Annotated in this window: 57 protein-coding genes, 1 tRNA gene and 1 pseudogene (1 of these 59 only partly in view); 9 read left to right on the forward strand and 50 right to left on the reverse strand. The window is 44.7% G+C overall.

What is annotated here, in order from left to right; translation table 11 throughout:
- The first annotated feature begins 64 nt into the window (after positions 1-64).
- A pseudogene (locus AS29_RS07380) lies at positions 65-1,076 on the forward strand (S66 family peptidase).
- 50 nt (positions 1,077-1,126) lie between these two features.
- Here AS29_RS07380 and eno read toward each other — a convergent pair.
- The 8 genes from eno to rpoN form a co-directional block, all read right to left on the reverse strand.
- On the reverse strand, positions 1,127-2,422 hold the full coding sequence (gene eno / locus AS29_RS07385; protein ID WP_035404537.1) for a phosphopyruvate hydratase: 1,296 nt from the start codon (positions 2,420-2,422) through the stop codon (positions 1,127-1,129).
- Positions 2,423-2,451: 29 nt separating this feature from the next.
- Complete coding sequence (gene gpmI, locus AS29_RS07390; protein WP_035404541.1) at positions 2,452-3,981, reverse strand: 2,3-bisphosphoglycerate-independent phosphoglycerate mutase; 1,530 nt, start codon at positions 3,979-3,981, stop codon at positions 2,452-2,454.
- Positions 3,974-4,735, reverse strand: a complete 762-nt coding sequence (gene tpiA, locus AS29_RS07395; protein WP_035404544.1) for a triose-phosphate isomerase — start codon at positions 4,733-4,735, stop codon at positions 3,974-3,976. Before tpiA ends, gpmI begins: the two co-directional genes overlap by 8 nt.
- A gap of 155 nt (positions 4,736-4,890) precedes the next feature.
- Positions 4,891-6,075 (reverse strand): phosphoglycerate kinase, encoded by a 1,185-nt coding sequence (locus AS29_RS07400; protein ID WP_035404547.1) that lies wholly within the window; start codon positions 6,073-6,075, stop codon positions 4,891-4,893.
- A 175-nt stretch (positions 6,076-6,250) separates the two neighbouring features.
- Entirely contained in the window at positions 6,251-7,258 is a 1,008-nt protein-coding gene (gene gap, locus AS29_RS07405; protein ID WP_035404550.1) for a type I glyceraldehyde-3-phosphate dehydrogenase, read from the reverse strand.
- 51 nt (positions 7,259-7,309) lie between these two features.
- Positions 7,310-8,326, reverse strand: coding sequence for a sugar-binding transcriptional regulator (locus tag AS29_RS07410; RefSeq protein WP_035404552.1), 1,017 nt, complete (start codon positions 8,324-8,326; stop codon positions 7,310-7,312).
- A gap of 120 nt (positions 8,327-8,446) precedes the next feature.
- The gene (locus AS29_RS07415; protein WP_231889913.1) at positions 8,447-8,698 is read right to left on the reverse strand and encodes a glutaredoxin family protein; all 252 of its coding nucleotides are present in this window, start codon (positions 8,696-8,698) and stop codon (positions 8,447-8,449) included.
- Positions 8,691-10,019 (reverse strand): RNA polymerase factor sigma-54, encoded by a 1,329-nt coding sequence (gene rpoN / locus AS29_RS07420; protein ID WP_035404555.1) that lies wholly within the window; start codon positions 10,017-10,019, stop codon positions 8,691-8,693. The genes AS29_RS07415 and rpoN overlap by 8 nt, the downstream gene beginning before the upstream one ends.
- Positions 10,020-10,092: 73 nt before the next feature.
- Between rpoN and yvfG the strand changes: the two genes are divergently transcribed.
- Positions 10,093-10,314 (forward strand): protein YvfG, encoded by a 222-nt coding sequence (gene yvfG / locus AS29_RS07425; protein ID WP_035404557.1) that lies wholly within the window; start codon positions 10,093-10,095, stop codon positions 10,312-10,314.
- Between the two features lie 330 nt (positions 10,315-10,644).
- Here yvfG and AS29_RS07430 read toward each other — a convergent pair.
- A tRNA-Arg gene (locus tag AS29_RS07430) sits at positions 10,645-10,723 on the reverse strand.
- Between the two features lie 156 nt (positions 10,724-10,879).
- A complete protein-coding gene (locus AS29_RS07435; RefSeq protein ID WP_035404561.1) occupies positions 10,880-11,137 on the reverse strand; it encodes a DUF2164 domain-containing protein in 258 nt (85 codons plus the stop codon).
- Positions 11,138-11,471: 334 nt separating this feature from the next.
- On the opposite strand from AS29_RS07435, the gene clpP reads away from it, so the two are divergent.
- Positions 11,472-12,074, forward strand: a complete 603-nt coding sequence (gene clpP / locus AS29_RS07440; protein ID WP_035404563.1) for an ATP-dependent Clp endopeptidase proteolytic subunit ClpP — start codon at positions 11,472-11,474, stop codon at positions 12,072-12,074.
- A gap of 51 nt (positions 12,075-12,125) precedes the next feature.
- On the opposite strand, the gene AS29_RS07445 is transcribed toward clpP, so the two are convergent.
- The 37 genes from AS29_RS07445 to AS29_RS07625 form a co-directional block, all read right to left on the reverse strand.
- Positions 12,126-12,383: an HPr family phosphocarrier protein gene (locus AS29_RS07445; RefSeq protein ID WP_035404565.1), complete on the reverse strand. Its 258-nt coding sequence runs from the start codon at positions 12,381-12,383 to the stop codon at positions 12,126-12,128.
- A gap of 84 nt (positions 12,384-12,467) precedes the next feature.
- On the reverse strand, positions 12,468-13,418 hold the full coding sequence (gene whiA / locus AS29_RS07450) for a DNA-binding protein WhiA (protein ID WP_035404567.1): 951 nt from the start codon (positions 13,416-13,418) through the stop codon (positions 12,468-12,470).
- Between the two features lie 36 nt (positions 13,419-13,454).
- Positions 13,455-14,414 (reverse strand): gluconeogenesis factor YvcK family protein, encoded by a 960-nt coding sequence (locus tag AS29_RS07455; protein WP_035404569.1) that lies wholly within the window; start codon positions 14,412-14,414, stop codon positions 13,455-13,457.
- Complete coding sequence (gene rapZ / locus AS29_RS07460; RefSeq protein ID WP_051860504.1) at positions 14,411-15,331, reverse strand: RNase adapter RapZ; 921 nt, start codon at positions 15,329-15,331, stop codon at positions 14,411-14,413. Before rapZ ends, AS29_RS07455 begins: the two co-directional genes overlap by 4 nt.
- Before the next feature lie 44 nt (positions 15,332-15,375).
- Complete coding sequence (locus tag AS29_RS07465) at positions 15,376-15,834, reverse strand: 8-oxo-dGTP diphosphatase (RefSeq protein WP_035404571.1); 459 nt, start codon at positions 15,832-15,834, stop codon at positions 15,376-15,378.
- 446 nt (positions 15,835-16,280) lie between these two features.
- Positions 16,281-17,231 (reverse strand): thioredoxin-disulfide reductase, encoded by a 951-nt coding sequence (gene trxB, locus AS29_RS07470; protein WP_035404573.1) that lies wholly within the window; start codon positions 17,229-17,231, stop codon positions 16,281-16,283.
- Between the two features lie 263 nt (positions 17,232-17,494).
- Complete coding sequence (locus AS29_RS07475; RefSeq protein ID WP_035404576.1) at positions 17,495-18,931, reverse strand: tetratricopeptide repeat protein; 1,437 nt, start codon at positions 18,929-18,931, stop codon at positions 17,495-17,497.
- Positions 18,932-19,106: 175 nt separating this feature from the next.
- Positions 19,107-19,718, reverse strand: a complete 612-nt coding sequence (gene hisIE, locus AS29_RS07480; RefSeq protein ID WP_035404578.1) for a bifunctional phosphoribosyl-AMP cyclohydrolase/phosphoribosyl-ATP diphosphatase HisIE — start codon at positions 19,716-19,718, stop codon at positions 19,107-19,109.
- Complete coding sequence (gene hisF, locus AS29_RS07485; RefSeq protein WP_035404580.1) at positions 19,715-20,473, reverse strand: imidazole glycerol phosphate synthase subunit HisF; 759 nt, start codon at positions 20,471-20,473, stop codon at positions 19,715-19,717. Before hisF ends, hisIE begins: the two co-directional genes overlap by 4 nt.
- Positions 20,470-21,201 carry a 1-(5-phosphoribosyl)-5-[(5-phosphoribosylamino)methylideneamino]imidazole-4-carboxamide isomerase gene (gene hisA / locus AS29_RS07490; protein ID WP_035404583.1) on the reverse strand — a complete coding sequence of 244 codons (732 nt, stop codon included), beginning with the start codon at positions 21,199-21,201 and terminating at the stop codon, positions 20,470-20,472. The genes hisF and hisA overlap by 4 nt, the downstream gene beginning before the upstream one ends.
- The gene (hisH, locus tag AS29_RS07495; protein ID WP_035404584.1) at positions 21,198-21,830 is read right to left on the reverse strand and encodes an imidazole glycerol phosphate synthase subunit HisH; all 633 of its coding nucleotides are present in this window, start codon (positions 21,828-21,830) and stop codon (positions 21,198-21,200) included. Before hisH ends, hisA begins: the two co-directional genes overlap by 4 nt.
- Positions 21,831-22,418: an imidazoleglycerol-phosphate dehydratase HisB gene (hisB, locus tag AS29_RS07500; RefSeq protein WP_035404587.1), complete on the reverse strand. Its 588-nt coding sequence runs from the start codon at positions 22,416-22,418 to the stop codon at positions 21,831-21,833.
- A 3-nt stretch (positions 22,419-22,421) separates the two neighbouring features.
- On the reverse strand, positions 22,422-23,645 hold the full coding sequence (gene hisD / locus AS29_RS07505) for a histidinol dehydrogenase (RefSeq protein ID WP_051860505.1): 1,224 nt from the start codon (positions 23,643-23,645) through the stop codon (positions 22,422-22,424).
- Positions 23,635-24,267 (reverse strand): ATP phosphoribosyltransferase, encoded by a 633-nt coding sequence (hisG, locus tag AS29_RS07510; RefSeq protein ID WP_035404590.1) that lies wholly within the window; start codon positions 24,265-24,267, stop codon positions 23,635-23,637. The genes hisD and hisG overlap by 11 nt, the downstream gene beginning before the upstream one ends.
- A complete protein-coding gene (locus AS29_RS07515) occupies positions 24,260-25,432 on the reverse strand; it encodes an ATP phosphoribosyltransferase regulatory subunit (RefSeq protein ID WP_035404593.1) in 1,173 nt (390 codons plus the stop codon). The genes hisG and AS29_RS07515 overlap by 8 nt, the downstream gene beginning before the upstream one ends.
- Positions 25,433-25,519: 87 nt before the next feature.
- Positions 25,520-25,855 (reverse strand): hypothetical protein, encoded by a 336-nt coding sequence (locus AS29_RS21320; RefSeq protein WP_156505889.1) that lies wholly within the window; start codon positions 25,853-25,855, stop codon positions 25,520-25,522.
- Between the two features lie 9 nt (positions 25,856-25,864).
- Entirely contained in the window at positions 25,865-26,056 is a 192-nt protein-coding gene (locus AS29_RS07525) for a hypothetical protein (RefSeq protein ID WP_156505890.1), read from the reverse strand.
- Between the two features lie 109 nt (positions 26,057-26,165).
- Complete coding sequence (locus tag AS29_RS07530; RefSeq protein WP_035404603.1) at positions 26,166-26,696, reverse strand: acyltransferase; 531 nt, start codon at positions 26,694-26,696, stop codon at positions 26,166-26,168.
- A complete protein-coding gene (gene ppaX, locus AS29_RS07535; RefSeq protein ID WP_035404604.1) occupies positions 26,693-27,340 on the reverse strand; it encodes a pyrophosphatase PpaX in 648 nt (215 codons plus the stop codon). The genes AS29_RS07530 and ppaX overlap by 4 nt, the downstream gene beginning before the upstream one ends.
- Positions 27,315-28,274: a nucleoside recognition domain-containing protein gene (locus tag AS29_RS07540; RefSeq protein WP_035405024.1), complete on the reverse strand. Its 960-nt coding sequence runs from the start codon at positions 28,272-28,274 to the stop codon at positions 27,315-27,317. Before AS29_RS07540 ends, ppaX begins: the two co-directional genes overlap by 26 nt.
- A 15-nt stretch (positions 28,275-28,289) precedes the next feature.
- Positions 28,290-29,102, reverse strand: a complete 813-nt coding sequence (gene lgt / locus AS29_RS07545; RefSeq protein ID WP_035404606.1) for a prolipoprotein diacylglyceryl transferase — start codon at positions 29,100-29,102, stop codon at positions 28,290-28,292.
- Between the two features lie 28 nt (positions 29,103-29,130).
- Positions 29,131-30,057 carry an HPr(Ser) kinase/phosphatase gene (gene hprK / locus AS29_RS07550; RefSeq protein ID WP_035404608.1) on the reverse strand — a complete coding sequence of 309 codons (927 nt, stop codon included), beginning with the start codon at positions 30,055-30,057 and terminating at the stop codon, positions 29,131-29,133.
- Positions 30,058-30,327: 270 nt separating this feature from the next.
- Complete coding sequence (locus AS29_RS07555) at positions 30,328-31,197, reverse strand: metallophosphoesterase (protein WP_035404610.1); 870 nt, start codon at positions 31,195-31,197, stop codon at positions 30,328-30,330.
- 109 nt (positions 31,198-31,306) lie between these two features.
- A complete protein-coding gene (locus AS29_RS07560; protein ID WP_035404612.1) occupies positions 31,307-31,672 on the reverse strand; it encodes a phage holin family protein in 366 nt (121 codons plus the stop codon).
- Positions 31,665-31,868: a PspC domain-containing protein gene (locus AS29_RS07565; RefSeq protein ID WP_035404614.1), complete on the reverse strand. Its 204-nt coding sequence runs from the start codon at positions 31,866-31,868 to the stop codon at positions 31,665-31,667. Before AS29_RS07565 ends, AS29_RS07560 begins: the two co-directional genes overlap by 8 nt.
- A 6-nt stretch (positions 31,869-31,874) precedes the next feature.
- Positions 31,875-32,993: a DUF4097 family beta strand repeat-containing protein gene (locus AS29_RS07570; RefSeq protein WP_035404618.1), complete on the reverse strand. Its 1,119-nt coding sequence runs from the start codon at positions 32,991-32,993 to the stop codon at positions 31,875-31,877.
- A gap of 64 nt (positions 32,994-33,057) precedes the next feature.
- Complete coding sequence (locus AS29_RS07575) at positions 33,058-33,375, reverse strand: DUF4870 domain-containing protein (RefSeq protein WP_035404621.1); 318 nt, start codon at positions 33,373-33,375, stop codon at positions 33,058-33,060.
- A gap of 95 nt (positions 33,376-33,470) precedes the next feature.
- Complete coding sequence (uvrA, locus tag AS29_RS07580) at positions 33,471-36,344, reverse strand: excinuclease ABC subunit UvrA (protein ID WP_035404623.1); 2,874 nt, start codon at positions 36,342-36,344, stop codon at positions 33,471-33,473.
- Positions 36,345-36,350: 6 nt separating this feature from the next.
- On the reverse strand, positions 36,351-38,330 hold the full coding sequence (uvrB, locus tag AS29_RS07585) for an excinuclease ABC subunit UvrB (protein ID WP_035404626.1): 1,980 nt from the start codon (positions 38,328-38,330) through the stop codon (positions 36,351-36,353).
- Positions 38,331-38,525: 195 nt separating this feature from the next.
- On the reverse strand, positions 38,526-38,762 hold the full coding sequence (locus AS29_RS07590) for a CsbA family protein (protein WP_035404627.1): 237 nt from the start codon (positions 38,760-38,762) through the stop codon (positions 38,526-38,528).
- Between the two features lie 77 nt (positions 38,763-38,839).
- The gene (locus tag AS29_RS07595; protein WP_035404629.1) at positions 38,840-39,565 is read right to left on the reverse strand and encodes a glycerophosphodiester phosphodiesterase; all 726 of its coding nucleotides are present in this window, start codon (positions 39,563-39,565) and stop codon (positions 38,840-38,842) included.
- A gap of 156 nt (positions 39,566-39,721) precedes the next feature.
- Positions 39,722-41,056 (reverse strand): ABC transporter substrate-binding protein, encoded by a 1,335-nt coding sequence (locus AS29_RS07600; protein ID WP_035404631.1) that lies wholly within the window; start codon positions 41,054-41,056, stop codon positions 39,722-39,724.
- 138 nt (positions 41,057-41,194) lie between these two features.
- Positions 41,195-42,007: a carbohydrate ABC transporter permease gene (locus tag AS29_RS07605; RefSeq protein WP_035404635.1), complete on the reverse strand. Its 813-nt coding sequence runs from the start codon at positions 42,005-42,007 to the stop codon at positions 41,195-41,197.
- Positions 42,004-42,888, reverse strand: a complete 885-nt coding sequence (locus AS29_RS07610) for a carbohydrate ABC transporter permease (RefSeq protein WP_231889918.1) — start codon at positions 42,886-42,888, stop codon at positions 42,004-42,006. The genes AS29_RS07605 and AS29_RS07610 overlap by 4 nt, the downstream gene beginning before the upstream one ends.
- A gap of 35 nt (positions 42,889-42,923) precedes the next feature.
- Positions 42,924-44,039 (reverse strand): ABC transporter ATP-binding protein, encoded by a 1,116-nt coding sequence (locus AS29_RS07615; RefSeq protein WP_035404641.1) that lies wholly within the window; start codon positions 44,037-44,039, stop codon positions 42,924-42,926.
- A 27-nt stretch (positions 44,040-44,066) separates the two neighbouring features.
- The gene (locus AS29_RS07620; RefSeq protein ID WP_035404643.1) at positions 44,067-44,648 is read right to left on the reverse strand and encodes a glycerol-3-phosphate responsive antiterminator; all 582 of its coding nucleotides are present in this window, start codon (positions 44,646-44,648) and stop codon (positions 44,067-44,069) included.
- 250 nt (positions 44,649-44,898) lie between these two features.
- Positions 44,899-45,558 (reverse strand): haloacid dehalogenase type II, encoded by a 660-nt coding sequence (locus tag AS29_RS07625; protein WP_035404645.1) that lies wholly within the window; start codon positions 45,556-45,558, stop codon positions 44,899-44,901.
- Positions 45,559-45,824: 266 nt separating this feature from the next.
- Between AS29_RS07625 and AS29_RS07630 the strand changes: the two genes are divergently transcribed.
- From AS29_RS07630 to yidC, 3 genes are all read left to right on the forward strand, one after another.
- A complete protein-coding gene (locus AS29_RS07630; RefSeq protein WP_035404647.1) occupies positions 45,825-46,919 on the forward strand; it encodes an oxidoreductase in 1,095 nt (364 codons plus the stop codon).
- 95 nt (positions 46,920-47,014) lie between these two features.
- Entirely contained in the window at positions 47,015-47,386 is a 372-nt protein-coding gene (locus tag AS29_RS07635) for a hypothetical protein (RefSeq protein WP_035404649.1), read from the forward strand.
- Positions 47,329-48,147, forward strand: coding sequence for a membrane protein insertase YidC (gene yidC / locus AS29_RS07640; RefSeq protein ID WP_035404651.1), 819 nt, complete (start codon positions 47,329-47,331; stop codon positions 48,145-48,147). The genes AS29_RS07635 and yidC overlap by 58 nt, the downstream gene beginning before the upstream one ends.
- 252 nt (positions 48,148-48,399) lie before the next feature.
- Here yidC and AS29_RS07645 read toward each other — a convergent pair whose 3' ends face one another.
- Complete coding sequence (locus AS29_RS07645; protein ID WP_035404652.1) at positions 48,400-49,989, reverse strand: peptide chain release factor 3; 1,590 nt, start codon at positions 49,987-49,989, stop codon at positions 48,400-48,402.
- Between the two features lie 227 nt (positions 49,990-50,216).
- Between AS29_RS07645 and AS29_RS07650 the strand changes: the two genes are divergently transcribed.
- The 3 genes from AS29_RS07650 to AS29_RS07660 all read left to right on the forward strand — a co-directional run bounded on the left by AS29_RS07650 (position 50,217) and on the right by AS29_RS07660 (position 52,780).
- On the forward strand, positions 50,217-51,188 hold the full coding sequence (locus AS29_RS07650) for an aldo/keto reductase (RefSeq protein WP_035404654.1): 972 nt from the start codon (positions 50,217-50,219) through the stop codon (positions 51,186-51,188).
- Positions 51,189-51,284: 96 nt separating this feature from the next.
- On the forward strand, positions 51,285-52,346 hold the full coding sequence (locus AS29_RS07655) for an NAD(P)H-dependent flavin oxidoreductase (protein ID WP_035404656.1): 1,062 nt from the start codon (positions 51,285-51,287) through the stop codon (positions 52,344-52,346).
- A complete protein-coding gene (locus tag AS29_RS07660) occupies positions 52,343-52,780 on the forward strand; it encodes a GNAT family N-acetyltransferase (RefSeq protein ID WP_051860506.1) in 438 nt (145 codons plus the stop codon). Before AS29_RS07655 ends, AS29_RS07660 begins: the two co-directional genes overlap by 4 nt.
- Before the next feature lie 216 nt (positions 52,781-52,996).
- On the opposite strand, the gene AS29_RS07665 is transcribed toward AS29_RS07660, so the two are convergent.
- Positions 52,997-55,162 carry a peptidase domain-containing ABC transporter gene (locus AS29_RS07665; RefSeq protein WP_051860507.1) on the reverse strand — a complete coding sequence of 722 codons (2,166 nt, stop codon included), beginning with the start codon at positions 55,160-55,162 and terminating at the stop codon, positions 52,997-52,999.
- A protein-coding gene (locus tag AS29_RS07670; RefSeq protein ID WP_035404658.1) for a type 2 lanthipeptide synthetase LanM family protein crosses the window boundary here: on the reverse strand, positions 55,146-57,671 show its 3' portion. Its footprint extends 402 nt past the window's final position; 2,526 of the gene's 2,928 nt are visible here — the last part of the coding sequence; the start codon falls outside the window, past its right edge; it ends in the stop codon at positions 55,146-55,148. The genes AS29_RS07665 and AS29_RS07670 overlap by 17 nt, the downstream gene beginning before the upstream one ends.

Genomic DNA, 57,671 nt, shown 5'->3' on the forward strand with positions numbered 1-57,671 from the left:
AAATGAGACAACATCTTCCTGTCCCAATCCAGTAAAATAGCAATAATCAAGGAGGCGAATACAAATGATTCGATACCCGCATTTAAAAAATCGAGCCTGCATAGGGGTAAGCCCCCTCTTCCGGTGTTCCCGGGGAACTGCATGACTTAGTCAGACTTGCTTCAAACCGCATGGAAAAGAAAGGCTTCAGCGTTGTGGCAGGGGAAACTGTTTGGACTCAGGATAAGGCAAAATCAGCACCAGCCAGTGTAAGGGCAGCTGAATTCATGGAAATGATGCAAAGCGATGAGATCGGCTTGATTATCCCTCCGTGGGGCGGAGAGCTTCTTATTGAAGTACTGGAATATATAGATTTCAGTAAAATAGCGCCAAAATGGATTTTAGGTTATTCCGATTTAAGTGTCCTGTTGCTTGCTATTACCCTTAAAACAGGAATTGCCACTGCTCATGGAACGAATCTGATCGACTTGCGGGGGGAATATTGCGATGAAACGACAACAATGTGGGAGTCAGTTCTAGCAGCTCGTTCAGGTGAAGAAATCCTTCAGCATTCTTCCGTCAGTTACCAAAAAGAATGGAATCATTCAAACCCCTCATCTTGTGTCTTTCATTTGACTGAACGGACTGAGTGGAAAACAATTCCTAAATCTCGCGAGAAAATTGAAGGCAGACTGCTTGGCGGCTGCATTGATGTGGTCCGGCACTTAATAGGTACACCGTTTGGAGACTTCGCCAGTTTCCAAAAGTATATCAGGAATGAACCCATCCTCTGGTATTTTGAGAATTGTGAGCTTTCCACGACGGACTTGCGAAGATCACTGGTTCAAATGCGATTAGCTGGCTGGTTTCAAAACTGTTCCGGCATCGTCTTCGGCAGAAGCGCAGCGAATGAGGCGGTGGACGGCTATACAGCAGAGGATGTTTATCAGGAGATGTCTGCAGAACTGCAAATACCGGTCATCTATGATATTGATTGCGGACATATTCCTCCTCAAATTACGCTGGTAAATGGAGCACATGCTGAGGTGGAGGCAACTGATGGAAAAGGAACGATCAAACAGGTGTTCAAACCTTAAAAAAGCCCTCTATCAAAAGATAGAGGGCTTTCTCATTTCATTCACAAACCTTATTTCTTAAGGTTGTAGAAAGAGCTGATACCATCGTATACTGCAAGACCGCCAAGCTCGTCTTCGATGCGAAGAAGCTGGTTGTATTTTGCGATACGGTCTGTACGGCTCATAGAACCTGTTTTGATTTGGCCAGCGTTTGTTGCAACAGCGATGTCAGCGATTGTAGCATCTTCTGTTTCACCTGAACGGTGGGATACAACAGCTGTGTAGCCAGCACGTTTTGCCATTTCGATTGCTTCAAATGTTTCTGTAAGCGTACCGATTTGGTTAACTTTGATCAGGATGGAGTTTCCTACACCTTGCTCGATTCCTTGAGCAAGCTTTTTCGTGTTTGTTACGAATAGGTCGTCTCCAACCAATTGTACTCTTCCGCCGATACGGTCAGTAAGAAGCTTGTGTCCATCCCAGTCGTTCTCGTCAAGTCCATCTTCAATGGAAATGATTGGGAATTCGTTAACTAGCTGCTCGTAGAAATCAACCATTTCAGCTGAAGACAATCCGTTGCGGCCTTCGCCTGCAAGATCGTATTTGCCAGTTTCTTTGTTGTAGAACTCAGAAGAAGCAACGTCCATGCCAAGCATGATGTCTTTGCCAGCTTCGTAGCCAGCTTTCGTGATTGCTTCAACGATTACTTCAAGTGCTTCACGGTTAGAACCAAGGTTCGGAGCGAATCCGCCTTCGTCACCAACAGCTGTGTTAAGGCCTTTTGCTTTAAGAACAGATTTAAGAGCGTGGAATACTTCTGCTCCCATACGGATTGCTTCTTTGAACGTAGGTGCTCCGATAGGAAGGATCATGAACTCCTGGAAGTCTACGTTGTTATCAGCATGAGATCCGCCGTTGATGATGTTCATCATTGGAGTTGGAAGCTGTTTCGCATTGAATCCGCCAAGGTAACGGTAAAGCGGAAGACCAACGAAGTCAGCAGCTGCATGAGCAACAGCCATGGATACTCCAAGGATTGCATTAGCGCCCAATTTACCTTTGTTTTCTGTTCCATCAAGCTCGATCATGATTGTATCGATTCCAACTTGATCTGTTACGTCAAGACCAATGATTTCTTCAGCGATTACGTTGTTTACGTTCTCTACTGCTTGAAGAACGCCTTTTCCAAGGTAACGGTCTTTGTCACCGTCACGAAGTTCTACTGCTTCGTGTTCACCTGTAGAAGCACCGCTTGGTACTAGTGCGCGTCCGAAAGCGCCTGATTCTGTGTATACTTCTACTTCAACAGTTGGGTTTCCGCGGGAGTCAAGGACTTCACGTGCATATACATCAACAATAGCTGGCATTTAATTTCTCTCCTTTGAGTTGAAAAATTTTATTTTATTAAAGATTTACCTGTCATTTCGCTTGGCTGATCCACTTCAAGCAGGTCAAGCATCGTTGGAGCAAGATCTCCAAGAATACCGCCTTCACGCAGCTCCAGACCTTGTTTCGTTACGATAACTGGAACAGGGTTTGTTGTATGAGCTGTATGCGGCTCGCCGTTTTCTGCAATCAGGATGTCAGCATTTCCGTGGTCTGCTGTGATAATAGCGGTACCGCCTTTTTCAAGGATGGCATCGACTACTTTACCAAGGCATTCATCAACGGCTTCAATTGCTTTAATCGTAGGCTCCACTTTCCCTGAATGGCCGACCATATCAGGGTTGGCAAAGTTCAGAATGATCGCATCCTGCTTATCGCCGTGAATCTCTTCAAGTAAAGCATCTGCTACTTCGTACGCACTCATTTCAGGCTTCAGGTCATAGGTTGCAACCTTCGGCGAATCGATGAGAATTCGCTTCTCACCCTCGAACTCCTTTTCACGTCCGCCGCTCATAAAGAACGTCACGTGCGGATATTTCTCGGTTTCTGCGATGCGAAGCTGTCTCAGGTTGTTTTGGGCAAGAACTTCCCCAATTGTATTATCCAAGTTTACTGGCTTGAATGCTACGAATCCTTTAACTGTCTCACTGAAGCGAGTCAGGCTGACAAAGTGAAGATTCTTAGGCGCTTTTTCACCGCGGTCAAATTCTCTGAAGTCAGCATTCGTAAACGTATTGGAAATTTGAATCGCACGGTCAGGACGGAAGTTGTAGAAAATGACACTGTCGTTGTCCTGAATCGTTCCAACCGGTGAACCGTCTTCCTTCGTCATGACAGAAGGAATAACGAACTCATCGTGGATCCCGTTTTCGTACGAGTCTTTTACAAGCTCGAGCGGGTCACGGTAGTCAGGGCCATCGCCGTAAACCATTGCACGGTACGCTTTTTCCACACGGTCCCAGCGTTTATCGCGGTCCATGGAATAATAGCGTCCGGAAATAGTTGCAAGTTCGCCGCCGTACTCTTCAAGTTTTTCCTGAAGGGCTTTAATATACTTTTCAGCTGTTTGAGGGCCGACGTCTCGTCCGTCAAGGAAGCCGTGAACGTATACTTTTTCAACGCCTTCAGATTTTGCAAGCTTAAGAAGAGCAAACAAGTGTTCAATATGGCTGTGCACTCCGCCGTCTGATAGCAGACCGGCAAGGTGAAGAGCCGTGCCATTTTTCTTGGCATTGTCCATCGCATCAAGGAAGGTTTGGTTCTTTTCGAACTCGCCTTCGCGGATTGCCACGTTTACACGAGTTAAACTTTGGTACACAATTCTTCCCGCTCCGATATTCAAGTGTCCTACTTCAGAGTTCCCCATTTGGCCTTCCGGAAGACCTACTGCTTCACCGCTTGCCGTAAGAGTGGAATGCGGGTATTGCTCCCAGTAACGGTCGAAGTTCGGTTTCTTCGCTTGCGCAACAGCATTTCCTTCTGTTTCGCTGCGAAGGCCAAAACCGTCCAGGATAATTAAAGCTACAGGCTTCTTACTCATTCTTTCCACCCTCTAGCAATTGAAGGAAAGATTGTGCTTCAAGGCTTGCTCCGCCGACTAATGCGCCGTCAATATCGGATTGAGCCATGTATTCTTTAATGTTAGCAGGCTTCACGCTTCCGCCGTATTGAATGCGGACTGCATCTGCTGCATCTTGTGAAAATTGTTCTGCTACTACTTTACGGATATAGGCACAAACTTCGTTTGCATCCTCTGCAGATGAAGATTTGCCTGTTCCGATTGCCCAGATTGGCTCATAAGCGATAACCGTTTGTTTAATTTGCTCTTCAGAAAGACCTGCAAGAGCTGCTTTTACTTGGTTTCCAACTAATTCATTTGTTTTTCCGGATTCGCGCTCTTCAAGCGTTTCTCCGCAGCAAACGATTGGAGTCAAACCATGGCTGAATGCAGCAAGCGTCTTTTTGTTAACTGTTTCATCTGTCTCTGCAAACATTTCGCGGCGCTCAGAGTGTCCAAGGATGACATACTCTACACCAAGATCTTTAAGGGCAACAGGGCTTACTTCTCCAGTAAAAGCACCATTGTCTTCGAAGTGCATGTTTTGCGCACCGATTTTTAGTTCCGTTCCTTTTGCGATCTCCACTAGGCGATCTAGGAATAGCGCCGGTGAACATACCACTGCATCTACTTGTTCAGATGAAGGAACAAGGCTCTTTACTTCTTCAGCAAAGCTTTTCGCTTCTGCCATTGTTTTGTTCATTTTCCAGTTACCTGCAATGATCGGTTTTCTCATAGCTAAGCCGTCCTTTCATGTTAAAAGGTCTTAAGGCTGCGCACACAGCCTTTTTGCTTTTTTGCTTCTTAAAACTTGCGTGAGCCCCGCAGGATGCAGTTCAGTTCTGTGTTGCGGCAGCAGAACTTCCTCAACCCAAGGCGCTTCCGCTTTTCTTATTTATCGTTAAGTGCCACTACTCCAGGAAGTTCTTTGCCTTCCATGAATTCAAGGGAAGCACCGCCGCCTGTTGAGATGTGGTCCATTTTGTCTGCAAGACCGAACTTCTCAACTGCCGCTGCGGAGTCTCCTCCTCCAATGACCGAATATGTATCGTTTGCTTCTGCAAGAGCATCGGCCACTGCTTTTGTACCGTGGGAGAATGGTTCAAGTTCGAATACTCCAAGCGGTCCGTTCCAGATCACAAGCTTTGATTTCTTGATAACGTCTGCATAGATCTCACGGGATTTAGGTCCGCAATCAAGGCCTTCCCAATCTTCCGGAATGTTATCAATTGACACAACTTGAGTGTTGGCATCTTTAGAGAAATCATCTCCAACAACGATGTCAACTGGCATGTAGAAGTTTACGCCGTTTGCTTTTGCTTTTTCCATGAAGGATTTAGCCAGATCCACTTTGTCTTCTTCAAGAAGGGATTTTCCTACACCGTGTCCAAGAGCTTTAATGAAAGTGTAAGCCAAACCGCCGCCGATGATCAGGTTGTCCACTTTGTCAAGAAGGTGATCAATGACACCGATTTTGTCTTTTACTTTTGCTCCGCCGATGATCGCTGTGAAAGGGCGTTCCGGATTGGAAAGTGCTTTTCCAAGTACATCCAGTTCTTTTTCCATAAGGAAACCGGAAACAGCCGGCAAGTGCTCAGCGATTCCTGCAGTAGAAGCATGTGCACGGTGTGCAGCTCCGAATGCATCATTTACATAAACATCAGCAAGCTCTGCAAATGCTTTTGCCAATTCTGCATCGTTTTTCTCTTCTCCAGGGTAGAAACGCACGTTTTCAAGAAGAAGCACATCGCCGTTTTCAAGCTTTGCAATTTCTTCTTTCACACTGTCGCCATGAGCTTCATCTGTTTTCACTACGTTTTTGCCAAGAAGCTCTTGAAGACGCTCTGCAACCGCATTTAGACGAAGTTCTTCCACAACCTGGCCTTTAGGACGTCCAAGGTGGCTTGCAAGCAAAACTTTCGCTCCTTGCTCTACCATGTACTGGATGGTCGGAAGAGCCGCACGTATGCGCGTATCATCTGACACTTTGCCTTCATTCATCGGTACGTTGAAGTCAACACGGCAAAATACAACCTTACCTTGAATCTCGATGTCTTTTACAGATTTTTTGTTCATTTCAAAGGCCTCCTTCTTACGGATAAGGTGAAGCTTCCATCACAGCGATCTCCGCTGTTTCGGAATATAACCATAGAAAAAGGGAGGGGGAAATGCTGTAGATCCCCTTCCCCTTTTCCGATTTCATTATATCGTTTCTTCTTCGGTTCGTCCAAACGTAACCGAATCGGGTTTATTAAAGTCCTTTAGAAGCGATGTAGTCAACTAGGTCAACTACGCGGTTAGAGTATCCGCTCTCGTTGTCATACCAAGAGATAACTTTAACCATGCTGCCTTCCATAACCATTGTGGAAAGAGCGTCTACAGTTGAAGAGTTGATGTTTCCGTTGTAATCTCCGGATACTAGAGGCTCTTCGCTGTAGCCAAGGATTCCTTTAAGATCGCCTTCAGCTGCTTCTTTAAGAGCTGCGTTTACTTCGTCAGCTGTTACATCTTTATCAAGCTCAGCAACTAGGTCAACTAGAGAAACGTTAGGAGTTGGAACACGCATTGCTCCGCCGTTTAGTTTTCCTTTAAGTTCAGGAAGAACAAGGGAAACAGCTTTAGCAGCACCAGTTGTAGTCGGGATGATGTTTTCAGCAGCTGCACGAGCACGACGGTAGTCTTTGTGCGGAAGATCAAGGATCTGCTGATCATTTGTGTAAGAGTGAACAGTTGTCATCATACCGCGTTTGATACCGAACTTGTCGTTCAATACTTTTGCGAATGGTGCAAGGCAGTTCGTTGTGCAAGATGCATTTGAAATAACATCGTGAGAAGCAGCATCGTATTTATCATGGTTAACACCCATAACGATAGTGATATCCTCATCTGTTGCAGGTGCAGAGATGATTACTTTTTTAGCGCCAGCTTCGATATGTTTCGCAGCGTCAGCACGTTTTGTGAAGAAACCAGTTGATTCAACAACTACTTCTACTCCCATTTCTCCCCAAGAAAGTTTAGCAGGATCGCGCTCTGCAGTAACCTGGATTGTTTTTCCGTCCACGATCAGGTTGTTGCCGTCTACAGATACTTCTGCGTCAAGCTTGCCGTGTACAGAGTCATATTTTAGTAGGTGAGCAAGCATGTTAGCGTCTGTTAGATCGTTTACTGCTACTACCTCTACGTTTGAATTTTTCAAAGCTGCGCGGAAAACGTTACGTCCAATACGTCCGAAACCGTTAATACCAATTTTAGTTGCCATGAATGTTTCCTCCTTTTAAAGTGAGAAATTATTTTTTATATTTAGGGACTGTTAATCCCTTAATAACTCTTTTGCTGCGCCCTCATCCGTCACAAGGATGGAATCGAGCGATTGTTTCATATAGGCGTGGATTGCTTTTGCTTTCGATGAACCGCCGGCAACGGCAATAACATTTTTCAGGTTCGCCAGGTCATCAAGCTGAATCCCTACTGTGTGAACCTTATGAACAACTTTGCCTGTTTCATCAAAGTAATAGCCGAATGCTTCTGCCACCGCTTTGCCATGTTCAATTTTCTCCATGTCAAAAGCAGCAGTTCTCCGCCGTTCTGCCATTGTCATAGCATCTCCTATTCCATGTACAACCATACTAGAAGACTTGATCATTTTCAAAAGTTCTTTAATAGAAGGTTCTTCTATCAAAGACTGCCAGGCTTCAGCGCTTAACTGGTCTGGCACATGAAGCAGGCGGTAATTTCCCATTGCGCGCTCCGCCATCTTCGCACAAATCGTATTCGCCTGATTTTCAACGTTTTCGCCCAAGCCCCCTCTTGCAGGAACAAAAAGCAAATCACGGTTTGAATCAGGTGTCATCATTTCTGCCACAGCAGCAAGGGTGGTGCCTCCGGTAACCGCGACGGTATTGTCTCCGGAAAGGTGTTCTTTTATGCAGGTCACACAAGCACGGCCCATCTCTTTCTTTACCCAAGACGACTGATCACTGTCACCCGAGACAATAATGACCCGTTTTAGATTCAGCTTCTCTTTTAGTTTATTTTCCATAAGAGTCAAACCTAAAACATCTTTCATCATTTCTTCAAGGGCTCTCAAGAGATTCGTTCCGTCTTCAGTAAGCGTCATTCCGGAAGTTTCGATTGAGATCAGATTTCGGTCTTTTAAGAACTGAACCTCTGCGCGTAAAATTCGTTCACTGATGCCAAGGCTGATGGAAAGGCTTCTGCGTCCAATAGGCTGCATAAGTCGTATGTACTGCAAGATCTGATACCTTTTTTGCATCGTGCTGAGCAGATCAGGAACTAGCTTCTTTTGTACCTCTATCATTTCTCTCATCTACGCAATCCTTTCAAACGAGTCATCGGGACTTTTTGAGTCCCTATGAGACATATTATGTCCCGCTTGCTGCAAAAAAAATCTCCCTGCTACAAATTCATTTTAACAGGGAGAAGAATGTTATTCAATCCTTACGTGATCATGTATCCGCTTACTTAGAAAATCTTTTTTTATCTTGCCGTATGCAAGCTCTTTTCCGGCATATTCGACGACCGGAATCATTAATCCATATTTCTCTACTAATGCATCTTCGCAATGAATATCCACAATTGTAAAAGTAAAATCTATCTCATGGGACAATTCTTGTACAAGCTGAATGGCTTCCTCGCACAAATGACAGCCTTCTCTGGAATACACAGTCAGGTTAATCATTGCTTGCCTCCGTGTAGCGCCTCCTAATAGAAGAAGCAGGAATTTTCAGCTGGTCTCTGTACTTTGCAACCGTCCGTCTCGAAAGCTTTAAATCATGCCGCTCAAGCATGACAGCAGCAATCATCTGGTCTGACAGCGGCGAGGTTTTGTCTTCATTATTTACAAGCCGAAGCAGCACTTCTTTTGCACCGGCTGCAGACTGGTCTGATTCATTTGCAGATCCGATTTTGTTGGTAAGAAAGAATTTCATTTCAAGCGTTCCGTACGGTGTCTGAACATATTTACCCTTCAAGGCCCGGCTGGCAGTCGATTCGTGAATTCCGCACGCTTCCGCTAAATCATTTAACGTTAGCGGCTTGAGCAGCTCCGGTTTACCCGTTTGAAAGAAAGCTTGCTGAACAGACAAAATTTCTTTCATTACTTTTACCATTGTTTCTTTCCTTTGGTCAAGCGTTTTGAGAAGCCACACACCCTGCTGCTGTTTCGCAGAAAGATATTTTTTCAGTTCTCCTTGCCCGGATTGAGTTTTCAAAGACTCGTATTCAGAGCTGATGCTAATTTCAGGAACTGCTGCATCGTTGGATCCTGCTTCAAATCCGTTTCCTGTCCGCTCGATTATGAGATCCGGAACAACATAAGAAGCGTGAGTTCCTTCATATGTACTTCCAGGTTTAGGATGAAGGGTCTGGATATAGTCATAGGTGTTTTGTATTTCTTGTATTTTATAACCGGATATTCTAGAAAGCTCTTTCCAGGACCGTTCTGCAAAAAGCGTAAAATAACGGCTTATAATGTCCATTGCTGATTTAGGCTTGGATTGATGGCGGTTCATCTGGAGCAGAAGGCACTCCTGCAAACTTCTCGCCCCTACACCTGCCGGATCCAGACTCTGCAGAATCAGAAGGCATTCTTTTTCTTCTGCATCCGAAAAACCATGGCCGCGGATTCCAGCATCCTCCTCAAGGTAACCGTTTTCATTAAGCTGTTCTACAAACATCCTCGTTCCTTTTATGATCCGATCTGTCTCATCAATCATTCTCAGTTGCTCAAACAGATAATCTGCGAGACCGCCGGACCGGGAGCCAATCAAGTCAATTTCACTGTAATCCCAGCTAGCTCCTTGAAATTGCCTTCTATGATAAAATGTATTAGGATTCATTTGTTCTTTTATTTCAATTAAAGGGTTATCAAGAGCCAGTTCCTGTACATATTGCTCTAACTCCATTGAATTGTATTGAAGAAGGGTGATCGCTTGCCTCAGCTCTTGCGATAAATGAAGCTTCAGCGACTGCTCTTGCGATAATCCTGTTTTCATGTTCATAAACATTCCCCCTTACTGTATTTTACATGAAGCAAGGGGAGTTTAGGAGAAAATTTAGAAAGGAGAACCTTCCATGAGTGAACTTTTTTCAATCCCTTACTTTGAACAGAACTTCCGTCAGCATATCGAGCTGAATACGGGAAAAATGAACAAGGTCGATGCGATGAACAGCTACTATCGTTCTGTTGTATCGACACTTGTTCAGGATCAGCTAACGAAAAATGCTGAAGTGCTTAAACGGATTCAGCATCTTGATGAAGCTTATAACACGGTAAAGACTGAACAAAAGAAGTAGAAAACTTTCCCTCTTCACATTCCACAAAAAATTTGGTATGATCCTTTAATCAGCAGTAGATTCTGCTGCTGCACACACGTCCATTCCAGGCCAGTGCCCCGTGCACTGGAGTGTACATATGATCCGGTTTTCCTTGGAATAGACATGAAACTTAAAATAGTAACGTACAAACGCCCATCCTGAAAAGGAGAGGGCGTTTTTTATTCGTTTAGGCTGATTACAGGGCAAGACTCCGCGGCCGGGCGTCCTGGCGTAACTGAAATAGTGTTTTCCATAAAAATGATAAAAAGTCCCCCCAGCAATAGCCAGGAGGACTGTGATTACTATGTATGGCGCGCTCGAAGGGATTCGAACCCCCGACAGACGTGGTACCGGAAACCACCGCTCTATCCAACTGAGCTACGAGCGCCTTTAGTGTCAGCAAGGAATATTATATGACACTAAAGCTGATTAATCAAGCTTTTTCTCCTGCATTAACGTACGGTGTTATATCAGTCCTCAAGAATTGCACGAATAAGCATCGTTTGGGAATACACGCCATAACACATGAGCTGGCTCCTGGGAGTTATGAATCGAGCTTTCGTTTGCGCAGCGGTTTTTCAAGAGAATAATATTCTTCCTCTAAATCAAGCAGCTTTTCATTTAATAAAGACCTTGCATCCTCAACACCCTGATTGTAGAAATAGGGCCCCAATTCATTCCCAATGTACTCAAGAAATATCTCGGCTGCCAGATCTCCAATCTCTTCATCCCACTCTTTATACAAATAATCCTGCAGCTTTGATACCATATCCGCCTTTGCTTCTTTTTTTATTTTAATCATCCGTCCCAGCCCTCTCCTGTTCGAATTCGGCAATCCGTTTTGTTGAATCTTATCTTACCATTCTAAGATTCTTTTGGGGGATTTGAGCCCTTCCCAAAACATTTTCAGTATGCTTGCGTGCATAACGGTAAAAAGCTGACGCGGTTCACCCGCTTCTCATTTTTAATGAAGCAATCGCCTGTTTAAATAATGTTTTATCGGGTATCATGAATACAGTCAGCATAGACTGATAAAAGCAGCTGTCATCCGGTTGTTTTTGTTTGACCTTTATTGACCATAATTGTATGATGAGAGTACATAATGAAATTACATATTAAATAAGGGAGGCTATACTGTGAATTTAATTCCTACAGTAATTGAGCAAACGAATCGCGGAGAGCGTGCATACGATATTTATTCCCGCTTGCTGAAAGACCGAATCATCATGCTTGGGAGCGGAATTGACGACAACGTAGCGAATGCGGTTGTTGCTCAGCTCTTGTTCCTTGAAGCAGAAGATCCTGAGAAGGATATTTCCATTTACATCAATAGCCCAGGCGGATCCATTACAGGTGGTATGGCTATTTATGACACGATGCAATTCATCAAGCCGGATGTCAACACGATTTGTATCGGAATGGCTGCATCCATGGGAGCGTTCTTGCTTGCCGCAGGAACAAAAGGAAAGCGTTATGCTCTTCCAAACAGTGAGGTTATGATTCATCAGCCGCTTGGCGGAGCTCAAGGTCAGGCAACTGAAATTGAAATTGCTGCGAAGCGCATTCTGTTCCTTCGTGAAAAACTGAATCAGATTCTAGCTGAACGTACTGGCCAGCCGATTGAAGTCATTGGACGCGATACAGACCGCGACAACTTTATGACAGCAGACAGAGCGCTTGAGTATGGTTTGATTGATAAAGTAATGACACGCAACCTGCTTGCCGATAAAGATAAATAAGAAGAGAAAAAACCGGATTGCTACCCAGGCAATCCGGTTTTTTTTGAATGATTACACTTCCTGATGAACATATTCCGTCAAAGCTTCAAGAGCCTCTTGCTCATCATGCCCCTCTGCGATCAGCGTGATGGTGGAACCTGTACCGATGGCAAGGCTCATTAGCCCCATAATACTTTTAGCGTTGACTTTCTTGCCTTCTTTTTCAAGAAAAATGTCCGAGCCGTAACGGTTGGCTTCTTGGACGAATAAGGCTGCAGGACGTGCCTGCAGGCCATTCTTCAGGCGTACTTCCACTTGTTTCTCTACCATATGAATCCCCTCTCCCTTGCATCATAATTATGTTAAGTGCCCTTGCTATTGCGGCTTGAGCAAAAATGCACTAAATCCCCAAATTTATTTCATGGAAACCGGTTTCCCGGCTCTGAGCTGATCGGCTATTTGATCAAGCTTGCGCAAACGATGATTGATTCCGGACTTGCTGATGGTTCCGCTGGAAACCATTTCGCCCAATTCCTTTAATGTCACATCCTGATAATCTACGCGGAGCCTTGCGATTTCCCTCAGTTTTTCCGGAAGCATATCGAGTCCGATTTTGCTATCGATGTATTCAATATTCTCGACCTGTCTTAATGCCGCCCCGATTGTCTTGTTCAGGTTAGCGGTTTCACAATTCACAAGGCGGTTAACGGAGTTTCTCATGTCTCTGACAATCCGGATATCCTCGAATTTAAGCAGCGCAGTATGGGCCCCTATAATATTCAGGAACTCCGCAATTTTCTCTGCCTCTTTCATATAGGCGATGTAGCCTTTTTTCCGTTCAAGCGACTTGCTGTTTAATTGAAATGTATTCATCAGCTCGCTCAAAGAATCACTGTGTTCCTTGTAAAGCGAGAAAATTTCAAGGTGATAGGAGGAGGTCTCCGGATTGTTTACAGACCCACCTGCTAAGAAGGCGCCTCTCATATAGGAGCGCTTGCAGCATTTTTTTTGGATCAGCTCAGGTGAAATTTCTCTTACAAATGTGAAGGATTCTCCTAGTATTTTAAGATCCTCAAGAATTTCTCTTGCTTGCAGGGTTAATCGTACAATGTAAACATTGTTCTTTTTCAGACGCATTTTTTTTCTTACAAGCAGTTCAACGGTAGCGTCATATTGCCGTTTCACTAAAATATATATTCTGCGGGCGATTGCCGCATTTTCTGTCTGAATATCCAGAACCAATTTTCTGTTTGAGAAGGAGAGGGAGCCATTCATTCGAATGAGAGCGGAAAGCTCTGCTTTAAGGCAGCAGCCCTTTATTTCAACCTGCGTCAGTTCTTTTTTGGTTTCGGATGCAAAAGACATATTCTGCACCTCCATTTTCCATTGCGCACGCCTTTTTTAGATGGATTTCTGTAAAATTCCGTAAAGCAGCTTAGCCACTTTATTCGTATCGTGCCTGATTACGTCCCGGTCATCTGTAATGAGATGATCGTGGACGATCGAAAGCCCGAGATTCTCCAGTTCCTCCAGATCGGCATGCACAGGCTGGGCCAGTTCCGCAGCATAGCGCTGTTTAATCGTGTCAGGAATCGTGTCAGCATTGACAAGAATCGTATCAATAAATGCACAATTCATGTGATCATAAAGAGCTTTAATATGATCGCTCGCCTTGTAGCCAAGCGTTTCGCCAGGCTGGGTCATGACGTTGCAAATATAGACCTTCTTCGCCTTCGCCTTGCACACTTCCTGTCCAATTTTCGGTACAAGCAAGTTTGGCAGGATGCTTGTATATAAGCTTCCCGGGCCAAGTATGATTAAATCTGCTTCCTGAATGACATCAATGGTTTCAGGCAAAGGATCAATATTTTCAGGAGTCAGAAATACCCGCTTTATTTTCTTCGCAGACTCAGGGATTTTAGATTCTCCTGAAACAACGGAACGGTCTTCCATTTCAGCATGCAGCATGACACTGCTGTTCGCCGCAGGAAGAACCTTCCCTCTCACATTGAGCACCTTGCTCATTTCTTTTATTGCATGGGTGAAGTCACCCGTTATGTTCGTCATGGCGGCGAGAATTAAATTGCCAAGAGAATGGCCTGTCAAACTGTCTCCTTTATTGAAGCGATGCTGGAAAAGCTCCTCTACAAGAGGCTCTACATCTGAAAGGGCAGCGAGAACATTTCGAATATCCCCAGGAGGAGGAATTTTCAGTTCATCACGGAGGCGCCCAGAGCTTCCCCCGTCATCAGCTACTGTCACAATCGCCGTTATATCAACGGGGTAGGACTTAAGTCCCCGGAGCAGAACGGATAGCCCGGTTCCTCCGCCAATGATGACGATTTTAGGCAGCACGTCTATTTCTTGCTTCTTCTTTCAATATCGCGGTGGGACACATGGGCCTTGTAATCCTTTTTATAATAACCCGCGATGTGTTCTGCTAATGTTACTGAGCGATGCTGGCCTCCTGTACAGCCGATCGCAATGACAAGCTGGCTTTTCCCTTCCCTTTTGTAATACGGAAGCATAAACGTCAGCAAATCAAGCACTTTCTCCAGAAACTTGGTGGTTTCGTTCCACTTCAGCACGTAGGACGATACTTCTTCTTCCAATCCTGTTTTCAGTCTCATATGCTCGATATAGTGCGGATTCGGAAGAAAGCGGACATCGAATACGAGATCCGCATCAATCGGAATCCCGTATTTAAAACCAAACGACATGATATTTACCGTAAAGGTTTGCTCCTCTGCTGCTGAAAATTGCTTTAAAATCTTTTCCCGGAGCTGGCGCGGCTTTAATTCGGATGTATCATAAATGATTTGCGCCCGTCCTTTAAGCTCCTCCAAAAGTTCCCTCTCAATTTGAATCCCTTCGAGAGGAAGTCCGGTAGATGCCAGAGGATGAGAACGTCTTGTTTCCTTATAGCGTGTAACAAGAGTTGAATCCTTTGCATCCAGGAACAGGATTTGCGGAGTAATCCAAGCTGATTCTCCAATTTCATCAAGTGCCTGAAGCAGGCTGTCAAAAAACTCACGGCCTCTTAAGTCCATAACCAAAGCCACTTTATTCATCTTTGAACCTGATTCTTTCATCAGTTCAAGGAATTTTGGAAGAAGAGTCGGCGGGAGATTGTCTACACAAAAAAAGCCTAGATCCTCAAAGCTTTGAATGGCAACGGTCTTGCCTGCCCCGGACATTCCGGTAATAATGACCATCTGAATGTCTGAGTGGGTTTGGGTGCTTTCTTCCTGTCCAATGTTCTGGCTTGTCAGTTCCATCCGGAATTTCCTCCTCCCCTTCTTTTAAAATTAAAGGGTATTTTTTACTGGGGATCGAGTCTGTAGCTCAATAATTCAAAATCCTTTGTATACGTAAACGTGCCATAAATGACACCTGATCCCTTCATCATAAAATCCAGAATGTGATGGTCACCGGGAGCCATCGGCAAGTCGGCAATTTTGTCTGCATCATGCCAGACGATCAGCCCTTCTTCGGACTCATCTACATGTTCACCGGTATAGTCCTCTGCAAAAAAAGTGAACATCATCCACTCTGAAACAATTTCATTTCCTTCCTTGATTAAGAAAGTGAAGATCCCTTTAATCTCAGGATTTTTTAAATATATGCCTGTTTCTTCCCGATATTCGCGGATGACGGAATCTTTTAAGGACTCACCCTGCTCCATTTTCCCTCCAGGAGCTACCCACCATCCCCTTCTCGGTTTTTGAAGAAGAAGAATTTTACTGTCTTTCTTTAAGACACAATTCGCAACACGCTGCAACGTCTTTCACCTCGTTGTGTAAAAGCCAGATTTCATTCACTTAATTATACTATTTATACAGTTCACTCACAATGAACGAACCTTTTAAATTAAAGCACTGTTAAACTTAGCTGTTGATTTGCTCGCTTATCCTTGTGCGGGCGGTGAGGGATCCTCCCCGCTTTGCGCCTGCGGGGTCTCACCTGTCCCGCTGCTCTAAAGCTCAAGTCTCGCGCCTTCCACTCAATCAACAGGTGTTAAAAATCAACTATCAGCTTTAGCAGAGCCTAAATTAAAAGCTTGCGGAGCGGCTTGGAGCAGACCATATATTTTTACACAAAAAAAGGAGCGCAGGAAAGGGCACCTGCGCTCTAAACTTATTTATAAAAGGGGGTCAATTACTATTCATATCTTACCCCATGTTTATTTCACCTGTGTTACAGGAGAGTTAAAACCTAATTACGGTTTTACTTTACCGCTTTAAGCTTCTCCTGCAGTTCTTCTACATAGTGCTGAGCACTTTGCGCGGCAATGCTTCCATCGCCGGTTGCGGTAACAATTTGGCGGAGTGTTTTTTCACGGATATCCCCCGCAGCAAAGATGCCGGGCACTTTCGTTTCCATGCGTTCATTTGTTTCAATATAGCCATTTTCGTTTGTAATCCGAAGATTTTCAAACGGTTTAGATAGAGGCACCATTCCAATATAAATAAATGCTCCATCTGCCTTAAACGGCTGCTCTTCACCAGTTTGTGTATTTACCAAAGTTACACTGCCGACTTTTCCGCCGTCCTCATGGATTTCTTTAATGGTATGATTCCAGATAAATTCGATTTTATCATTGTCAAACGCACGCTGCTGAAGAATTTTTTGAGCTCTCAGTTCCTCGCGGCGGTGAACAATGGTTACTTTCGATGCAAAGCGGGTTAGATATACGCCTTCTTCAACTGCGGAATCCCCGCCGCCTACTACGACAAGCTCTTTGTTTTTGAAGAATGCGCCATCACAGACTGCACAATAAGAAACACCGCGTCCGCCTAATTCCTTCTCGCCCGGTACGTTCAGCTTTTTGTATTCAGCCCCGGTACCAATAATAACGGAACGTGCTTTATACTCTTTGCTTCCAGCGCGGACAATTTTGTATTCTTCGCCGTCCTCAATACCTTTAATGTCTCCGTAAGCGTACTCGGCACCAAACTTTTTCGCATGATCGAACATTTTTGTAGAAAGCTCAGGCCCAAGAATGTGATCAAACCCGGGATAGTTTTCTACATCTTCTGTATTCGCCATTTGTCCGCCCGGTATTCCGCGCTCAATCATAAGTGTAGAAAGGTTTGCACGGGATGTATAAACAGCTGCAGTCAGCCCCGCGGGACCAGCACCAGCAATAATGACATCGTAAATTTTTTCTTCTGTCATGACTTTTTCCACTCCTTACAAAAAATCCGATTCGGATGATTGGTTCGTATTATTATTCCTTAGTATCATCCTATTAAATATTAAAAAAACACGCTATTTTTTTGCTCACGAATAAACGCACTGAGGCTGGAAGATGGTCCGTTCAGTACATTTTGATGAAAAGGGATCAATGGTGTAAGGCTTCTTTGCCATCTTTTTAAATGAGGTCTGCTCAATTTAAGAAAAAAGCACCGCATACGCTGCCGATACTTTTCCCGAAATGTTTATAGGCCTTTTACAAGCCGTTCATATTTGGTCAAAGTTGAAACCGTCACTCCAAATGCAGTGGCGACCTCTGTCTTTGTCACCCGTTCCTCATCTTTTTCCTTGAGAATGTAATAAAAGGCAGCGGACCAGGCATTTGCATTCTTTAAACTGTGCTTGGCTGAATTAACCTTAAGCATCGTGTCAAAGAAGGAGAGAAATGTCTTTTCTTCAATTGAATGCAGCTGCTTTTCCAGTGCTTCGGCTGCATTATATAAATAAGCCCCGCTTCCTTTTTGGTGAGCATCAGGAGAGAGGATATGCTTTAAAAACTCCTGTTCAATATCAGATTGAGGTCTTAAAGCATGATGATGCCTAATTTCTTCAAGCTGATTGGATTTTGAAGCAATGTAAACCAGTGTCAGACGCTCTTTAAGCGTCATTTCCTTTAACGATGACTGGTTCTCCCATGGCTCAGATCCGGCTTTGGAAGGATTTTCGCGGATGACGCGGTCCCAGGCCGATTTCGCCAGATCCTCATGCCCAAGATGCCAGGCCGAGTAGGACAGCCAGTAAAAGAAGGTATCATCACCCTCAAATCCTTGGCGCTGCAGGGAACGAAGCCATTTAAACGCCAGCTCGTATTTCCCGATCAAGGCGAATGTTGCACCAAGTTTATAGCGGTGTTCAATCATAATTGGATGAACTGCGGCCAGCTGCTCAGTCAGCGCCAGCACTTCCTTATCCTTGCGCTCGTAATAGTAAAAGACAAGCAGATTGCAAAAAGCATGCAAATTGCCTTCATTCAGCTCCAGTACAAGCTCCAGATAGTATTTTGCTTTTTCAACGTTTCCCGAGTAAAAATAAGCCAGGGATAAATTGTTGTAAGCAGACCAGAATTCAGGAAACTCTTCGATGATTTCATGCAAAAGAGAGATCGCTTCATCGAGTTTACCGTTCTCAAGAAGAGATCTTGCCGTTTCCTGCTTTATAATCAGTTCATCTGAATCTTCGAAAGAAGGATCTTCATCTTCCCCTTCAATCATTAGTAATTCAAGCAATTCTTCGTTATCTTCTATAAAATCTCCGTCAGGAGCTTCAGTTGAATAGGCAGTCGCACATTTATACGCCTGATGGAACAATCCAAGATGGGCGTAATTGTTGGCCATGAAATAATGACACTCAATCTGGGACGGGTCCACTTTTTCAATAATGGATGTCAAAATTTCATTGGATTCCTGGTAATTCCCCATTTCCGTATAGATCATTGCAAGCTGGGATAGAAAATTGGAGTTATCAGGTTCGAGCGCTGCCGCCCGCTTAAGAAGCTTGCTTGCTCTCTCCAGATTTCGCTCCACCCGATAAGCCTTTAATGCTCTGCGGTAATAGTAGGCGCCGTTCTGGAAAAAAGGAACAACCTGCGCTTTTTGCTGTCGATCAAATAGTTGTTTTCCCACGGAAATCCTCCATTTCATACATTTAACCGTACGTTAGTATACCATAGTTTAACCCGTACACAACAGGGCAGAAGACAGTTCCCCCACAAAAAAGCAGAATTTCCTTTTTCTGATAGCCGGAATCCTCAATCCAAAATAAAACCCGGCTTCAAAAGCCGGGCTTCCATGAAAATCGTTATTTTCTTTCTTCGAGCGCCTTCAATACTTCGCTGAAAGGAAGCTTTTGCTCCCTAAGCAAAACAAGCAAATGGAAAATCAGGTCGGCTGCTTCCCACTTCAGTTCATCATGACTTCTGTTTTTAGCGGCAATAATGACTTCCGAAGCCTCTTCTCCAACTTTCTTCAGGATCTTGTCCACACCTTCTGTGAGAAGGTATGTCGTATAAGAGCCCTCAGGCCGCTCGGTATCCCGCTCGGCAATAACCCGTTCCAGATCACTTAATATAGCAAATGGATTGTGCTGTGTCTGGGACCCTCCGGCTTTTTCAAAGCAGGAAAAGGATCCGGTATGGCACGCGGGTCCTTTTGGTTCCACCAGTACAAGCAAGGCATCCTTATCACAGTCGTAACGGAGCTCGACAACGGATTGAGTGTTGCCAGAGGTTGCACCTTTATGCCACAGTTCATTGCGGGACCGGCTAAAGAACCAGGTCTCTTTGCTTTCTATCGTTTTTTTCAGCGATTCTTCATTCATATAGGCAAGCGTCAAAACCTCTTTGCTGACTGCATCCTGGACAATGGCAGGAACAAGTCCTTTTTCGTCAAATCGGATATCATCTGTATTCATCGTATATTCACTCCTCTGGCTTTCAGCTGGCTTTTGACTTCCCTAACTGATGTCTCTTTATAATGGAAGATGGATGCAGCTAATGCCGCATCAGCTTTGCCTTCTGTAAATGCATCATAAAAATGATCGGCATTCCCGGCACCGCCCGAAGCAATGACAGGTACTGATACCGCTTCGCTGATTCTTCGCGTAAGTTCAAGATTGAAACCAGTCTTCGCACCATCTTGATCCATGCTTGTGAGCAGAATTTCACCAGTGCCTCGCTTAACAGCTTCTTTTGCCCACGCGACAGCTTCCCATTCTGTTGGCTTGCGTCCGCCGTGTGTATATACTCGAAAAATCTCTAGCTCTTCATCGTATTTTGCATCGATCGCTGTCACGATACACTGCGAACCAAAGTATAGGGCTCCTTCAGAAATAAGATGGGGAGTTACGAGCGCAGCTGTATTAACCGACACTTTATCTGCACCCGCCCGAAGAATGGCTTTCATATCCTCCAGACTGTTGATGCCGCCGCCTACCGTAAACGGAATCGCAAGCTGTGCAGCGGTTTGCTCTACTACTTCAATCATTGTTTTCCTGCCTTCATGGGAAGCAGAAATATCAAGGAAAACAAGTTCGTCTGCCCCTTCTTCGTCATAAAACTTTGCTAGTTCCACCGGGTCTCCAGCATCTTTAAGCTCTACAAACTGCACTCCCTTTACGACTCTTCCATCCTTTACATCAAGACAGGGTATAATCCGTTTTGTTATCATTGTCCTGTCACCTCTTGAAGAGCTTCACTTAGTGAAAAGCGTTTCGTATAAAGTGCTTTCCCGATAATTGCTCCTGAAATTCCCTCTTCACGGGATAATGCCTGAAGGTCATCAATTGAACTGACTCCGCCTGAAGCAATAACCGTTTTGCCGGTCGCTTTTGCCATTTCAGCCGTCGATTGAACATTTGGTCCTGACAGCATTCCGTCTGTAGCGATGTCAGTGAAAATAAATGTTTCCGCACCATGCTCAGCAAGCTCTTTCCCGAGGTCAGCCGCTTTTACCTGGGATGTATTCAGCCAGCCCTCCGTTGAAACAAATCCGTCCTTCGCATCGAGCCCTATAGCAATCTTCCCGCTGTACTTAGAGAGCATCTCCTTTACAAAAGCAGGATCAGAAATAGCCGAACTTCCCAAAATTACCCGATCAATACCTTGATCAAGATACCGTTCAACATCACTCTCTGTTCGGATACCGCCTCCGATTTGCACCTTTACCTTCAATTCCCGGGCAACCTGGAGAACGTACTGGCTGTTTACCGGTTTGCCGCTTTTCGCTCCATCGAGGTCCACCATATGAATCCACTCAGCACCCTCTTCAGCAAACAGTTTGGCCATATCAAATGGGGAATCCCCATAGACAGTCTCCTGATTGTAATCCCCTTGCACAAGACGCACACATTTGCCGTCCCTCATGTCGATCGCCGGATACAATATGAACGGTTTCATGCATTTGCCCCCTCTTTCACTTTTTCTGCAAACCTCTTTAAAATTGCGAGACCTGCTGTACTGCTTTTCTCCGGATGGAACTGCGTGCCGTACACATTTCCGCTTCCCACAACCGCAGGAACCTCAACTCCATAATTTGTGCTTGCCAATACCGTTTTCGGACGGTCTGCTCTTACATAGAAGGAATGAACAAAGTAGGCATGCTGCCCATCAAGCCCGTTAATGAGGAATGACTCATTTTGTATAGTCAAATCGTTCCAGCCCATGTGCGGGACTTTTTGTCTTCCGTCTGGAATTTTAGTTGGAAGCTTGCCGACTTTTCCTTTCAGCAGTCCGAGTCCTTTTGTACGGCCATTTTCTTCGCTTTCATCAAACAGCAGCTGCATCCCGAGACAAATCCCAAGGATTGGTTTCCCTTTTGCCGCCTCTGCTTTAATGAAATCGGCCAGACTGTCTGCGTGAAGGTTCTGCATGGCATCTTTAAACGCTCCGACTCCAGGCAATATGTATCCGTCTGCTTCGATTAGATCTTCGCGGATACCGGAGACAAAATACGGAATCTCCATACGTTCGAGCGCTTTCCTGACACTAAAGATATTTCCCATTCCATAATCAATGATTCCGATCATTTACAGCATTCCTTTCGTCGATGGCACCCCTTTGATGCGGGGGTCAATCGTTGACGCTTCATCAAGTGCACGGGCAAGTGCTTTAAAGACAGCTTCAATAATGTGATGTGTATTGTGGCCATAATGAATAATCACATGGAGGTTCATTCGTGCCTCAAGGGCGAGCTTCCACAAAAATTCATGAACGAGCTCGGTATCAAACGTGCCGACCTTTGAGCTTGGGAGACTGCCCTTCATTTCAAAATGCGGACGGTTGCTGAGGTCGACGACCACTTGGGCAAGAGCTTCGTCCATCGGAATAATCGCTGAACCGTAGCGCTTAATTCCTTTCTTGTCTCCAAGCGCCTCGCGGAATACTTGTCCAAGACAAATCCCAATGTCCTCTGTTGTATGGTGGTCATCCACCTCAACGTCACCCGTCGCATGAACCGACAGGTCAAACTGGCCGTGCTTTGCAAATAAATCAAGCATATGGGTCATAAATGGAACGCCTGTCTCAAGATTAGACTGGCCTTCGCCATCAATATTCAGTTCAAGGCTAATTTGTGTTTCATTTGTATTCCGTTCAATGGAAGATTTTCTGGACATGTGTTATTCCCCCTGTTTCAATCGTTCTTCAATCGCGCGGGCGTGGGCCTCGAGGCCTTCATAGCGTGCGAACTCTGCGATTTTCCCTGCATTTTTCTCAAATGCTTCCTTGCTGTAATAAATGACGCTGGACTTTTTCGTAAAATCATCCACATTCAAAGGGCTCGAAAATCTGGCGGTACCGCTTGTGGGAAGGACGTGGTTCGGTCCGGCAAAATAATCGCCGACCGGCTCTGAGCTGTATCTTCCCATAAAAATCGCTCCTGCATGGCGAATGGAGCCAAGCCATTCAAATGGGTCCTTTACTAAAAGCTCCAGATGCTCAGGCGCAAGCTCGTTGACCAAACGGATTGCTTCTTCTTTCGTTTCAGCAACAAGAAATTCTCCATTTTGATCGATAGATGCTTTCGCTATGTCTTTCCGCGGCAAATCCTCCAGCTGCTTTTCCACTTCCAGCTTTACTTCTTCTGCAAATGCTTGAGAAGTCGTAATCAACATGCATTTGGAGAGCGGATCATGCTCAGCCTGTGAAAGAAGATCCGCTGCAGCCTCATTTGCTCTCGCCGTCTCATCTGCAACAACGGCAATTTCACTCGGGCCTGCAATCATGTCAATATCGACGTCACCGAAAACCTCACGTTTCGCTGTCGCTACATAAATATTTCCCGGCCCCACGATTTTATCAACCGGCTTAATGGTTTCCGTTCCATATGCAAGCGCAGCTACTGCTTGGGCGCCGCCTGCTTTATAAATTTCCGTTACGCCCAGCTCATTTGCCGCCACAAGGACGCCTGCAGGAATAACCCCATCTCTAGATGGAGGGGAAACCATGGCGATTCTCTCTACACCAGCGACCTGGGCTGGAATGACGTTCATCAGGACCGAGGAAGGATAGGCAGCTGTCCCGCCCGGTACATAGACACCTGCAGAGTCGAGCGGTGTTACTTTTTGCCCTAATACCGTTCCATCAGGATTTGTCATAAACCAGGAATCACGCTTTTGCTTGCTGTGAAAAAGCCTGATGTTCTCAATGGCTTCCCTTATAATCTCAAGCAATGAATCATCTATATTGCGATACGCCTCTTGAATCTCAGTTTCTGTCACTTTGAATGAATCGAGACGCACTCCGTCAAATTTCTCTGTATAATACCTCAGGGCTTCATCACCCTGCTTCTTTACCGCTTCAATGATTTCTTTTACCATACGCCGCCCCTCCTTACCGGTTATTCACAGCTTTAGAAAGCCGTTCAGCCAGTTCATCAATCTGAAGATCCTTCATCCGGTAGCTGACAGGATTCACAATCAAGCGGGATGTCACTTCCGTAATGTGCTCATATTCAACGAGTCCATTTTCCTTAAGAGTCCGGCCTGTCGATACAATATCCACGATTCTGTCAGCAAGACCAATCATAGGAGCCAGCTCAATCGATCCGTTCAATTTAATGATCTCGACTTGCTCTCCCTGTTCTCTGAAATAACCGGATGCAATGTTCGGATACTTCGTTGCAATCCTTGGTGCTACATCACTCATCGGGTGATCCGGCAAGCCGGCTACTGCTAAATAGCAGCTGCTGATCTGTAGATCCAGAACTTCGTATACATCCCGTTCTTCTTCTAGCAGAACATCTTTTCCTGCAATCCCTACATCTGCAACACCATGCTCTACATATGTCGAAACATCCATCGGTTTTGCCAGGAAAAAGCGCAGATTTTCTTCAGGTATATCCAAGATCAGTTTTCGGCTGTCATCAAATTCAGGCGGAAGTTTATAGCCCGCCTCCCTTAACAGCTCAGCTGCCTCTTCAAAAATCCTGCCTTTAGGCATCGCAATCGTCAGCACATCATTCATCAGAAGCACCTCTTTTCGAACCAATAAAATAAGCAACCTCTTCAAATTGCTTCGTAAAGAAATCCACATCCTGCACACCGGAGAGGTTTTGGAGAACTGTCATTTTACCGTCTTTTCTTAATTCCCCCGCATATTCAATAGCCTCTTTCATACGCTCTTGAGAAAACAGGACACAGTGCTTTGACTCCTCTTTTTCATGCACATCAAGTGCTTCTAAAAGCTGTCCAAGCTGTAAACCGAATCCTGTGGCAGCTGCAGGGCGGTCAAACTTTTCCATTAGGCGGTTGTATCTTCCGCCATTCCCAAGCGGAAATCCGACCTTATCTGTGTAAACCTCAAATAGAATCCCTGTGTAGTAGCTCATATGGCTCACAATATTCAAATCAAGCTTTATATACTCAGAAACCCCGAATTCCTCCAGCATGCTCCAAAGCTTCTGCAGCTCATCTATAGCCTGTCTGCAGTCATTGGATTCACAAATGGAAAGAGCCTGCAGCATTTTCCCTGTATCCCCTCTCAGCGCCAGAAAATCAAGCAGCCTTTGCTTATCAATGGAAGACAAAGCCAGGGATTTCACATGCTCGCGGTACCCCACGTAATTTTTCTCATAAAGAAATCGTCTTAATTTATCCGCTCTCTCCTGGTTCCCGAGGATTTCTTTGAAAAGAGCATCCGCAAAACCGATATGCCCAATTGCAACCCTGAAGTTTGAGAGACCTGAAGCTTTAAGAGCGGAAATCATCAAGGATATTGCTTCCGCGTCTGCACTTATGGACTCATCCCCAATCAATTCCACACCAATCTGCTCAAACTCCGCCGGACGGCCGCCTTCTCTTTGCTGTGCTCTATAAACATTCGCTTGATAAGAAAGCCTGAGCGGCGAATTGCCAGCCAGTCTTGAAGCCGCAACCCTCGCAATCGGGGCCGTCATATCCGGACGAAGCACAAGCGTCTTCCCCTGCTGATCCAATAATTTAAAAAGCTGCTGATCCAAAATCGCTGACTGTACACCAACTGTCTCATAATATTCAAGCGCAGGAGTTTCAATAAAATCATACCCCCAGCCGCTGATTTCCTTCATAATCTTATTCCTGACCGCTCTCTTCGTTTTATAAAGAGCTGGCAGTGTATCCCTCATACCAAGAGGCTTCTCAAACATAAACATCGAATCGGCACCCCCAATTAATACGAAATGTTCAAAATCCTTTAGTTCGCTAATATGTTACCATACTAACAAAATAAAGTTATACGTTCAAGGAAAAATTCGTTTCTGTTTGTATGCTTCCCTCTTTTGAGTGAGAATCAACCTTGAAATGCGGGAGATGGATGTTATGCCTGGCATTGTTGGGTTCCGGGCGCTTGCCTGGCATTCTTCCCTGGCATTCCTTGATTTCGGGCGCTTGCCTGGCATTCTTGCCTGGCATTCCTGGATTTCGGGCGTTTGCCTGGCATTCTTCCCTGGCATTGTTGGGTTCCGGGCGTTTGCCTGGCATTCTTGCCTGGCATTGATTCTTTTCACGATGTTGCCTGGCATTTTTCCCTGGCATTGATTCTTTTCACGATGTTGCCTGGCATTTTTCCCTGGCATTGATTCTTTTCACGATGTTGCCTGGCATTTTTCCCTGGCATTGATTCTTTTCACGATGTTGCCTGGCATTTTCCCCTGGCATTCCTGGGTTCCGGGCGTTTGCCTGGCATTCTTGCCTGGCATTTCTTGATTTCGGGCGTTTGCCTGGCATTCTTGCCTGGCATCGCTGCTTTTCACGATAATCCCTGGCATTCCTGCCACGCATTACTGCTTTTCTAGGATAATGCCATGCATTCCTGCCACGCATCTCTGCTTGCCCCACTAATGCCAGGCACCGCACCACCACCACAAAAAAACCCGCCAAACAGAATCAGTCTTTCTGTTCAGCGGGTTCGATCGTCGCTCTCTTTTCCATTTCTTCTTTTGTATAAATGATCTGCATGGGGTTGCCGCCTGCGAAGGCTCCGGCTGGTACATCTTTATGTACAAGAGTACCGGCAGAAACGATTGCTCCGTTTCCAATCGTCACACCTGGCAAAATGGTGCTGTTTGCCCCAATCATAACCTCATCCCCGATGATCACATCACCAAGCCGGTATTCTTTAATGAGGTATTCATGAGCCAGAATGGTCGTATTATAGCCAATCACGGAATTCCGGCCGACTTGAATTTTTTCCGGAAACATGACATCCAGCATGACCATGAGCGCAAAAGAGGTTTGCTCACCTGCTTTAACTCCCAGGAATGTCCGGTACATCCAGTTTTTCATGCCGAGAAACGGGGTGTATCGGGCAAGCTGGATGACAATAAAATTTCTGGCAACCTTCCAAAACGGCACCGTTTTATAGATATGCCAAAGGGAATTAGCACCGGACACAGGGTAGCGTGTGGTTTGTCTCAAGCTTTTTCCACTCCAGCGATTGGAAGCAAATCACTCATTTGCTCCAGCATAAAGTCGGGTTTGTATGCTGATAGATATTCTCTGCCTTTAATCGTCCAGGCTACACCCGCAGTTAATGTACCTGCGTTTTGGCCCGCTTCGATATCATGATGATTATCTCCTACCATGATTGCTTCATCAGGTTTTGAATCAAGGAGTTCCAGCGCCTTCAGGACCGGCTCGGGATGCGGCTTTGCGTGTTCAACGTCATCCAGGGTAACAACGACATCAAAGAACTGGCCAAGGTTCGTTAACTTAAGCCCCATGTTTACGGTGTCTCTGATCTTCGTCGTTACAATGCCCAGCTTGAATCCTTCTTGATGAAGCTTTTGAACGGTTTCAAAAACTGTGGCAAATTCCGTAACCAAAGCATCATGCTGCTTATGGTTAAAGGCCCGGTACACTCCAATCATTTCCTCGGCTTTCTCAGGATTGATTGAGTGGAAGGTGTCGTGAAGAGTCGGACCGATAAACGGCAGGACAAGCTCGCGGCTGTACTCGCCGGGCTTGTAGTGATTCAGTGTATGAAGAAACGATTCGATGATCAATTCGTTTGTATTAATCAATGTTCCGTCCAAATCAAACAGAATGGTATTCCTTTTCATGAACAGGTTCCTTTCTCGCTGAAGAATCAGGCTGTTTCCAAAGTTTTGCAATAATCACGGTTAACAGAACCGCAGTAATGACTCTTATTAAAAATAATGGCAGAACCGAAATTCCCAGTGGAACAAAAATAAGCGTATCTTCCACTACGGCATGGCATGAAACAAGGAAGATAAAAGCAAGTGTCAGATCACGGTAGCTGACTCCATCCTCTTTCACTGCCTGAATCATGACTCCCGCTCCGTACGCGAGTCCAATTGTTAAGCCGGCAACGAGTGTCATTGAGGTATTCTCTCTCATGCCGAGGAATCTTGTAACCGGGGCCATCCATTTAGAAAATACCTTCAGCCAGCCAAAATCCTTCATAAACTGCATGATAATCATAAGCGGAATCACGATGGCTGCTAGCTGCACAATGCCAAGCACACCCTTGCCGATTGCATCAAGCAGGATTTCTCCCCATCCATCCGGGTGAGACTGGCTTTTTGAAATAAAACCGTACTGCGCCATTTCGCCGCCGCCTCTCCAGACCAGATTGATGACAGCCGCCGAAATAATGGCGAGCCCCACTCTCACAATGAGAATCAGCCAAAGCTTAATTCCCACTTTGGCGGCGACCGTGGATTCGATAATCAGATTATGAGAGAATGACAGCATCACGGCTAGTATGAAAACTTCCTTAACCGATAAATCGAGTGTCAGGATGCCTGCAATTCCTGCGTACAGGTTTAAAAAATTCCCGAGCACAAGCGGAATGGCCGCCTCTCCTCTTAATCCAATCAGCCCCATCAGAGGTGCTATAAGCTGAATAATCCAATCCAATACAGGTTTATGACGAAGGATCCCTACGAGAAGCGTCACGGGAAAAATGACTTTTCCAAGCGTCCATGTTGTAGCAAGCCCCGCCTTCCAGCCATTTGCTAAACTCGCCTTCAGTCGAATCACTCCTTATTATGAATCCAGGTATCTCTTTTTTGAAAGGCCGCTCATGCGACGGTATATGATGATTCCGACGGCCGTTACAATCAGTACAATCGAGATGACCTGAGCTATACGCAGGTCTGCTGTCAGCATTAAACTGTCTGTTCTCATTCCCTCAATGAAGAAACGGCCGATTGAATACCAGATGACATAGGATAAAAACAGTTCCCCTCTTCTTAGATTCACTTTTCGCAAGAATAGCAGCAAAGCAAAGCCGGCTAAATTCCAGAGGGATTCGTATAAGAAAGTAGGGTGATAATATTGCCCATCTATGTACATCTGGTTAATGATAAAATTCGGAAGATGGAGATTTTCTAAAAATCCCCTTGTAACCGGACCGCCAAACGCTTCCTGATTCATAAAATTTCCCCAGCGGCCAATTGCCTGCCCCAATATAATACTTGGCGCGGCAATATCTGCAATTTTCCAGAATGAGAGCTTTTTGATTCTGGCAAAAACGACACCTGTTGCCACTGCGCCAATCAGACCTCCATGGATTGCGAGACCTCCCTGCCAGATTTGAGGAATCATTGCGGGATTCTGCGAATAATAATCCCACTGAAATGCTACGTAATAAAGCCTTGCGCAGATGATGGCAATTGGAATAGCAAAAAGGACCAAATCAACAAACGTATCTTTATGAAGGCCTCTCCTTACACTTTCCCTTACAGCAATCCACAGGCCGAGCAGCGCCCCAAGACCGATTATGATCCCATACCAGTGGACCTGCAGCCCTAAAAATTCAACCGCAATTGGATTAAGCGGCTGGATTGTTCCTAACATTCCCTTCAGCTCCTCTTCTGACCGTTAATCAGCGTTCTCCTTCTTCAATTACATCAGCAAGCTTTGTCGTGAATTGTTCGGCAGCATTCAGTCCCATCCGTTTCAGACGGAAGTTCATAGCAGCTACTTCAATAATTACCGCCAGATTTCGTCCTGGGCGAACCGGTACCGTAAGCTTTTGAATATTCGTATCAATAATTTTCATCGTCTCTTCTTCTAAGCCGAGACGGTCATATTGTTTTTTCGCATCCCATGTTTCGAGATCAATCACAAGCGTAATCCGCTTATTACTCCGGACTGCACCGGCCCCAAACAATGTCATTACGTCAATAATGCCGAGTCCCCGGATTTCCAGAAGATGCTCAATCAGTTCAGGAGCATTTCCAATCAGTGTGTTTTGATCCTCCTGCCTGATTTCAACACAATCATCGGCTACAAGACGATGTCCGCGCTTAACCAGCTCAAGTGCGGTTTCGCTTTTTCCCACACCGCTTTTCCCGATAATCAGCACGCCTACACCATAAATATCAACAAGCACCCCGTGTACAGCTGTAGTTGGAGCAAGCTTGCTTTCTAAAAAGTTCGTTAAATGACTCGATAGACGGGTAGTTTTCATGGAAGAACGAAGAACAGGTACACCGCTTCGTTCAGATGCCTCTTTCAGTTCTTCAGGAATATCAAGTTCACGAGAAATAATGATTGCCGGAGTAATCGGAGTGCATAGCGCCGTCATCCGCTCTTCTTTTTCATGACGTGATAATTTTTCAAAAAATGACAGCTCGGTTTTGCCTAAAATCTGAACCCGATCCTTCGGGTAGTATGCAAAATAACCTGCAATTTCAAGGCCCGGTCTTGACAAATCACTTGTCATAATCGGACGGTTAATCCCTTCCTCACCGCTAATCAGTTCCATCTTGAATTTTTCCATTAAATCCTTTGTACGTACTTTAGGCATAGATGAGCCCTCCTTTAGCCAACACCATAAGTGAAATCTTCTTTCATTTTAGCACTTTTATCTCTGCTGATATAGTCTTTCAGGACGGTCCTCGAATCGAAGCAAGTTTTAGTAGAGTTTTTTTAAAAATAAGCTCTGTTAAACTCCATCCGCTGCGCGTGATCGTTTATCCTTAGACAGGGAGTGAGCCTCCTTCACATCCTGCAGGTTCAATTTTAGTTTATCCATAGTTCCGCTACAGGTAAGCGAATATAAAAGAACCTCCCAGATTTAGAAGGTTCCATTCATTTTCAAAAAATAAGGTTTTTCCCATTCTTTATTTAAATATGGAGAGTACGATCTAACTTGAATCCCGTCTTGCTTCCAGGTTAAGATTTGCATGTATCCCCCTCCGCCTTTAGGAAGTCCCTGATAGTTGGCAAGGAGCTGATAGACCTTTCTGCCCTTTTGAGGGACATCCACTCTTTTGGCGATTCCATAATAATGGCCGCTCAGGACCAGTTTTACATTTTTATTTGGAACGACTACATTCCTATAGATTCTTTCTCCATTTTTACTTCGGGTTCCCTGATACGTAAGGTAATCATGTAAGGCCAGAACCGCTTCTTTGTTCCGGTAATGCTTAAGCACGCGGTTCATCCACTTTACTTCCCCTTTGCCTGCTTTGCACCAGCCCATATAAAGAAAAATCTTGCCTCCGGCTAAGTCATAGTGACCGCAATTATCTAAAAAGGAGCCCTTATAATAAGGCTTGGAATCAAAACGATGCTCCCCGAAAAAACGATGGTAAGGCTGAACGCCCGCATTGCCTGTGAAATCATGATTTCCGGGCAGAACACCGTATGAAAACCTTTGTGCATCAAGCTTGCGAAAAGCCCGATGATTTCTCTCCCATTGGCTGTATTGACTGGAATTATGCACCAAGTCTCCTGTATGAATCAAATATGAAAGCCTTTCTGGCGTTCTGTTTTTTAAAATCCATTTTATTTGATTTGTCAGTATCTCTGGATGGTCTCTAACGTAATATTGAGTATCCGACATCCATACAAAAGAGAAATCCTCACCGGCATGGCCTTTATATGGGAGAGCAATTAAAACAACGATAACCAGCAGGATGAGCAGTATGCGTATAAATTTCATTTCATCACCTGGTCGTTATCATTCCCATTTTCCCCGAAAGTACAAATGAGATTTTACTGGCGGCGCTTCAATCTGAACAAAAAATATAGACCAGCGGCATATCGCTGGTCTACTTGTTTTCCCGCATTGGCTCAATGACCCCTTTTTGCACGACAAGGTGCAGCAGGGAAATGACGATAGCGGCTAAAATGGCGGTTCCAAATCCATCGATGTTAAATGCGTCGCCCATGATTGCTTGCGTAATCATAAGGGTAATGGCATTGATGACAAAGAGGAACAGACCAAGTGTTAACACTGTAACGGGCAGTGTCAAAATAATCAAAAATGGTTTTATTAAAAAATTGATTATGGATAGGACCAGGCTTGCCAATACGGCAGCCCAGATGCTGGCAATTTGAAAATTGTCTTTAAAAATCAGCGCGCAGACCATTAAAATGACTGCATTGTTTAAAACGCTGATGATCCACCTAACCATGTATTTGATTTCCTTCTTTTTTCAATAAAAGCACTAAAACGAAATAAGCAATGATTAACGGAGCACCGCCGGTCGGAAACAATGCAATGATATAAATCACGCGCAGCAGGTTCGCATTTATCCCAAACCTGTCAGCAATGCCTCCCAGTACTCCGGCTACTTTTTTATTCGTAACTGAACGAGTTAGTTTTCCCATTTCTTCTCACCTCTCCATATGCTTTAAAACAACTGAGCCTGTTTTCGAATCAGCAAACACAGACAAATCACCTTTAGCGGTTTCGTTCGATCGGAATTTCAATTCCTTTGTGATCGACTCGTGTTTTTCACTTGTTACTTCAAGTGCATCCAAGTAACAATGCAGGGACCCGAGGTTTGATTTCAACTCCCCATTCGCCTTAATGGTTTGCGGAATCGAAATTTCTACGCTGCCGGTGGCGGCACTGCAATGGATGGTTTTGCATTCCGGATCTGACACGTGAAGCAGGATTTTCCCGTTGAAGCTCTGCAGATCAAGCTTCCTCCCTGCCCCGCTTACATCAATCATTCCATGAATGGTTTCGGCTTCAACGGTTTGAAATTGATGCTGCGCTAATTTAATTTGCCCGTTTGCTGTTTCAAGCTCTGCTTTTTCACCACTGAGTGACGTTAGTGAAATCACCCCGTTGGCGGTTTTTGCTTTAAAATCCTTCACAGTTAGCTGTTCCCCTCTAATAGGACCGCTAAACAGTTTTACTTTCGCGGACTCATAAACCTTTGCCGGCAGGAAAATGAGAACATTTGCCTTCATAGATTTTTTCTCGCATTGAATTCTTAGCTTGCTGCCTTCCATTTCGCAATAAAAGTTTTTAAGAAAAGCCTCTTTTGCCTGTGCAGCATCCTCCGTCTGATAAACCTTTGTTTCGCATTCTATCCGAACTTCATCTTCCGGCCAGGGTTTAAATGTGACGTTCCCATTCACTATTTGAACATCCCATTCCATTAACCCTCTTCCGCTGAACTGAAAAATATGCTGAACATCAAAGGAAGAACCGATGGCTAAATCCAAATCCAGTTCTTTTACCTTCTTCACGGCGAAATCAATCCAGTTCATTAATTTCGAGGCAGTTTTTCCTGAAGGCGATCCTTCCTGGTTCTCCTGATAAGCGCTTTGCTGACTGCCTTTTTCGTCTTTTTTCAGTAAAATTGAGGGTGTAAAGGATGCCCACTTTTTCTCATGGCTTTCCTTTTCATGGTCAAGCTTTTCTATGAGAGAGAGCGCTTCTTCAACGTTCAGCTTTCCTTCCTCTACAAGCTTCAATATTCTTCGGCGTTCTTCCTGCACGGTAACTCCTCCTCAAAAATACAACCTAGTATCACCCTATTCGGCAAGATGAAAATCAATCCCTTTAAACTGTTTTTAATATCTTAATTCCTTTAACAATGTTCCAGACGAAAACAATAAAATTAACAAGTAACACGACAGGAAATCCAGAAAGAAATACGATACCTATCAGCTCATTCTGTCCGGCAAAGGCTGCACCCAGAAAGATAAACATATAAGCAATAATGGTGATCGCAGGGATGACATGAGACAAAAATGACTTTTTAGCATGTGATTTCGTTACAGCATCATCAGTGACAAAATAAACGATTAGCGGCAGTAAGAACGGTGCAAAAAGCACACTGAAATAGCATAGTGCGGAAAGTAATTTATCGGTTTTCATGAAGTTCCATCTCCTTTACATCCTTTTACGATTCAAATAGGTGATTGGTTTCACTATATGAAAATAGCCAGCTCAATAGATGAGCTGGCCCAAACTTATTTAGCGACGGCTTCTTTTTCTTTTACTAGTTTTTTCATCCGCTCGCGTTCCCTTCCAATAATCGGTTTTAAATAATGACCGGTATAGGAGGCTTTTTCTTCCATGACTTGTTCAGGTGTACCGGAGGCAATGATCTGGCCTCCGCCATTTCCGCCTTCCGGACCCAGGTCGACTAAATAATCCGCTGCTTTAATAACATCGAGATTATGCTCAATAACCAGCACCGTGTCTCCATTCTCAACAAGACGCTGAAGAACTTTCAGCAGCCTCGCAATGTCATCAACGTGCAGACCGGTTGTCGGTTCATCGAGAATATAAAGTGAGCGCCCAGTTGAACGGCGGTGCAGTTCTGAAGCAAGCTTCACCCGCTGCGCTTCTCCCCCTGACAGAGTCGTTGCCGGCTGGCCAAGCGTGATATATCCTAGTCCGACATCGTAAATGGTTTGCAGCTTCCGGTGTATTTTAGGAATGTTTTCGAAGAAATCGAGCGCATCTTCAACGGTCATTTCAAGAATGTCCGAAATGTTTTTGCCTTTGTATTTTACTTCAAGTGTTTCCCGGTTGTACCGTTTGCCGTGGCATACTTCGCACGGAACATATACATCCGGAAGAAAATGCATCTCAATTTTGATGATTCCGTCACCGCGGCAGGCCTCGCAACGGCCTCCTTTTACATTGAAGCTGAAACGGCCCTTTTTATATCCCCTGACCTTGGCCTCATTCGTCGAAGCAAACACATCGCGGATATCGTCAAATACGCCTGTATAAGTAGCCGGATTGGAACGAGGCGTTCTTCCGATCGGCGACTGATCAATGTCGATGACTTTATCTAAATGTTCAATACCTAAAATCTCTTTATGCTCTCCAGGTTTTGTTTTTGCTTTATGAAGCCTTTGAGCCAGCGCCTTATGCAGTATTTCATTTACGAGTGTACTTTTACCTGAACCTGAAACACCTGTAACGGAAATAAACGTTCCTAATGGAAATTTAACTGAAACATTTTTCAGGTTATTCTCATTTGCCCCTTTGACCTGAATGTAACGGCCATCCGGTTTTCTCCGTTCTTGAGGAAGAGGGATAAATTTTTTGCCGGACAGATACATACCAGTCAGAGAATTCTTATCCTTCATAACTTCCTTAGGTGATCCAGCGGAAATGACGTTTCCTCCGTGCACGCCCGCTCCAGGGCCGATATCAATCAGATAATCGGCAGCAAGCATCGTATCTTCATCATGCTCTACGACAATGAGGGTATTCCCAATGTCCCGCATATTCTGCAGCGTTTCAATAAGGCGGTCATTATCACGCTGATGAAGACCGATGGACGGTTCATCCAATATATACAGAACGCCAGTCAGCTTCGAACCGATCTGAGTAGCAAGTCTGATCCTTTGTGCTTCTCCTCCGGAAAGGGAGCCCGCTGAACGGTTTAAGGTCAGGTAATCCAGACCCACATTAACAAGAAAGCTAAGGCGTTCGCAAATTTCCCTTAAAATCAATTTGGCAATTTTCATTTCCTTTTCAGTCAGGTCAAGCTTACCGAAAAAATCGTGTGCCTCCTGAACAGAAAGGGTGGTCGTTTCCCCAACATGGCGGCCGTCAATTTTAACAGCCAGTGTTTCTTTCTTCAGCCTGTATCCTTTGCACGAAGGACATGGCTGCTGAGCCATATATTTCTCCATTTGCTCGCGAATGTAATCCGAGCTCGTTTCACGGTAACGGCGCTCAATATTTTTCATCACGCCTTCAAATTTAATATAGCTCTCTCTTACCTGCCCAAAGTCATTTTCATAGCGGAAGTAGATCTCATCTTTTCCGCTTCCGAGTAAAATTTTATCCAATTGATGGTTTGGCAGATCCTTAACAGGAACGTTCATATCAATTCCATAATGGCTGCACACAGCTTCAAGGAGCTGAGGATAATACTGTGAGCTCGTAGGCTCCCATGGAGCAATAGCGTGCTGTTTAAGCGTTAGGTACTCATTCGGAATAACGAGTTCACGGTCTACTTCCAGTTTAGACCCAAGACCGTCACATGAAGGACAGGCGCCAAAAGGACTGTTAAAAGAGAACATTCTCGGTTCAAGCTCTCCGATAGAAAATCCGCAGTAAGGGCAGGCATGGTGCTCGCTGAACAAAAGTTCCTCCTGGTCAATGACATCAATCATGACCTTTCCTTCACCCAGGGCAAGCGCTGCTTCAAGAGAGTCGCTTAGTCTTGCCTCAATTCCCTCTTTGATTACAATCCGGTCAATTACCACTTCGATCGAGTGCTTTTTGTTTTTTTCCAGGATGATTTCTTCAGAAATCTCCTGCATTTCACCATTTACCCGAACCCTTACATACCCTTGTTTTTTAATGTCCTCAAGGGTTTTGGCATGAGTTCCCTTCCGTCCAGATACGACTGGAGAAAGAACCTGCATCTTCGTTCGCTCCGGGAACTCCATAATTCTGTCCACCATCTGCTGGATGGTTTGCGAAGTGATTTCGATGCCATGATTTGGACAGACAGGCCGTCCTACACGTGCATAAAGAAGCCTCAAATAATCATAAATTTCTGTGACCGTTCCGACTGTTGATCTTGGATTCCGGCTTGTTGTTTTCTGGTCAATGGATATAGCCGGAGACAATCCATCGATGGAATCAACATCTGGTTTGTCCATTTGACCGAGAAATTGCCTGGCATAGGCAGAAAGCGACTCGACATACCTGCGCTGTCCTTCCGCATAAATCGTATCAAATGCAAGCGATGATTTTCCCGATCCTGAAAGGCCCGTCAATACGACGAGCTGATTCCGAGGAATTGTGACATCTATATTTTTAAGGTTATGCGCTCTGGCTCCCTTTACAACTATGTGTTCACTAGCCATACTTTGTCATCCTTCCGCTTTCAGCTCTATTAGCAAATCACGAAGCTCTGCGGCCCGTTCGAAATCCAGTCCCTTGGCAGCATCCTTCATCTCTTTTTCCATCTGAGCAATCACTTTTTCGCGCTCTTTCTTGGAGAGCTTCGCAATTGCCGGTGCTGCTTGGTCTGTATCTTCTTCCACCGCTTCCATAGTAGCTCGAATTACATCCCGGATTTCCTTTTGAATCGTTTTCGGTTCAATTCCGTGAACGCGGTTATATTCTTCCTGTGTTTCACGGCGGCGCTTCGTTTCATTTATTGCAACTTCCATTGAATTCGTGATTTTATCGGCATACATAATAACATGGCCATTTGAGTTTCTGGCTGCGCGTCCGGTAATCTGAATCAAAGATCGTTCAGAGCGAAGGAATCCTTCTTTATCCGCGTCCAGAATGGCTACCAGTGACACCTCAGGTATATCCAGACCTTCCCGGAGAAGGTTAATTCCAACGAGGACGTCATGTTTACCGAGACGCAGATCGCGTATTACTTCAATCCGCTCCAGAGTTTTTATTTCGGAGTGGAGGTAATTGACTTTGATTCCAATTTCCCTAAGGTAATTCGTCAGATCCTCGGACATCTTTTTCGTCAGGGTCGTAATGAGAACCCGTTCATTCTTTTCGACTCTTGCATTGATTTCCCCGATTAAATCATCAATTTGTCCCTGAATAGGCCGGACTTCAATAGTAGGATCGAGCAATCCGGTCGGACGGATAATCTGCTCGACCATTTCGTCAGTATGCTCTATTTCATAAGGGCCCGGTGTCGCCGAAACATAAACCATGTTCGTCATATGTTTTTCAAACTCTTCAAAACGAAGCGGTCTGTTATCTTTTGCAGAAGGCAGACGGAACCCATGATCGACTAGAACCTGCTTTCGTGCCTGGTCCCCGTTGAACATTCCGCGTACCTGCGGAAGGGTAACGTGAGACTCGTCGACAACAATCATAAAATCGTCCGGAAAATAATCAATCAATGTATAGGGGGTGGAGCCGGGAGGTCTTAATGTAAGATGGCGGGAATAATTCTCAATTCCCGAACAGAATCCCATCTCTCTCATCATTTCAAGATCATATCTTGTCCTCTGCTCAAGCCTTTGAGCCTCAAGAAGCTTGCCGGCTTCCCTCATCTTGACTAATTCTTCCTCCAGCTCTTTTTCAATGTTTCCTATGGCAACGCTCATTTTTTCTTCACGGGTTACGAAGTGGGAAGCCGGGAAGATCGCGACGTGTTCACGTTCGCCGAGTATTTCCCCGGTTAAGGCGTCCACTTCGCGAATGCGGTCGATTTCGTCTCCGAAAAATTCAATTCTCATGCAGTGTTCATCCCTGGATGCAGGAAAGATTTCCACGACATCCCCGCGAACCCTGAATGTTCCGCGCTTAAAGTCAATGTCATTCCGCTCATATTGGATGTCTACAAGACGCCTTAACAGCTGATTCCGTTCAAGCTCCATTCCAGTCCGAAGAGATACTACGAGTTCTTTGTATTCTTCCGGAGAACCGAGGCCATAGATACAGGAAACACTGGCAATAATGATGACATCTCTGCGTTCGAACAATGAGGTCGTTGCAGAGTGGCGCAGTTTGTCAATTTCATCATTAATGCTTGCGTCCTTTTCTATAAAAGTATCGGTCTGGGGAACATAGGCTTCAGGCTGATAGTAATCATAGTAACTCACAAAATATTCTACAGCGTTATTCGGAAAGAACTCCTTAAATTCACTGTAGAGCTGGCCTGCCAGCGTTTTATTATGAGCAATCACGAGGGTCGGCTTATTGACTTCCTTGATGACATTCGAAACGGTAAATGTTTTGCCTGTTCCGGTTGCCCCAAGAAGCGTCTGGTGCTTCTTCCCTTCATTAATTCCTTCAACAAGTTTCTTGATTGCCGCAGGCTGATCCCCTTCCGGCTTGTATTTCGAGACTAACTCAAACCGATGTTCCACACAAAGGCCCCCAATTCACGCATTATCGTATTTATATTTTACCATACACTATATGGGAAATTCCAAAGATACGAACTGACGTTTGCAGTATTTTTCTTGCTGTCTATCAGTTTTCCCGCTTTTAGACATTCGCAACCTTTTTCTTTAAACGCACTCTTTATGCACAGAAAAAACCGCGCATCGCACGGTTTCTCTCTATTTATTCAAATGGTTGGGTTTACGGTTCATTTTACGTGCATACATAGCCCCTGCAACAAGCGATACAGCATCAAGCCCCACAATATAGTCAAACTCTGTATATCCTTTAAAATAAGAAGCGATGATGAGTGCAGCGGTTAAAGCAGTCCCAACTATATAACTGTACGTGACTCTCGTAAAAAGCACGACAAGAACAAACGGAAAAATCAATGCCAGGATCGCTTTCGTCAGCATTGTGAAACGCCCTCTTCCTTCTTGATATTACCGTTATTCTATCATGCTCCGCGAATGCTGAATAGCTTTAGAGGAACCTATTCTTCAATTGTTCTTAACAGCAAATCCGGAAAGTCTGTCATCACTGCCGACACTTTTGTATGAATAAGACTTTGATATAAAGCAAGGTCATTAATCGTATACACTCTTAACGTTCCCCCGTTATTCATATATTCCAATCCGGCTTCGGAGAGACTGAATTCGGCAGGACAGTGGATACTGCTGCAGCCAAGCTGTTCAGCAATCAAGGCAGCATCTGGCATATTCCCTTCAAAAAGCCAGGCGATTTCAAAGACTTTATTTAGTTGTTTCATTCTTTTCACGCTTGCTTTGTTAAAGGATGAAAAAACAATTCTGCCGGCCAGATTTTTTTCTTCAGCCATCCGCATTGCTTTCTCCTCCAGACCAGGGTAATCAAATACATCATTTTTTAATTCAATATTTAAGACCGTGCCTGACTGGTCTTCCAAAAGCAAATCCAGAACTTCCTCCAGATGAGGAATCCTTTCATTATGAAAGGAAGGATGAAACCAGCTTCCTGCATCTGCATTCCGCAATTCCTTATATGTCATGTCCTTTACATATCCCACTCGATCTGTCGTTCGGTCAATTCTTTCGTCATGAATGACGACAAGTTCACCGTCTTTTGACATTTGAACATCCAATTCAATTCCGCTTGCTCCTGCTTCTATCGCCTTTCTAAAAGCAAGCATCGTATTTTCCGGATACTGTCCGCTGCATCCTCTGTGAGCAAATATCTTCATGTTTGCAACTCCATTCTTAATACTAAGCTCTGTTAAACTTGGCTGTTGATTGAAGGTAGCAGGCGTTCGCTTTCCACTCCAATCAACAGGTGTTTAAAATCAACCAAAAAGTAAAGGGCCGGCCATGAAGAATTCTTCTGGCCAGCCCTTTGAAGCTTACTTCTGCTTGCGATTAGCCATCTCAAGCGATCGTTCTGTTTCCTTTGCTGCCCGATTCAATGCTTCTTGAGGATCTGTCCCTTGATATAAGCTTTCCATTCCAGTTACAACTTTTTGTCTGGATTCAGGGAAAACGGAAATCAAGGCTCCTTGTGTAGCCGGAGAAGGCTTTGTATTTTTCAGCTGGTCCACCGTTACCTTAAGCTGCGGATACTTTTCCCACTCTTTTTTCACGATATCCTGCTCATATGCTTTTGGATTGATAGAGAAATACCCGCTGTCTACATGCCATTTAGCCTGCACTTCAGGTGTAGATAAATATTTCATGAAATCCCATGCACCCTGCTGTTCTTCTTCAGCCGTACCTTTGGACATCCAAAGCGAAGCTCCTCCGATTACAACCCCTTGCCTTTCGATGCCATCAGGAACAGGAAGATAAGCAACCCCAACATCAAATGGAGCATTATCAATCAATTCTTTAATTCCTGCAGAAGAGTCAAGGAACATAGCAATTTTTTGCGATTGGAATGCCGCTCTCATAGAATCCCAGTTCTGTCCGCTATTGTAGAAAGAACCATCCTTGTGCATCTGGCTGATTAGATCAAAAACACGTTTTCCTTCCGGTCCATTGAACGTCGCTTTTTCCGCGTCTCCTTTGCGTCCGTTTTCATTATCCACATAGGTTCCGCCTTGTACAGCTACCATTTCTTCAAAGAACCATCCGTAATTCAGGATCGAAAATCCTTTTTGGCTGCCAGTCGTAAGTGCTTGTGCTGTACTTTTCAGCTCACTGTAAGTTTGAGGTGCCTTTTCAGGATCCAGGCCAGCTTTTTTAAATGCATCTTTGTTGTATACCAAGACGGGTGTTGAGGAGTTAAACGGCATAGAATACTGCTTGCCATCCACTGTGTAGTAATTTGAAATATTTTTTTCCCATTGAGATGTGTCAAATTTATCTTGATCAATAAACTTTTGGACAGGCTCGATTTTGTTGCTGTCGATCATATACTTTGTGCCGACTTCAAACGTCTGCATAATGGTTGGAGCGTCAGGAGATCCCGCAACGGTATTGAATTTTGTCAGTGCTTCTTCGTATGTTCCCTGGAATACAGGCTTAACCTCAATCTTATCTTGAGATTTATTGTATTCATCCACAATCTCTTTTAAAGAAGTCTCTAAATCTCCAGCCATTGCATGCCAGAATGTTACTTCAATTTTACCTTCAGCGTTTTTCTTCACAGGCTTTGCTGTTTCTTTTTCCGGCTGTGTTCCGCCGCAGGCTGAGAGCACGATCAGCATTAGCGCAGTAATCAATATCAATACCTTTTTCATCTGTTTTCACTCCTGATTTTTTATTTGATTATGCATGGACCGGCTGGCAATTCCCCTTCATATGCAGAAAGGTGAGCTGGCCAATCTATGCCTCATTCAGTTAATTGACGGGAGAAATACCCGCTGCTTTTACAAACGTTATTTTATTGCACCTTGAGTCAATCCTTTTTGAAGGTGCTTCTGTCCTGCGAAAAGCAGGATCAGAGTCGGCAAAACAACAATGACAGCAGCCGCCATAACGATTCCCCATTCGGAAGAAACCTCTTGTGATTGCATTTGCTTCAGACCGATTTGGACTGTTCTTACCTTCTCGTTGTTTGTGACGAGAAGCGGCCATAAATACATATTCCATGTCGTTAAGAAGCTGTAAATAGCAAGAGTTATCATACTCGTCTTGGATACAGGCAGGACCACTTTCCAGAAAAAGCGGAAACGGCTTATACCCGCTACCTGCGATGCTTCAAAAAGCTCATATGGAATCGTCTTAAATTGCTGCCTGAGCAAGAACGTTCCAAAGGCTAGTGCGAAAAATGGAATGGTAAGCGAGCTGTACTGATTAATCCACCCAAGCTTTTGAACAATTAAGTAATTCGGAACCATCGTCGCTTCCCAAGGAATCATCATGGTAGATATAAACAGAAAGAAGAGTGTATTTCTTCCTCTGAATTTAATAAATACAAACGCGAAAGCCGCTAGTGATGACACAATGAGCTGACCTGCTGTGACAGTGACTGAAACGATTAGACTGTTCATTAAAAAATGAAGCAGCGGTACTTGCTGAAAGGCCGACTGATAGTTTTCAAAGGAAAAAGATGAGGGCAGCAGCTTCCCTTGAAGGACTTCTCCTCCTTGCATGAAACTGATCATGACTGCATATACAATCGGAAACATCATGAACAGAGCGGATAAAACGAGCAGCACGTACAATAAACTTTTCTTCATAAGGCTCATTGATAATGCACCTTCTTTTCTCCAAGCCGAAATTGCAGAATCGTCACTGCCAGTATGCAAAAGAAAAGCAAGACTGCCTGCGCACTGGCCGAGCCGGCATTGTAATTAACAAAGGCATCCTGATAAATTGAGTAAACAATCACGTTGGTGGATTGTACCGGACCGCCTTTGGTTAAAATATCGATTTGGCCAAATGTCTGAAAGGAATTAATCAGAGAAACGGTAGTAATGAAAAATAACGTTGGTGACAGCATGGGGAGAGTAATTCTCCTTAGCTGATAAAAAGACCCCGCCCCTGAAATTTTTGCACTTTCATAGAGCTGTTCATCAATGTTCTGCAGGCCTCCAAGCAGAATCAGGAAAGCGAAGCCTGTGTTCATCCAAATCGTTGATAAAGCAACCGCAAGCAGTGCTGTGTTTGGATCCAGCAGCCACGAGTGCCCTTCAAACCCGATCAAATTCAATAGCTTATTAAACACTCCAATGGAGGGGTTGTACATAAACATCCATATGATTGAGGATGCTGCAACACTCATCCCCATTGTTGATGAGAATAGCGTCCGGAATATACCAATGCCCTTAAGCTTCAAATTAGCGATTAAAGCAAGAAATAATGAAAGCAGAATACCCGCTGGAACTGTATACAGGACAAACAGTCCCGTTGCCTTTGCACTATTTAAAAATTCCTCAGACTGGAGCAGATACGTGAAATTTTCAAGACCGATAAATGCGATGGGATTCCCTTGAGGATCCGTATAAAATAGGCTCAGATAAATCGTTCTGATCATCGGATAAAACAGGAATACTCCGAACAGCAGCAGAGATGGAAGAAGATAAAGGAGACCTGAGCCTAAATCAGAGAGTCCATTTCCTGTTTTCATCTTCAGCTTTGATTGATTTTTCTTAACCAGGGCATTCATATCGGCTGCTCCTCTGAAGCAAATGGTAATCTATTGCCGGTGCTCAGCCTGGTTCCGTTTTGAGGATCAAAAAAGAGTAAATCCTCTTGATTAAAGGTTAATTCGATTGAATCACCCGGTTCCAAATCCCATTGTCCAGGCCATCTTGCAATCCATTGCTTCCCCTCAGATATGTCAAAGCTCAGCAGCGTCTCTGTTCCAAGTATCTCAGCATTAGCAACCAATCCCGTCAGCTTTCCTTCTCCGGCTGGCGCCTGTATTAAATGCTCAGGGCGAATTCCGGCTTCAACAGACTCTGCCCCTATAGACAGCAATACCTCCTGAGGAACATTAGATAAATGCTTATCTCCAATGTGAAGAAGGTTTCCTTCAGCCTTCGCTTCAGCCAGATTCATGGGCGGAGCTCCAATAAATGAAGCGACGAAAGAATTCGCAGGCTGATTGTATATATCAAGCGGTTTCCCCAGCTGCTGAATTTTCCCTCCATTCAAAATCATCATACGGTCCGCCATTGTCATAGCCTCCGTCTGATCATGCGTCACGTAAATCATCGTAATGCCAAGCTTCCGCTGAATCTGACGAATTTCAGAGCGCATTTTTGCTCTCAGTTTTGCATCCAGATTAGACAGCGGCTCGTCCATCAGACAAATGGGGGCATGCGTAACGATGGCTCTAGCCAGTGCTACACGCTGCCTTTGACCGCCGGAAAGCTCACGCGGCTTCCTATCCATCAAATTAGAGAGTCCGAGCATTTCGCACGCTTCCGAACATCTCTCTTTTTGCTCCTGTTTGGAAATCTTTTTCGTATATAATCCGAACATAATGTTTTCAGCAACCGATAAATGAGGATATAGGGCATAGTTTTGGAAAACCATTGACAGATCCCGCTTGCTCGGATGAAGATTGTTTGCTGCACGATCTCCGATTCGCAGTTCTCCTCCGCTTACTTCCTCAAGTCCTGCAATCATACGAAGAATGGTGCTTTTCCCGCATCCTGAAGGACCAACCAGTACAAAAAACTCCCCAGGCTGAATGGATGCATTGATAGAGTCAATGACCATATTTTTGCCGTCATAGGATTTGCTGAGGCTGGAAAGCTCCACACTTTTCATCCATTATTCCACCTTTCTCCTTATCCTTTAAAATTCAGGCTTTTTCCAAAGCCATGGCTTCCCAGTCGAAACTGCCATTGCGCCGCTCTCTAGTGCAGCTTGAATATGTGCTTTATTTGAAATCAATCCGCCTGTAATAATCGGCAAATCGGTTTTCGCTTTTACTTTTGTTATCATTTCAGGAATAAGACCCGGCATAAGCTCCAAAGCATCCGGCTTAATTTCGCAGGAGGTTTGAAGACCATGCTTGAGTGCATCTGTATCAACTAAAAACAAACGCTGAATCGTCAATAACCCCTCTTTTTTCGCAATTTGGATCAGAGAACTTTTTGTCGTTACAATCCCGGTAGGTTTGACATATTTGGCTATAAATTTAAGCCCTTCCTTGTCAAAACTAATGCCCGGGATTTTCTCCAAGTGCAGGAAAACGAATCTCCCATTTTGCTTGAGAAGATCGACATACCGCTTGATCACACTGATATTACCCGTTAAAAGAAAAGCCGATTGAATATCCGACTCAAGAAAAAGCTCAAGACTTTTAGGATCTTTTATCGAAGAAATGAGCCGATCGTTTTCAAGGTGTTTAATAAACTCACGCTGAATCTCCATCCTGCTTCCTTCCTTCCTCCGTAAACAAAAAAATCCATAAAAACGTACAGGGATTGTTTAAAGCATCCCCTTGTTTTTATGGTTTCTCATATTTAACCGTTTTACTATTCACTTGTCTTTCCCTAAATACATATTACTGCATCATTATTAAGGTACTGTTTGCCGGATGTTTAGCAATGTAAACATTACATTTCATCTTCGTTAACTTATTGGAAAAAAGCTCCTCCTTATGGAAGAGCTGGCAGTTTGGTTAGTATTTTTCTTCCAGAAGCCCTTTTAAATCAGAACATATAGCCGCTGGTTCGAATCCTAATGCGGATACAGGCTCCCCTGTGCGGTTAATCCAGGCAGTCCTAAATCCAAAGCTTGAAGCACCTGCAATATCCCACTGATTAGAGGACACAAATAATATTTCGGCTTTATCGAGTCCAAGTTTCTCCATCGCATAACTATAGGAAGCAGGTGACGGCTTGTACTGCCTGATTTCATCTGCGCTCAACGCTCCTATTAAATCTTGAAATCCGTTATTTTTAATGAGAGGATCGAGCATTCCTCTCGTTCCGTTAGAATAAATAAACGTTTGTTTACCTTTAAGCTGTTTTAATACTTCTTCTGTTTCTTCGAAGGGCCTCAGCTGTTCGTATTCTTTCATTAAGTCTGCACATTCTTTTTCGCTTCCTTCTGCGCCATGAATCGCCAAAGAAGCTTTCAGCGCTTTTTCAGTGAGCTGATCAAAAGGCTCATATTTTTGCAAAATCTGTGTCAAAAAGCAGTATTCCAGCTGTTTTTCTCTCCATGTCCGGCTGATTTCCTCCCCTTTTCCCTGGAAATGCTGCTCGCATTTTTCTTTTACAGAGTAAACGTCAAACAAAGTACCGTAGGCGTCAAATAAAATTGCTTTAATGGTCATGAGATGGCCTCCTTTGTATCTGTTATGTATATTTCACAAAAACAGCCCCTGCAAAACACTGCAGGATGCTGATAAGTGATTTACATCGTGAAAACGGGTAAAGTTTCATTACACGCAATCATATTGGAGGAATGAGCCATGGGAAATCTGTTATGTATATTTCACAAAAACAGCCCCTGCAAAACACTGCAGGATGCTGATAAGTGATTTACATCGTGAAAACGGGTAAAGTTTCATTACACGCAATCATATTGGAGGAATGAGCCATGGGAAATTACCCTGAACTTTTTGAAGAACAACTACTAGGACCCTATAAATTAAAAAACCGCTTCATTGTCTCACCGATGACGCGAATCAGTGCAGATGAAGACGGAATGGCTAATTCCCGAATGGCACGCTATTACAAACGCTACGCAAAGGGTGGATTTGCCGCCGTTATTTCTGAGGGTATTTATACAGACAACCTATACAGCCAGGGTTATCTAAACCAGCCGGGCTTAGTATCCGCCGGTCATATTGCCTCTTGGAGACCGATTACTGAAGCTGTTCAGGACCACGGTGCCCTGATTATCGCCCAGCTTATGCACGCTGGCGGCCAGTCTCAGGGAAACATTCATTCAAAACAGACAGCAGCACCTTCTGCTATTTCCCCTAAAGGAGAACAGCTCGAGTTTTATGGCGGCTCCGGCCCATATCCCGTTCCTAAAGAAATGAGTGAACAGGATATTGCGGATGTGAAAAGGGGGTTCGCGGCCGCAGCTATGAATGCCCGTCAGGCCGGATTCAATGGAGTAGAAATACACGGGGCAAACGGATATCTTCTGGACCAGTTCCTGACAGCGAGCTTAAATGAGCGAGAAGATTCTTATGGAGGGTCCCTCCAGAACCGTATGAGGCTGTTAATGGAAATCATATATGACGTTCAGCAGGCGGCAGGAAACGATATGATCATCGGAATCCGAATTTCACAGGCAAAGGTGTCGGATCCAAATTACAAATGGCCTCATGGCGATAAGGATGCAGAAGCGATCTTCTCCCTTCTTGGGAAAACCCCGCTGGATTATATTCATGTAACGGATGCAAACGGTACAGCATCGTCATTTGGTGATGGAAGTAAATCACTTGCAGCCGCCGCAAAAGAGTACAGCGGATTGCCGGTTATCGCCAACGGACAGCTTCAGGATCCAAGAAAGGCTTCTTCTTTAATTTCCTCTGGGGATGCTGATTTTGTAAGCCTGGGTACAGGAGCTTTAGCCAATCCCGATGCACCGAAGAGAATCAGCAAAGGGAAGGATCTTGAAGCCTTCAGTCCGGAGGAAATCCTTATGCCGCTAGCACATATAAAAGATTCAGAGCTGTAAATCATCAGCCGCCGGGACAATCCGGCGGTTTTTTGAATGCCTGGGCGTAAAAAATGATATAATAGAAGCATTACAAATGAAGGGAGGTGAACTGGGTGTTCTTGGATTTGGATTTTTTAAATGATATGAGCCATTTAATTCTGCTCATATCCCTTGTCGTATCGGCTGGCGGGACCCTCGCTTTAACCTATGTATCGGGGAAAAGCGTTAAAACCGACATGTCGATAAAAAGAAATTGGCTGCCGGCCTTATCTGATACCGAACCGCACCGCTTTTTTATCGGCGGCATGGATCAGCTGCACACTTGGATAATCAGGATTATGAAAATGGCTTCTTCTCCGGATGATGACGGTGACCGCCACCCCTTCTCGTACGATTCACAGGCGATAAAAATACGAGGAGGGCACTTATGCCAAACCAATCATCTAAGTTCACGTTCCTTAAACGGTCAAGTTTATTACTTCTGATTTTTTCAGTACTCCTGCTAAGCGGCTGCTCGGCAGATCATACACCAATCAATAGCGAGACAACCGGGTTTTTTAACCATTTTGTTGTATTCCCTTTTTCTGCCTTGATCAAATATACAGCTTCTCTATTCGGAGGCAGCTATGGAGTAGCGATTATCCTGGTGACATTTTTAGTCCGTCTGCTCCTTATGCCGTTTATGATGAAGCAATACAAAAATCAGCAGCAGATGAAGAAAAAAATGGCGATTCTGCAGCCCGAAATGAAAAAGCTTCAGGAAAAATACAAAGACAAGAAAAAAGATCCGGAGTCCCAGCGTCTTATGCAGCAGGAAACCCTTCAGCTTTATCAGAAGCATGGGTACAATCCGCTTGCTATGGGCTGTCTGCCGATCCTGATCCAGACTCCCATTCTTTTCGGATTTTACTTCGCGATACAACGAACTCCGGAGATCGCTGCACATTCGTTTCTCTGGTTTGACCTGGGGCATCCGGACACCATCATGCCGATTATTGCCGCAGCTGTCTATTTCCTGCAGGCAAAAGTCTCCCAAATGGATATGCCGGCGGAACAGCAAAAGCAAATGGCCATGGTCGCCTATGTGATGCCAATTATGATGGGGGCTGCGTCATTCGGAACAGCCGCATTTCTTCCTCTGTATTGGACCATTGGAGGAGTGTTCGTCATTCTGCAGACACTGCTTGCTAAGCACCTGTACAAAGAAAAAAATCTTCCTGCTGTTCCAAAAACACTGGAAAATTAGGGTTTCAGAGCGCCTCCTTTTCGGGGGCGCTTTTTTTGGCGGCTTCGGTTGGTGCTGATTTTGCCGGAAAATGCCGAATGGTCGCTTTTCGACATAACCCCGTTGATAATCGACATTTCTTGGCGGCTATTCGACAACCGTCTGTTGCTATTCGACATATTCCCGTTGCTATTCGACATTCCGCTGCTATTGACAACCGCCAAAGCTTCCATCTAAAAAGACGCCCGGCATCCCGCCGGGCGTCTTTCCATCTTATTGAGCCGTATAGCTCTGATAATCATTGCTCTCAAGCAGATCAATCAGTTTGATGTCTTTGTTGTTATCTTTGAAATAGCGGTACGTAAAGGAATTTTCAAATAGGACAGCGTACTGGCCGTAGCGGTCCTTTACGAGCATGCTGCGGTTATCGAACTTTTTGCGGTCCACTTTTTCATCCTCGATCCAGCGGGCAATCCTGTCACCAAGAGACGTCCATTCAATTTCAACGGTGTATTCGGAACGCATGCGCTCTTCAAACACTTCGAATTGCAGCTGGCCGACAGCGCCAAGAATGATATCATCTGTAAGCTCCTGGCGGAAAAGCTGAATAGCGCCTTCCTGTACAAGCTGATCAATTCCTTTTTTGAATTGCTTCGATTTCATAACATTCTTCGCCCGGACCTTTTTAAACATTTCGGGCGGGAACTGCGGAAGCTCTTCATATTCAAACCGGTCTTTACCCGCTACGAGCGTATCCCCGATTTGATAGGCATTCGGGTCATAGATTCCGATGATATCACCTGGATAAGCAATGTCCACTGTTTCCCGGTCTCCTGCCATGAAGGATTGCGACTGCGCAAGCTTAATGACTTTATTCGTTCTGCTTAATGTTACGTTCATTCCGCGTTCGAACGTACCGGAGCAGATACGCAGGAAAGCGATCCGGTCTCTATGCTTTGTATTCATGTTTGCCTGTATTTTAAATACGTATCCGGAGAAATCCTCTTTTTCAGGCTCGACAAAGCCTTCGTTCGTACGGCGCGGCTGAGGTGAAGCGGCAAATTGAAGAAACGTATCAAAGAAGGTCTGAACTCCAAAGTTGGACAAGGCGCTTCCGAAAAATACAGGGGTCAATTCGCCTTTTCTCACTCGTTCAGGATCAAAGTCGTTACCGGCTTCATTTAGGAGTTCAAGCTCTCCCAGTGTATCCTGATAGGTTGGGTTTTCATAAATATCCGCTGCTTTTTCTTCAATTTCATTTACTTTAAAAACGGTCTCTTCTTCATTCCCGTTGAAACGGACAAATGATTCGGAATAGCGGTCATAAATACCGAGGAAGCGTTTCCCCATTCCTACCGGCCAGTTCATTGGATAGGACTCAATGCCGAGTACCTCTTCGATTTCCGCCAGGAGTTCAAGCGGGTCGCGGCCTTCACGGTCCAGCTTGTTCATGAATGTGAAAATAGGAATTCCGCGCATCCGGCATACTTTAAACAGCTTAATCGTTTGCGGCTCTACCCCTTTTGTTGAGTCGATAATCATAACCACACTGTCCACAGCCGTCAGAGTACGGTACGTATCTTCACTGAAGTCTTCATGTCCGGGAGTGTCGAGAATATTTACGTGAAATTCATGATATGGGAAGCTCATTACACTTGATGTTACAGAGATTCCACGCTTTTTCTCAATTTCCATCCAGTCGGAAGCTGCGAATTTACCTGATTTCTTTCCTTTTACGGTACCCGCTGAGCGGATCACGTTTCCGAAGAGAAGCAGTTTTTCTGTTAATGTTGTTTTCCCGGCATCCGGGTGGGAAATAATCGCAAACGTTTTGCGTTTATTAATTTCCTGTTTTAAGTTCATGTATATACCTCGTTCTATATCAGTTTATTCAGCTCTTAAAAAAGAGTCGGGTTCAAAGATCAAGATGCACTTCAAAAAATATACCATAAATGAAGGTTAAAAAGCTATCGGGTCCGGCGCCCAATTATCATATTCCACATCCGCTAAATTGTCTCAATTTTTTGATTTTAAGAGCTTGCGGGGTTATACTTCAACTGAAAATACTATAACCAGAGGAGCGGATGACGATGGAAAAAAGGAAGCTGGGTTCTTTAGAGGTTTCTGCCCTGGGTCTGGGCTGTATGGGAATGTCAGAGTTTTACGGGGAAACAAACCGCACGGAATCAATTGAAACCATTCAGCTGGCGTTTGAACTCGGACAGAACTTCTTTGATACGGCTAACGTGTATGGAAACGGCAAAAATGAAGAACTCGTTGGCGAAGCACTTAAGCCCATTCGCAAAAATGCAGTGCTGGCTACCAAATTCGGCATCGTCAGGGACGAAAACGGCCGTCCTGGAGGAGTTAACGGGCGCCCTGAATATGTGAAAAAATCTGCAGAAGAGAGCTTGAAGCGTCTGCAAACCGATTACATTGATTTATATTATCTCCATCGTCCCGATCCTGAAACACCGATCGAGGAATCAGTTGGGGCAATGGCTGAACTTGTGAAAGAAGGGAAAGTGCTGCATCTTGGGTTATCAGAGGTTTCAGCCGAAACACTCCGCCGCGCTTCCGCCGTTCACCCTATCTCGGCCCTGCAAACGGAGTATTCTCTCTGGAGCCGTGATGTAGAAGAGATTATACCGGCAGCGCGTGAGCTCGGTACAGGAATCGTAGCTTACAGTCCGCTTGGAAGAGGATTTTTGACCGGACAATTCAATCAGTTCGAAGATTTTGCAGAGAATGATTTCAGGCGCTTCCTCCCCCGTTTTCAAGGAGACAACTTCAAACGCAACCTTGATTTAGCAGAGGAAGTGCATCAGCTTGCTGAAAAGAAAAAGGCGAGGTCCTCTCAAATTGCACTGGCGTGGCTTTTGCATAAGGGAAAGGATATTGTTCCGATTCCCGGTACAAAGAGAAGAACCTATGCTAAAGAAAACATTGATTCTGTCAAAATCGAGCTTACTCAAGAAGAGATGGACATGCTCGATACATTGGCTGGAAGAACAGCAGGCGAAAGATACGATGAGCAAGGTATGAGAGGGATTAATAGATAATGTAAAAATAGGGGCGGCCGGCAACCGCCTCTATTTTTAATGGAATGGAAGGATTTCCGGCGGGCTTTGTCAAAGTTTCTATAATGAAATGGAGGAATGAACGTGTCAGCATCCTTAACAGAACTGCTTCGCATCAATTATCCCATCATCCAGGCGCCCATGGCAGGAGGCATTACCGGCCCGGAACTGGTTTGTGCTGTGTCCCGCTCAGGCTGCCTCGGCTCAATCGGTGCAGGCTATATGGCCCCCGGAGACCTTTCAGCATTAATCCGGGACATCAAAAAAAACATCCAGCAGCCCTATGCCGTCAACCTTTTTGTGCCTGAACATCCTGAAGCACCCCAGAGTGATATTCAAAATGCGTTTGAAGCATTGCGTGTTTTTCGTGATGAACTGCATATAAAAGAAGATCCCCCAACATTTAATGAAGGAACCAGCAAGTATGAGGAGCAGATTGAAATGGTTTTAAAAGAAAAGGTTCCTGTTTGCTCCTTTACCTTTGGCATGCCGGCAAAACACATGATCAAGGAGTTAAAGAATAACGGATCCATCGTTATTGGCACGGCTACTTCCGTGATGGAAGCCATTCTTCTTGAAGAACAAGGTGTTGATGCCATCGTTGCTCAAGGAAGTGAAGCGGGCGGACACCGCGGTACTTTTTCAGGTCCTCCCACTCACCATATGCTGGGGTTAATGTCTCTCATTCCGCAGATTTGCGATTTTGTTAAAATACCTGTCATTGCAGCTGGCGGAATTATGGATGCACGGGGATATAGAGCGGCACTTTGCTTAGGAGCGCAGGGCGTTCAAATGGGAACGGCTTTTCTAACGGCATTTGAGAGCGCCGCTCATCCTGCATACAAAGAAGCCGTATTAAATGCACGTGAAGACCAGGTAGTCGTTACGGATGCTTTCTCAGGAAAAGAGGCACGCGGAATTAAAAATCAGTTCATATATGAGATGGAAAACGAAACAAGAATTCTTCCCTACCCGCTTCAAAATGATTTAACAAAGACAATCCGAAAAGCGGCAGCAGAGCAAAATAACGCAGAGTATATGTCATTATGGTGCGGACAAAGCCCGAGGCTGAGCCGCAGCCAGTCTGTAGAAAGCCTGGTTCAATCGATCTTATCTGTCTCAAAGGATGTGACACTATGATTGTTGCCTTTATACAGCCTGAAGAAGTGATCCCGCTCAGGCAAAAGCTCCTTCGCCCCGGCCAGCCCAAAGACGCTTGCCGCTACGAAAATGATGATAAGGAAAGCTCCTTTCACCTGGGGTGCTATGAAGATGAACTCTTAATCAGCATCGCGAGCTTTTCTGAAGAAGTTACTCCGCTTCTGCCAGGGGATCATCAATACCGCTTGCGTGGCATGGCTACCCTCCCGCAATACCGGAACCGAAAGGCAGGCAGCTCTTTGCTTACTAAAGCGGAACAGGTGCTCGCCGAAAGAAAAGCAGATTTGTGGTGGTGCAATGCAAGAACAAGTGTTGAAGCGTATTACTTAAAGCAGGGATTGCATCCGGTTGGTGGAGTTTTCGAAATAGAAGGAATCGGACCTCATCAGGTCATGTATAAACAACTGAAATAAGCGATCCTGCACCAGATCGCTTATTTCATTGGCTATGTTAAAGCATGGTATTGGTTTAAAACGCCTGTTGATTGGAGTGGAAGCCGTGAGACTTGTGCTTTAGAGCAGCGTGACAGGTGAGACCCCGCAGGCGCAAAGCGGCGGGAAGGCTCAAGCAGCCCGCCCAAGGATAAGCGAACGCCTGAATCAACAGCCAAGTTTAACAGAGCTATTTCATTAAATGGCTAGCTCCTCTTTACTATCCAACTGTGTTTTATAAAGCTCAAAATACAACCCTTTATTCCCGATTAATTCTGCATGGGTTCCTTCATCTATAATGCTCCCATTCTCCATTACAAAAATTCGGTCTGAGTCATAGATTGTTGAGAGCCTGTGGGCAATGACAATTCTTGTACAGCCCATTTCCTTCAGGTAATCCCCGACAAGCGCTTCATTGATTGAATCCAGCGAGCTCGTTGCCTCATCTAAAATAATCACCTTAGGCTGGCTGATCAGAGCCCGTGCTAAAGCAATCCTCTGTCTTTGTCCGCCCGACAGGTTCATTCCCATTTCAGAAACCAGCGTATGGTACCCCATTGGCATGCTTTCAATTTCCTCAGCAATTTGCGCAACAGAAGCCGCTTTTTGGATATCCTCCATTGTGACGTCCTCTTTGTTCATTTTGATATTCTCCATAATGGAGTTGTTAAAAAGATTGATATCCTGCGGAACGATTCCCATTTGCTGACGAAGCTCCTGCTTATTATAGCGGCCAAGCTCGATGTCATCATAATAAATTTCACCTTCTGTAGGCATATACAGCCCCAGCAGAATCTTGCTCAGCGTGCTTTTTCCGGAGCCGGATGGACCCACAATCGCCACCTTTTCCCCACGTTTAATATGCATGCTGATTTTCTTCACTACTTTTTCTGAGTGCTTTGTGTAAGAAAAAGAAACATCCGAGAGTTTAATATCCCCGGTAATTTGAGCTCCGGCAGGCTTCTCGGGATTTTCCTCTGTTTCTGAATCCGTAATATCCCTTACTCTTTCTAAATAGGCATTGGCGAGCAGAAAATTATTGTACGTTTGAAAGATTGATACACCAACGGCAAAGAATGTGATCGACAGTGTATGAAAAGCGATCATTTCTCCAAGCGAAATGCTTTTCTGAGCAAATAGATAGATTCCTATAAGCAAAATCAGCAGCGGAGACAGTGTTTGAATGGTTGTTTGCACAGAGGTGTAGGAATTTTGAATCTCCGAACGTTTTTTAAACTTTTGCAGTGCCCGGTTGAATTGATGGTTCCAATTCTTATAAACGGTATCCTCCAGCCCGGTCGTTTTGACTCCGAGGATGGAATAAAGAGCTTCGACCTGAATGGTTTGCAGCTTGCTGTTTTCGGCAATTTCATGCTGATTTGCCTCCAGAATGTGAGGTCTTGTATACATGGTTAAGGCACCGTTTATAAAAAATAAAATAAGGGCTGCCCCCGCAAGGACTGGTGAGCTGTACAGCATATACATGAGAATAAAAAAGATGGATCCAAAATCAATAAGGCCTTTGATTAGCTGTTCTGACAGTAAATCACGGATAATGTGCAAGCTGTTCATCCGGAACAAAATATCTCCAAATGAACGGACCTCAAAAAATTTATACGGAACCCGAAGCAGATGCATAAACGTTTTCCCCATCAGCGATTTTTCCAAAACCATCTGAAAGCTGATTAAATTCTTTCCTCTTATATAAATGAGGAGACCGAAAAAAGCAATCAGTCCCGCTGCCGTCCCAATCAAAGAATTGAGCTGGCTGAATTTATTCTTCATGACCACTTCATCGATCAAATATTGGACCGCGATCGGAATGGAAAGAGTAAACAGGTAAGTTATGAAGGAAAGTAAAACGATTTTCAAAAAAAGATACTTATGATGAAACACATCAGAGAAAAAGGAGTACCAGATGTTTTCTTTTTTCCTTACTGGAACGAACTCATCAGAAGGCTTGACGGTTACTGCATAGTTCGAAAAAGACTGGTGCAGTTCTTCCCTCGTCAGTTTCTTCCGGCCAAAAGCGGGATCTACAATCACGGCCTTCGATGGTCCGATTTCTTCTAAAATGACATAGTGATTGTCATTCCAATATAATATGGCGGGAAGCTCCAGCTGCCAAAGACCTTCGAACTCGGTTTTGTACACATGGGTTTCGAATTTTAAGGAAAGAAGCAGGGAATTAAGCTGGTAAAGAGTCAGTCCGTCTCTTCCTGCTTCAATAAAGTCCCTCAGTTCACTCAGCGAGCTCTGGCTTTTGTAGTATCTCGTGATCATAGCTGCGCAGCATAAGCCGCATTCCGTCTGCTGCATCTGGGGAATATACGGAATTTTTCTCTTCCTATGATGAATGCCCAATTTCGTTTCCCACCCCTCTGTATGGCATAACATCCAAAGAAAGCACAGATGGATAGACTGGATTCTGAAGCCTGAGCAGCGAATATCCGATACCTGAAAAACCAAGCATAAAACCCATCAATCCACCCGAAGGATTCAATCCATAACGAAAGCCTTCTTCACTAAGCGTGAAAAGATGACGGTCTCCAAGCCTTCGCGCACTTTCAAGAAGTTCCTGGTCTCCGAGGATTCCGGCTGCTACGAGGAGAATATCCAGATTTCCGAAGATCCCGTGACAAAGACTGTGATTGGAATCCGCCTCAAATCCATCCTTCACTACTTTTTCGAGCGCGCGTTCAGCATCCCGTATTAGCTCCTCGTCTGTCCTGGCTGCTAAAACCACCATTTTCGCTCTCGCTAAACCGATTCCTGCTGCCCCATGGCACCAGAAAACGAGATCCTGATCTTCTTCAGGTGTTCTTAAATCTCTCCAATTTCCTGTTTCATCTCGAAAATACGAATTTTCCTTAGCAACCAGTTCTTTAGCCGCTTCTGAATATTTTTCCTCCCCTGCCGCTTTGCCAAGGAAAGAAAGGGCGTAAGCATATCCGGCTAATCCATGGGAAAAGCCTGTTAGAAAATCAGTTTTTTTCCTGCTTTCAAGAAAAAGATGTTCTCCCATGCGGCATGCAAGAACCAGAAGCTCCTCTTCCTTTTCCTGTTCATACATATTTAAAAGACAGACGATTAATCCGGAAAGACCGCCGATCCAGTCGAGCTCTGTTTCAGAATTCAGTTTTATGTCCGATAGCATTTTCACATATGTCCGGTATTGTTCATATAGCTTCTGGTCATTCCATAAAACAGACAGGTTGTAGGACAAATAAAGCAATGAACCCAATCCGGAGTATACAGAGTGCGTCCGCTCTTCTTCCTTTAACGGCCACAGCTCCTCAAGTCCCCCGAGCGCTCCCCTTGCTAAAATCCTGTATCTTTCGTCACCCGTTTCTTCAGCCAAGGCAGCGAGAAATAAAACGGCACCGGCGCCTTCATATAAGGAATCATTTATTGGCCCGAGGTGGAGCTTGTCTTCCCTTCCTAAATTAGGGGAAAGCCATGTGCAGCTCGTTCGCTTGCTGTTCCAGATTGCGCGTTCCAAAAGAAGATCCCCAAGCTGAATGGCAGCATCGAGCGGACTTGCCGGTAAATGAAGGAGCTTTTCTTCATTCACCATCTCCGCTTGATTTTCCTGATGACGGCCGCCCCAATTTTTATCAAGCTTTGATAAAACGGACATTCGAATGTAGGAAATCTGCTTCTTACAGTCCATCATGCTAACTTCCGCTATTCTTTTAACGAGCAAATCTTTCAATGAATATTCATAGTAATTCCTTGCACAGATCTCACGGCCGGCATGCAGGTGCAGTCCTGAAAATTCCGCAGTAAAATACGGAACGTCGTTTCTCATTAACGACTCGATCTCAGCCAGGTTTTTTGCCGCCGTTTCCTCTGTTTCGTGTTCCCTGAGGTAGGAAAATAAAGCATTTCGATCTTCTATGCTGCGCATATAGCCGGGATGTCCGGCTGCCTCCAGAAAGCGTCCATATATGTGAGTCGCTCTCAGTACCTGCCTGTATGTCCCGTTAAACATCTCAATCCGTCTAATGAGTTCATCCTTGTGCTTTTCGACTGTTTGGTATCCATCCGTAAAGCCCTGTTCCATACTGTTCAAATAATCAGCGGCCCGAACGGTTTCTCCATTCAATCTAGTAATATTCTGATTGCTTTCAGAAACAAAGAAATCCGGAGTGAATCGTATTTCATCGGTACCTGGATTGATAAGCTGATAGGTGATCACGCGGTCTGACGTTTCCCCGCCATGGCCAAGCAAACCGCTCACATCAAAATCAATAGGCGACTGCTCCAGGTTTTGAGGGAGCAAAAGCGTTCCAAGAACAGAGCGATCCAGCTCCTCGAAAAAAGCGGTCATCAGTTCTCCGCTTTTCTCTCCTTGGGGTTCATGGGTAAGCAGGGTTTCCAAATCGATTACGACAGGGTACTCTCCGTTTGAAATGATGTTTTCATAATGAATGTCACTGCATTTAAGAATTTTGAATAGAGCAAGCAAGACCCCGATTCGGTAATAATAATCCGTAACCTCTTCCGTGCTCCGGCATTCCTGATAAGGGATAAACTCCTGCCATCCGTATTCTCCGCAGCTGATGATGTTCGCTCCTTTTAATGGGACGCGCAGTTCCCCTTTTGACTGAACCCAGTTAAGGAGAGTATAAAAGCTTTTCTCCGGTGAAAGAGTATGAGGCTTGTACACAATTTTTCTGCCGCTGATTGTTAAGATCAGAACCGTCTGTCCGTTATTATGGGAGTCTCCCATGCTGAATTGAATATCCTCGAGCAGCATCTGTGAAACGCCGAGCATCGATTGGACAGGAAGGAGGTCAGCCAATAGCCGGTTCAGCACGTCAGAGATCAGCTGCAGCTTCGTTTTCATTTTTCCTTCTATTAAATAGAT

This window comes from Bacillus sp. SJS, from assembly GCF_000732485.2.
Classification (GTDB): domain Bacteria; phylum Bacillota; class Bacilli; order Bacillales; family Bacillaceae; genus Metabacillus_B; species Metabacillus_B sediminis.

Bases quoted from the DNA above. Each gene is read 5' to 3' on its own strand.
- yidC (WP_035404651.1), top strand. From the start codon at position 47,329: ATGCCAAACCAATCATCTAAGTTCACGTTCCTTAAACGGTCAAGTTTA.
- uvrA (WP_035404623.1), bottom strand. From the start codon at position 36,344: ATGGCTAGTGAACACATAGTTGTAAAGGGAGCCAGAGCGCATAACCTT.
- hisF (WP_035404580.1), bottom strand. From the start codon at position 20,473: ATGATAACAAAACGGATTATACCCTGTCTTGATGTAAAGGATGGAAGA.
- AS29_RS07625 (WP_035404645.1), bottom strand. From the start codon at position 45,558: ATGACCATTAAAGCAATTTTATTTGACGCCTACGGTACTTTGTTTGAC.
- gpmI (WP_035404541.1), bottom strand. From the start codon at position 3,981: ATGAGTAAGAAGCCTGTAGCTTTAATTATCCTGGACGGTTTTGGCCTT.
- AS29_RS21320 (WP_156505889.1), bottom strand. From the start codon at position 25,855: ATGCCAGGGAAAAATGCCAGGCAACATCGTGAAAAGAATCAATGCCAG.
- AS29_RS07630 (WP_035404647.1), top strand. From the start codon at position 45,825: ATGGGAAATTACCCTGAACTTTTTGAAGAACAACTACTAGGACCCTAT.
- AS29_RS07415 (WP_231889913.1), bottom strand. From the start codon at position 8,698: ATGATTAACCTGACTGTGTATTCCAGAGAAGGCTGTCATTTGTGCGAG.
- hisB (WP_035404587.1), bottom strand. From the start codon at position 22,418: ATGTCCAGAAAATCTTCCATTGAACGGAATACAAATGAAACACAAATT.
- whiA (WP_035404567.1), bottom strand. From the start codon at position 13,418: ATGTCTTTTGCATCCGAAACCAAAAAAGAACTGACGCAGGTTGAAATA.
- AS29_RS07410 (WP_035404552.1), bottom strand. From the start codon at position 8,326: ATGAGAGAAATGATAGAGGTACAAAAGAAGCTAGTTCCTGATCTGCTC.
- gap (WP_035404550.1), bottom strand. From the start codon at position 7,258: ATGGCAACTAAAATTGGTATTAACGGTTTCGGACGTATTGGACGTAAC.
- AS29_RS07620 (WP_035404643.1), bottom strand. From the start codon at position 44,648: ATGGAGATTCAGCGTGAGTTTATTAAACACCTTGAAAACGATCGGCTC.
- AS29_RS07645 (WP_035404652.1), bottom strand. From the start codon at position 49,989: ATGAACTTAAAACAGGAAATTAATAAACGCAAAACGTTTGCGATTATT.
- AS29_RS07615 (WP_035404641.1), bottom strand. From the start codon at position 44,039: ATGAAAAGTGTGGAGCTTTCCAGCCTCAGCAAATCCTATGACGGCAAA.
- AS29_RS07565 (WP_035404614.1), bottom strand. From the start codon at position 31,868: ATGGGAAAACTAACTCGTTCAGTTACGAATAAAAAAGTAGCCGGAGTA.
- AS29_RS07515 (WP_035404593.1), bottom strand. From the start codon at position 25,432: ATGTTTATGTTTGAGAAGCCTCTTGGTATGAGGGATACACTGCCAGCT.
- lgt (WP_035404606.1), bottom strand. From the start codon at position 29,102: ATGTTAGGAACAATCCAGCCGCTTAATCCAATTGCGGTTGAATTTTTA.
- rpoN (WP_035404555.1), bottom strand. From the start codon at position 10,019: ATGAACATGAAAACAGGATTATCGCAAGAGCAGTCGCTGAAGCTTCAT.
- trxB (WP_035404573.1), bottom strand. From the start codon at position 17,231: ATGACAGAAGAAAAAATTTACGATGTCATTATTGCTGGTGCTGGTCCC.
- AS29_RS07605 (WP_035404635.1), bottom strand. From the start codon at position 42,007: ATGAGCCTTATGAAGAAAAGTTTATTGTACGTGCTGCTCGTTTTATCC.
- yvfG (WP_035404557.1), top strand. From the start codon at position 10,093: ATGAGTGAACTTTTTTCAATCCCTTACTTTGAACAGAACTTCCGTCAG.
- hisIE (WP_035404578.1), bottom strand. From the start codon at position 19,718: ATGAATACAGATGATATCCGATTTGACGAAAAAGGACTTGTTCCTGCC.
- rapZ (WP_051860504.1), bottom strand. From the start codon at position 15,331: ATGGAACTGACAAGCCAGAACATTGGACAGGAAGAAAGCACCCAAACC.
- AS29_RS07590 (WP_035404627.1), bottom strand. From the start codon at position 38,762: ATGCTGACGAAAGCGATCCTGGCATTGATTTTTCCGTTTGTTCTTGTC.
- AS29_RS07595 (WP_035404629.1), bottom strand. From the start codon at position 39,565: ATGAAGATATTTGCTCACAGAGGATGCAGCGGACAGTATCCGGAAAAT.
- AS29_RS07650 (WP_035404654.1), top strand. From the start codon at position 50,217: ATGGAAAAAAGGAAGCTGGGTTCTTTAGAGGTTTCTGCCCTGGGTCTG.
- tpiA (WP_035404544.1), bottom strand. From the start codon at position 4,735: ATGAGAAAACCGATCATTGCAGGTAACTGGAAAATGAACAAAACAATG.
- AS29_RS07435 (WP_035404561.1), bottom strand. From the start codon at position 11,137: ATGATTAAAATAAAAAAAGAAGCAAAGGCGGATATGGTATCAAAGCTG.
- eno (WP_035404537.1), bottom strand. From the start codon at position 2,422: ATGCCAGCTATTGTTGATGTATATGCACGTGAAGTCCTTGACTCCCGC.
- hprK (WP_035404608.1), bottom strand. From the start codon at position 30,057: ATGCCTAAAGTACGTACAAAGGATTTAATGGAAAAATTCAAGATGGAA.
- AS29_RS07610 (WP_231889918.1), bottom strand. From the start codon at position 42,888: ATGAAAACAGGAAATGGACTCTCTGATTTAGGCTCAGGTCTCCTTTAT.
- ppaX (WP_035404604.1), bottom strand. From the start codon at position 27,340: ATGAAAAGGAATACCATTCTGTTTGATTTGGACGGAACATTGATTAAT.
- AS29_RS07600 (WP_035404631.1), bottom strand. From the start codon at position 41,056: ATGAAAAAGGTATTGATATTGATTACTGCGCTAATGCTGATCGTGCTC.
- AS29_RS07555 (WP_035404610.1), bottom strand. From the start codon at position 31,197: ATGAAATTTATACGCATACTGCTCATCCTGCTGGTTATCGTTGTTTTA.
- AS29_RS07400 (WP_035404547.1), bottom strand. From the start codon at position 6,075: ATGAACAAAAAATCTGTAAAAGACATCGAGATTCAAGGTAAGGTTGTA.
- hisG (WP_035404590.1), bottom strand. From the start codon at position 24,267: ATGAATGATGTGCTGACGATTGCGATGCCTAAAGGCAGGATTTTTGAA.
- hisA (WP_035404583.1), bottom strand. From the start codon at position 21,201: ATGAAACCGTTCATATTGTATCCGGCGATCGACATGAGGGACGGCAAA.
- AS29_RS07660 (WP_051860506.1), top strand. From the start codon at position 52,343: ATGATTGTTGCCTTTATACAGCCTGAAGAAGTGATCCCGCTCAGGCAA.
- AS29_RS07655 (WP_035404656.1), top strand. From the start codon at position 51,285: ATGAACGTGTCAGCATCCTTAACAGAACTGCTTCGCATCAATTATCCC.
- AS29_RS07575 (WP_035404621.1), bottom strand. From the start codon at position 33,375: ATGAAAACCGATAAATTACTTTCCGCACTATGCTATTTCAGTGTGCTT.
- hisH (WP_035404584.1), bottom strand. From the start codon at position 21,830: ATGATCGGAATCATTGATTATGGAATGGGAAATATCTTTAGTGTCAGG.
- AS29_RS07445 (WP_035404565.1), bottom strand. From the start codon at position 12,383: ATGGTAGAGAAACAAGTGGAAGTACGCCTGAAGAATGGCCTGCAGGCA.
- AS29_RS07560 (WP_035404612.1), bottom strand. From the start codon at position 31,672: ATGGTTAGGTGGATCATCAGCGTTTTAAACAATGCAGTCATTTTAATG.